Below are 56349 nucleotides of genomic sequence, written 5' to 3'. Positions count from 1 at the left end.
CGGGGGTGAGCTCGAAGCCGAAGACGTCGGCATTGGACCGCTGACGTTCCGGGTTCGCCGACTTCGGGATCGGGATGCTCCCGATCTCGATATGCCAGCGCAGGACTACCTGGGCCGGGGTCACTCCATGGGCGGCGGCCGCCTCGGCGATGGGGGCTTCATCGAACAGTCCCTGGTCACGGTAGAGCGGGGACCAGCTCTCGGTCTGCACACCGATGGAGCGGTGGAAGGCGATGAGCTTCTCCTGCGGGAAATACGGGTGGAGCTCGACCTGGTTGACGGCCGGGGTGACCCCGGTCTTCTCAACGAGCTCGGTGAGCATCTCCTCGGTGAAGTTCGAGACGCCGATGGACTTCACGAGCCCGCGCGTGCGCAGTTCGATCAGGCCCTCCCACGTTTCGACGTACTTGCCGACGCTGGGATTGGGCCAGTGGATGAGGTGGAGATCGAGGTAGTCGAGGCCGAGCCGGGCCAGCGACTCCTCGGTGCTCGCAATCGCCTCGTCGAAGCCGTGGTGGCGGCCGGGGATCTTGCTCGTGACGAACAAGTCCTCGCGAGCGACGGAGCAGTCGGCGATGGCCTGCCCGACCTCCCGTTCGTTCTCGTAATTCACCGCGGTGTCGAGCAGGCGGTAGCCGACATCGTCGACTGCACCCACGATGGCGTCGACCCCCTCGTCGCCCTTCATCGCGTAGATGCCGAGGCCGAGCTGCGGGATCGGGCGCCCGTCGTTGAGGTCGAAGGTGGGGATCGGTGAGTTCTGTGCGGGGGTGTTCGCTGGGGTGGTCATGTATTCACCCTATGACCGCCGAGGTGGCGCTGGCCAGGGCATTCGCCTTGAGTTTGAGCAGGGGGTCGTGGTTGAACTCTTCCTGTGAGGTCCTCCGAGGAGGTGCTGACGCGGGATTCTCACAATGAGTCTTGGGCTAACGTGGTCACGTGGAGACGAACGTGCGAGCTGCGGAGCAGGGATTCCTTCGCCGTATTCGCAGGCTTTCGCGGTGGCAGGTGGCCTTTCTCCTGCCGAGCGCCGGATTGGTGGTCGCCATGCTTCTCCATGCCACCCACTGGCTGACGTCGGCGATGGTCGAGCACTCCGGAGCCACCTCGGCGCTGTTCATGCTCTCTTTGGCATTCGCCGCTCTGAGCGTCGCGATGTTGCTCGGTGTGCTGCTCGCGTTCGTGGCGACTCGGCTGGTCGGACTTTACCAGTCGCCTTTCGCCGAACCTCGTCGAGATCGATGGCCGCTGCGGCTCATCGCGGTCGGAGTCTTCGTGCTGCCTTCGATGATGTTCGCCCAGCATCTGCAGTGGTATTCGGCATCGAAGTCAGGCGGGTCCGGAATCTGCCCCGATACCGTCGGCGGCGATGAGGTGTTCGGTTTCTCCGTCACCGCCGGATACCTGCCGCCGAGCCTGACCTGCAGCGGGGACTCCGTCACCGGTCAGGAGTTCTCGGTGACGCAGTACGGGTTCCTTGCAGGAGTGGTCATCGCCGTTGCGGGACTGGTCCTGCTCATTATTGTGAGGATGCGGCGCACACGGGTCGAAGCTGACCAGCAGCGTCTGCGGACCGCTCGAGACTGATCGCCGAGCGGGAACATTGAGCGCTCATTCCTGAGCGTCAAGGGCCTTGATCAACCGCGCCGCGGCGGTGCTGCGGTACGAATCGATGATCAGTTCGCGCAGCTCTTCGTCGTCGAGATCGTCGAGTGCGAGACCGACCCAACCGGAGGGGCCGAGGTACATGGGAACGAACGAGTCCGGTCGTTCGAGCACCACCTCGGCGTCCATGTGGTCGAGCAGGACGAGCAGTGCCTGCGGGTGCTGCACCATCTCCCCGGACACAAGCTTCTCGGTGCCGCCGTAGTGGGCGAAGATCTTCTTCGTGAAGAAGGCCGGTCTGCCGTGCGAGATCTTCTCGGCCGCTTCGGGCAGGCTGAGCGCGATCGCGCGGACCCGTTCGAGCATCGGGTCGTCGTCATCGAACATCTGCGGATGCGCCATGAGTCAACGGTACGCCCCGGCAGGTGAGGATAGGACTCTTCAGACGATGAGTCCGACGGGTTCCTTTCCGTCGATTACATCGATGACGGCTTGGGCGGCGGCCAACCCGGCGCATTCACGGGCCTCAACCGTCTGGCCGGCCAGATGGGACGTGATCCAGACGTTGTCGAATCCGCGGAGAGGGTTCTCGCTCGTCAGCGGTTCGACGTCGAGAACGTCAAGGGCGGCACCGGCGATCTGCTTCGCCTCGAGCGCCGCGACGAGCGCGGACTCATCGATGAGCGATCCGCGGGCAGTGTTGATGATGAACGCGGTCTCCTTCATCGCCGCGAGCCGGTCGGCGCCGATGATCGGGGTGCCGGTCGCACGGGCGTGCAGCGTCAGGTAGTCGGCTGCAGCGATCGTCGTGTCAACGTCGGTGAACTCGATGCTCGGTCCCGCCTCGGTGTCGGGGTGGGAGGTACCGACGATGACGCGCATGCCCAACGCCGCACCGATCGCCGCGATCGCTCTGCCGCTGGGCCCGTACCCGATGACTCCGAGGGTCTTGCCGCGCAGTTCGGTGCCGGCTGTGCGTGGCCACTGCCCCGCTCTGACGCCGGTGATGACGTCGCTGAGATGCTTGGCGCAATTGAGGATGAGGGCGAGCGCAAGCTCGGCCACGGCGTGGTGATTGACCCCTGGAGTGTTGGCCACGCGGATGCCCAACTCCTGCGCCGCGGCGATGTCGACGGAGTCGTAGCCGACTCCGCTGCGGGCGAGCACCCGGAGGTCAGCCGCCTCGGCGAGCATGTCACGGGTGATCGGCTCACTGGAGACGATTGCTCCGGATGCGCCGGTGAGCAGGTGCCGGCGTTCGTCGTCAGCGCGCTTGCCGGCCGCCGGGGCGTAAACGGGTTCGAGTCCGTGCTCCCGCAGGAGACGGTCGACCTCATCCCCCTCGCCGAGGTAGTCGGTCGTGATGACGATGCGGTTGCTCATTCGGGTCCGCTTCCTTCGTAGGCGTAGATCGGGTGGTTCGCTTTCGCATTCTTCCACCGATGTCTCCTACGCTTTGCCCTCCGCGATGTCGACCACCGCTGTGTCGAGGACCCGACCGTTGACCTGGATGTCGATGCGGTGCGGACCCGGACGGATCGTCCGCACCGAGACGTGCTCGAAGCGGTGCTCGCGGGAGATGCGCACCGGCTGTCCCGCCGGCAGATGGCGGACGCTCAGCTTGAACACCTTGCCCGCTTTCACTCCTCGCGCTCCCTGGTAGTGGACGATGTAGTCGATCGACGCTCGGGTCGCGGCGGCGGCCTGCAGAGTGAACTCGATCCTCACCGTGTCACCGATCGCTATGGCCGACGGCGAACAGGTGAGATCGGTGATCTCGATCGGGGCATCAGGGTCGAACCCGAGGATCGCCAGCGCCTCCGGGTGTCCGCGCTTGATGAGGGTGCGCAGGCCATGGCGCACAACGAAGTCGCCCTGGCCGGTCGGCGCGGCCCATCGCTTGGCCGTGTCGAGGACCAGATCGGGGTGGTCCTTCGCGATGTCGTTGAGATGGTTCGCAACCGACCGGCGCACATACAGCGATGGATCATCGACAAGAGCATCGAGCAGTTCAAGGGTGGGCGAGGGATCGACGATGAACGCGGTCAGGCGTCGGCCCCACGGCAGTCTCGGACGGCTTCCCTCGGAGACGAGCCTGCGCACATGCTCGTCAGGGGATCCCGTCCATGCCCTCAGGTGCTCCATCGCGGTCTCGTACTGCGCGTCGATGAACGGGCGGATCGCGAACTCCGCTGTGTAGCGTGAGGTCAACGCCGCCAGCAGCGGCAGCCCGATATCGGGCCGGTCGAGCATGGCCTGGGCGACGTACGCGTTGACCGGCATCGACGCCCACCCCTGAAGACCTCCGTCTGCCAAAGCCGCACGAATCACCTGGTCAGCGTCTTCAGGCTCAGGCGGCATCGTGTCCGTGAGCACCTGCGCGATCCAGTCGATGCGGCGCATCAGCTCACGCCCGTCCAGGCCCTCTGTGGCGGTGCGGACGAATGCGGCCCGGTCGAACACTGCTTGGTCGCACGACGCCGCCGCACGTGAGAGTTCGCAGCCGAGACGCTCGATGAGCTCGGGTGAGATCTGGTCTTTGAAGTCAGCCACCGAGATTCCCCTCCTCTACCCGGTCACCTTTTTGGTGAGCGCGGGTGTGTTCTCGTCCGACCATGCGTTCGGTCGCCTCACTTGAGCGCGCCGAGGACCTCGTTGAGCGCCTCGGTGGCCGAGGGGTGGGTGTAGATCGTGTCGCGCAGTTCGGTCGCAGTCACGTCGTGGCGCATCGCGAGCGCCACGGTGTTGATGACCTCCTGTGAGTGCACGTGGACGAGGGCCGCGCCGAGGATGAGGTCCGTCTTCGCGTCGACGACGAACTTCACGATTCCGCGCGGGTCGCCTTCGATCTTTGCCCGCGGTGCCGCGGCGATATCGGCCTGCAGCTTGGCGCCGACCTTGATCTCATACCCTTCGTCGCGAGCGGCCTTTTCGGTCAGGCCGACGCGGGCGACGGGCGGGGTGAGGAACATCGTGTACGGCACGGCCCCGCGGTCCTTCGTCGACCGTTTGCCCTCGCCGAGGAGCTGATCGGCGAGGATCCGGTTATCGTCCAGCGAGATGTAGGTGAACATCGGTCCACCGTTGACATCGCCGAAGGCGTACACGCCTTCGGCGGAGCTGCGCAGGTACTCGTCGGTGACGATGAACCCGCGGCCGTCGGTGTCGATACCGGCCTTTTCCGATCCGAGCTCCGCGGTGGCGGGCTTGCGTCCGACGGCCAGGAGGACCGCCTCGGCGTCGATGGTCTTGGTCTCTCCGCCCACCTCATAGGTCACGGTCGCGACGTCAGCGCGCCGTCGTTGACCGCGGTGACGGAGGCGTCGTTGACGATGGTGACTCCGTCGTCGGCGAGGGCCTGGGCGACCACCTCGGCGACGTCATCGTCCTCGTTGGCCAGCGGGCGGGTTCCGCGGTCGAGGACGGTGACCTGCGAGCCGAAGTGGGCGAACATCGATCCGAATTCGAGTCCGATGTATCCGCCGCCGACGATGACGAGGCGATTCGGGAACGGATCGACGTGCTGCAGGGACTCGGAATCGTGGATGCGGCCGCCGAGTTGAGCGCCGTCGATGGGTGGGATGTTGGCGACGGATCCGGTGTTGACGACGACGATGTCGGCGGTGATCGTCATGGTGTCGGCGCCGCCGGTGACGCGGACTTCGCGTTCGCCGGTGAACTCGGCGCGGCCGCCCACCAGAAGCACCGAGTCGAGGTCGGCGAGCATCGAGTGGTTCTTCTTCCGCATTGACCCGGTCAGTGTGTCGCGGCGTTTGACCGCCTTGGCGAAGTATTCGTCGGTGTCGTCATCGGCGCGTTTGTTCTCGGCGTCGTGGACGAGGATCTTCGTGGGGATGCAGGCGATGTTGATGCAGGAGCCGCCGATCATCATCTCCGACTGCTCGACGACGGCCACCTTCTTGCCGGCCCGAGCCATGGTGCCGGCCAGGGTCTTGCCGCCCTTGCCCCAGCCGATGACGAGGAGGTCCACGTGCTCCGTGCGGTCGGATCCGGTGGGGGTCGAGGAGGGAGTGGTCTCGGTCGAGGTGCCCTGCTGCGTCACTGTCTCTGTGGTCATGCACTGTCCTCTCGAGTCGGTGTCTGTCACTTTACTCCCGAGCGGACAACTGTCGCCGGGGTTGACCTCCCCTAATTGCTACCCAACGGCGGCCCGGATACCTGGCGCGAGGTTGCTGGGCCGCCTTCGGGTAGTAGTTGGGTTTTTAGTCGCCGGAGATGAGGGACATGGAGCTCGGGTTTCCGCGGGTGGAGTTCATGGTGAAGCTCGCCTTCCACGGCAGGTACCGGTCATCGGAGGACTCGATGACGTCACCGGCGGTCGTGAACGCCCGCCGGCGCACTCGCAGTCGTCGGGTAGCGCGGAGGGAGTTGCCGACAACTGAAAGCGAGGTGCCGCACGCCCGATACACTGCTGAACAGCACAGGCCGTGGCCCACGAAAGAAAACGAGCGAGCGATGCAGTTCACCTTGGCACAGATCACCGGCTTCATCGCGGTGGCCGAAAACCTTCACTTCGGACGCGCCGCTGAAGAGCTGAATATGACCCAGCCACCGTTGAGCCGGCAGATCCAGAAGCTGGAGAAATCGATCGGTGTCCACCTCTTCGAACGCAACAATCGCACCGTCACACTTACGCCGGCAGGTGAGGCCTTCCTCGCTGAGGCATACGGTCTGCTCGCCTCCGTCGAGCGTGCCCCGCGGCGAGCACAGAAGATCGCCGAGGGCTCCTGGGGTCAGATCACCATCGGGTGCACTGCGGTCTCGACGTTCGGCGTCCTCGGCAGTCTGGTCTCGACCCTGGCAGAACAGCTGCCGGGCATAAGCGTCGAGATCGCCGAGATGGTTACGGCAGAACAGATCAAGGCCTTGTCTGAGGGCAAGATCGACATCGGCCTGGGGCGAGTGGGCCGCATTCCCGAAACCATCGACGCGACCCTGGTCCTGTCTGAGCAGCTCGTACTGGCAGTCCCTTCGGACCATGCGTTCGCCGCACGTGACTCTGTGGACACAAAGGAGATCTCCGGTCAGCGACTGCTCATGCACGATGCCACGAGGGCTCGATACTTCTACGATCTCACCGTTCGCTACATCGATGTCGAAGCCAATGAGGTGGCTCATTCGCTGAGCCAGATCCTGACCATCGTCAATCTCGTCGCTGCTGGTCGCGGCATCGCCGTCGTCTCGGAATCAGCTGCTCGCCTCGGCGTCGACGGTGTCACATATGTGCCGCTCCACGACGCTCCACGCGATGTCGTCGAACTTCATGCGATCTGGAATCCGGAGTCCCGCAACCCGGCACTCAAGGAAGTCCTCGCATTGATTCGCAGAGAATTAAGATAATACCTTCTGGGCATCAATGCATATATAAATAATCTTGGACAGGAATTACTCCTCGTTCTTACAGTGGGATCACTATCCCGACTAACAAGGACGTCATTCCGTGGCCAATTACCAACCTCAAGAACTCGCCGACCACCTCAAGGACGGACTCCTCTCCTTCCCCGCGACAGCATTCAACGCAGACCTGTCCCTCGACGCCGACGCCTATTCCGACCACATCGCCTGGCAGTCGAGCTTCGACGTCACAGGACTCTTCGCCGCTGGCGGAACCGGCGAGGGATTCAGCCTCACTCCCCCGGAAGCGAAACAGGTCGTGGGCTTGGCAGTTTCAAACTCACGTACTGAAGTGCCGGTCCTTGCTTCGGCAGGGGGTGCCACTGCACACGCCGTGCAGAATGCGATCGACGCCGAGGAAGCCGGAGCAGAGGGCCTTCTGGCCCTTCCTCCCTACCTCACTGAATGCAGCCAAGACGGCCTCTTCGAGCACGTATCCGCCATCTGCAAAGCAACCAAGATCGGCGTCATCGTCTACAACCGGGCAAATGCGATCTACTCGCCCGAGACCGTTGACCGCCTCGCCGACACCCATGAGAATTTCATCGGCTTCAAGGACGCCCTCGGCGACATCGAGCAGCTGACGAAGGTCTACGCCCGCACCGGCGACCGCCTCTTCTACCTCGGCGGACTTCCGACCGCCGAAGTCTATGCGCTGCCATTGATGCAGCTCGGAATGAGCACCTACTCATCCGCCATGTTCAACTTCGCACCCGAATTCGCCCTCGACTTCTACGATGCGGTGCGCAAACAGGACCGCGCCGACGTGACAGAGAAGCTCAACTCCTTCGTCCTGCCCTACTCGAAGATCCGCGAACGAGTGGCCGGCTACGGCGTCTCCATCGTCAAGGGCGGCCTCAAAGTCATCGGCCGCGACTGCGGGCCGGTCCGGCCACCGTTGCAGAACCTCACCGAGGCAGACCTGCAGGATCTCGAACAAGTTATGTCCGCTGCCGGCATCCGGCTCGACCGCACCGCGTCCGCGGTCGCCTGAACGTTCAGTCCGCCACGAATCCGCGGCTGAGACAGCCACACCCACAGATCGGCGCCGATCGGCTTGAGCCGGTCGGCGCCGACATCGCTATCAGGAATAGAGGTCACTTATGACGACGCAGTTCACTACCGCGACGACCGACTCGGACGTCGACATATCACTTTCCGGCACATCAATTGTGGCCGGCACGAAGACGCCAGGACAGGGGGAGACCAGCCGTGCAATCAATCCGGCGACAGGTGAGACCTTAGATCCCGAATACACGCTGCTCACCGAGGAGCAGGTATCCGCAGCCATCGCCGAGGCCCACGATGCGTTCCCTTCGTACCGCGGCACTTCGCCGGAGATCCGCGCAACCTTTCTCGAGAGAATCGCAGCCAATATCGAGTCTGACGCGCGGCGCATCGTCGACCGGGCCGTTCTGGAGACCGGACTTCCTGCGGGGCGCCTGAATGGCGAGATCACCAGAACCTCCAACCAGCTGCGCCTGTTCGCATCGGTCGTTCGGCTCGGTGACGCCCACGGCGTGCGCATTGATCCCGCGCTCCCGGACCGCGCACCGCTGCCGCGCCCCGATATTCGTCAGCGCAAGGTTCCTCTGGGCCCCGTCGCTGTCTTCGGCGCGAGCAACTTTCCCCTTGCTTTCTCAACCGCAGGCGGTGACACCGCTTCCGCACTTGCTGCCGGATGCCCGGTCATCGTCAAGGCCCATAATGCCCACCCCGGGACCAACGAACTGGTCGGCGCCGCCGTCACTCGTGCCGTTCGCGACAGCGGGCTTCACCCGAGCGTCTTTTCACTCGTCTATGGGGCTGGCTCCGAGGTCGGGCAGCAGCTAGCCACGGACCGGCGAATCACGGCCGTAGGATTCACCGGTTCCAGGGCTGCCGGACTGGCATTGTCGGCCGCCACCGCGGCTCGACCCACACCGATCCCTGTCTATGCCGAGATGAGTTCAATCAATCCCGTGTTCGTCCTGCCAGGCGCCATTGTCGATGACGTCGCCGAGGTGGCCCAAGGCTTTTTCGGAGCAGTGACCGGTTCCTCCGGTCAGTTGTGCACTTCCCCTGGAATTCTCTTCGTTCCCAACGGCGACCGTGGAGATGCTCTGACGGCTCGCATTGCTGAGGAATTCAACGCGGCGAAGGGTCAAACGATGCTCACTCCCTCCATAGCCGCAGCCTGGCAGAGTGGAGTCGACCAGCTTTCAGCACAGCCGGGCGTCTCATCTCTGGCTCAGGGGGCGGATGGGGAGACGCTCAACGCGCCCGGGCCCCGCGTGTTCACGACCTCGATCCAGGACTTCGCGTCGAACAAGGAACTGCAGAATGAGATCTTCGGGTCCGCTGCCCTCGTCGTGCGCTATCACTCGACTGATGAGCTGGAGCATGTCGTAGCAGAGCTCGAAGGACAGCTGACTGCGACACTGCAGATGGGTGAACAGGACACCGAGGTGGCCGACGCGCTTGTGCGCGCGCTGGAACTCACCGTCGGACGGATCATCGTCAACGGTTGGCCGACAGGAGTCGATGTCGGCCATGCGATGATCCATGGTGGACCGTTTCCAGCGACGTCAGCTCCGCAGACCACCTCGGTGGGTGCAACTGCGATCGACAGGTTCCTCCGCCCGGTCGCCTACCAGAACGTCCCGCAGGCCATTCTTCATCCGGTCCTCCAGGACGCCAATCCTTGGGCGGTGGCCCGAGTGCTCGATGGTCGATACTCTGCAGCACAGCGTGGCGATGCCTCGGCCGCTACCGACGCAGCTGTCTCGGCGAAATCCTTCGCAGACGGCGTGCGCCACCGTCTCAATGAACTCGGATTCGACCTTCCCGAAGCCAATCCCGCCAGCTACAGCTACGAGACGGTGACCGTCGCCGGCCAGTTGGCCTTCGTGTCCGGGCAGATTGCCAAACAAGGCGGAGAAGTACCGGTCCAGGGAGTCGTCGGTGAGGATCTGAGCATAGAGGACGGAATTGCGGCAGCTCAGCTGTGCGCGGTGAATCTCATTGCCCAGCTGGAGACGAACCTCGGCCTCGACAATGTCGAGGGCATCGCCAAGCTCAACGTCTATGTGGCCAGTCCGACAGACTTCAGTAAGCACCCCGTCGTCGCTGAAGGGGCCTCCAAACTCCTTGTCGATGCTCTGGGAGACGCAGGCCGTCATGCACGCACTGCTCTGGGAGTCCCGCGTCTCCCTGCGAACTCACCGGTTGAGATCGAAGCCGTGGTCAAGCTCAAGAGTCCAGGTGAACTCCGCCCCAGCTGATCAGCTGCCAAGCTGACAGCACAAACGCAGAGCGGTCCGGTCGATTCAACGACCGGACCGCTTTCAATTCCCTGCTGACCATAAGGTAACTGCATCTCACTCTTCTGCTGGTTTCAATCTACGCAACGGGGCGGACACTCCCTTGTGGGAGTGTCCGCCCCGTTCAACCTGTAAGGAGTTGAGCGTCCTGCGTGAGACACATCGAAGTGGAGAGGTCCCGCCTCAGCGCTTGGAGAGAATATAGGTACGGTCCGACCCGATGAACCAGAGGTCCTCAGTGCCGATCGCCACATTGCCGTACCGCCACGGGATCTCCGCGGCGCCGAAGGAACCGACCTCCAAGACGTGCTTGTAGCCGGGACGCAGCTCGTTGGCGAATGACTCCTGCTTGCCCATGAGGTGCCCGACATTGCGCTTCCGGTATTCCGTGTTGAAATCCACGTCTGCACCGAGCATGCCGATCTCGATCATCCTGTCGAGGTGGGGCGCCAAGTAGTCCAATGTCCCCTGATGGACATCCTCGCACACGACTCCGGGACGCAACTGGCCGATGATTCCCTCACGGACCACGTCGAAGAAGAACTCATAGGCCTCTTTGGCACTATCGGTACGCGGAAGCGACCGTGCCATATCGGAGGTCGCCACAGTGATCCCGTCAAAGGTGATCCGCACACCGGCGTCGAGTTGGATGCACTTCGTGTCATCGTTGATCGGGAAATCGACGGGAGGTCCGGGAAACAGCATTCTGTTCGAGGAGTGCAAGTTGGTGAAGTACGGTTCGATCGCAAAAGAAATCACGTTGTCCGTGCGAAATTCGACGATCTTGTCCACATAGCGCGCGTAGATGTCGAGCTCGGTGAACTCAAGCCCCGCCGCCAACGATTCCTCCGCCCATTTCAGAGCCTCTTCGATGGCGAAGACGCTACACCTGGCAGCAACGATCTGGAACCCGAGGTCTTCGTGGTCACGAATATCGCGCCAGTGACCGAGAGCGGTCGACAACTCATTGAGGACGGCGCCTTCGGCTTCGAGTTCGAGTGCCAGACCGGTTGCGATCCACTCCTCCTCAACGCCGATCTGATTGCCATGAGCCAGTGCCACAGCTGCCGCACCAAGTCCGGCGAAGCGGCCGATCGGAGTGCCGGACACACCGTGCGCGGTCTCCGGGGCGAGAACGTAGAGTTTCTCGTCCAGCGTTGACCAAACCGCCAGTTGATCTTCGCTCTGCTGAGTTCCGACGACCTCGCTGAAGTTCGGCGGAGCGGCGATGATGACGGCGTCGAGACCGCGGTCCTTCGCCATCGACTGCAGCGCCGAATAGCGTGTGTCGGTCTGCGACTGGATCTCCTTGTCCAGTCCGTCAAGATGTTCGACGTCGTCGATGAGCCGCGTCGCAGTCTCCGCTCCGAGCTCACGCCAGCGAGAGAAGCGCTCAAGAACCGCTGCGGTGTCGATCTCATAGGCGACCACCGGAGTCGTCGGCTGCTTGTCGGCGACGACATCGAGGCTCTTCGACAACGTCGAGTAGTGCTTCATGACAACACCGGAGTCGAGACCGACCTGATCCCCTTCTGCGAGCTCCTCAACCAATGTCGAGAGTGATGCTGAGGCTGGTGTATCGGCAACAATTCGGGGATCGATCGTCACCCACGGCGCATAGAATCTCATCCGCTCCTTCGGCACCCCGGCGGACAGGGCGTTTCCCTGCTCCTGCTGGCGAACAAGCAGCACTTCACCGTCAGTCGTGTCGGCGATGATCGGTGCAACCAGAGGGCTCGAATCAAGGCGAATCGCAGAGAACAGAAGGCTCTTCTGGGCATCTAGTCCGAACGAATCTGCCAGACGCGTCTTGTCGGTTGTCAGTTTGATCATTGCGTTTCCAACTCCATATCTTCCTTGAGACGTGTTCGCCTCGTGCGGTGTGCCTTGGGCCGAAGGATCCCTGCCGGCCATCCCTGGCATGTGTTCGTCGGGCCGGACGGGCGGACCGCTCAGCTGATTCCGGCGGTGACGCCGATGTGGGATTCGATCTCCGCCACGTAGCTGGCGAAGTTCTCTGAGAATTTGTGCTCTTTCGCGCGGGGACGTTCGATGTCCACCTTGACGTCAGCGACGATCCGTCCCGGACGATCACCGACAACGACGACTCGATCTGCCAGCCATACAGCTTCAGAGATGCTGTGGGTGACGAAGAGGACACTGCAGCCCGTGCGGCGCCAGATCCTCTGGATTTCGAAGTTCATCGAATCACGCGTCATCGCGTCGAGTGCGCCGAATGGCTCATCCATGAGGAGAATTTCCGGACGTGAAACCAACGCGCGGCAGATGGCGACGCGCTGCTGCATCCCACCGCTGAGCTCGTAGGAGTACCGGGTCGCTTTCTCTCCAAGTCCGACCATGTGCAGCAGCTCCATGGCGTGGTCCTTGGATTCCGATGTGACGGCGTCACGAAATTCCAAGGGCAGGAGGACGTTGTCGAGATTATTCCGCCAGGGCAGGAGGACCGGGCTCTGGAACACCATTCCGATGTCCTTGAGAGCGGCGCTGATCTCACGTCCGCGGATGAGGATTTCGCCTTCAGAGGCTTCCTGCAGACCCGAGATCGTGTTGAGCAGAGTGGTCTTTCCGCTGCCGGACTGGCCGACGATCGAGACGAACTCCCCCGGGTTGACATGGAAGTCCAGTCCCTTGAGGACGACGTTCTCCTGCCCGTCTCGCGAGGTGTAGGTCTTGCCGACGTTGTTAACTGAGATCGCATAGTCAGTGGTCATGGTCGTACTCCATTCACTTTGTGGGTGCCGCAACGTCTTCGTCATGGCGAATCGGGTCGATGTAGTCGTTCGTATAGATGTCATCGACGGTGAGGGCGGTCGAATTCTCGAGACCGAGGAAGTCAGTGGCCACGCTCAGCATCTGCCCAACTCCATCGTCGGTCATCACACCGAACTGGTCGTCTGACTTTCCGGTGGCCCAGTTCAACTCGCATTGCGACTTGAGCGCATAGGTCACGGTCTCCGGTTCGTACCCTTGAACTTCCTTCGTGAAGTCCTCTGCAGTCTGATCCGGGTGGTCGCAGGCCCAGAGAAAGCCCTTCTGCATCGCGCGGTTGAAGCGCTCAACACGCTCGGGATCATTCTTCAGGGCCTCATCCGAGACCACGATGCCATTGCCGTAGAGGTCGATGCCGACGTCAGACCATTTGAGGATGTTCGCCTTCTCACCGAGCGCCATCAGCGCCGGCTCGTCGGAGACGTAGAGCGCGAGGTTCGCATCCCAGCGGTCGGCCAGCAGACCTGGAATCTTCGATTCGCCGGTGGCGTGGACGACGTTGACGTCATCCTGTTTGAGGCCACTGCGTTCGAGCGCGAGCGGCCACATAGCCGTCATGGCACCGGCACCCTCAGTCGCCACCGTCTTGCCCTTCATGTCCTCCCAGGTTTTGATACCCGAACTCTCGAGTGCGATAGTCGCGTACGCTGATCGGGCCTGAAGCAGATTCACCTGCTTAACGTGAGCTCCTTTGCCCTGGCTGAGGATGGTCGCGCCGAAATCGGCCCATCCGGCATCGACTCTCCCGGTTTCGACGGAAGTCACGGTGTTCGTTGAGCCGGAACCCGGCATCAGCGAGACGTCGAATCCTTCCTCTTCAAAGAACCCCTCGGCCTCAGCTGCGAAGAACGGTGCGTGCTTCGGCAGATAGGCGACGTCGACCATGAGGTTGAAGTCATCGAGTCCGTCCTTTGGCGTGCATCCTGTCAGAGTGACCACAGACAGCAGGAGCGGCGCAACTAGCAGTTTCTTCAAGATGTGCATGGTTCCGCCTCTCACTTCGTGTAGTTCTTCCACGGCAGCAGCTTCTTCGAGATGAGGTCGATGATGAAGAAGAGAAGCAATGCGATCGCCGCAAGCACGATGAATGCTGCGAACATCGAGGGGAGGTCGACCTGAGAGTTCGCGAGAAGAATGACGTATCCGAGTCCCTTGGACCCGGCGATGAACTCACCGACCACGGCACCGCCGACAGCCAGCGAGATCGAGATCTTAGCTCCCGTGAAGATCGAAGGAAGCGCATAGATGAAATCGATCTTCATCATCTTCTTCAGCTTCGAGGCACGGTTGATGCGTGCAAGGTCCTGCAACTCGTGCGGCACAGAGTTGAGCCCGTCGAATGTGTTGATGACGAGCGGGAAGAATGCGATGGCCATTGCCACGAAAGCCTTCGACTCGAAGCCGAAGCCGAACCAGACGATGAACAGCGGCGCCAGAGCGACCTTCGGAATCGTGTCGATGGCGATGAGCGCCGGATAGAGGAAGGGACGAAGGAAGGAAGCGTAATAGAGGAGTGCTCCACACAGAACGCCCAATGCTGTGCCGAGCGCAAAGCCTGCGAGGCCTTCCTGCAGGGTAGTGAGAGCGTTGACCGCGAAGTATCCCGGGTTCGTGAACAATTCTTCGAACGCCGAAATCGGACCGACAAGCAGATACTTCGGGAAGTCGAAGATGAAGACTGCTAGCTCCCAGATCGCGAACAATCCGACGAGCCCGACAACAGCTTTGATTCCCGCTGTGAATGACTCAGGTTTGAGCCTAGATGCAGTCGGCGGAGCTGCCGGCGCAGGGCCGGGCTCCACAGGTCGAACTGCATCGGTATCGATGCGTGGTGCTGTTGTCATTGGCGATCCCTCCATTGGGTTCTGGTCCATGAGCAGGTGTGACATTGCATTTGTGACGTGGAACAACTGTGATGCGTTCCAGTATTCGCGACTCAACGATGCCTGTCCAAGATTGTTTTCGCATGTTTCGATACCCTGAAGGAATTGCATCAATGAGTTTGTCCAGGCAGGAAAAACTCAAGAGTTGAATTGAGAAACGCCAGGATACTCGGACTTCCCAAGAACATCCTGGCGCACCATGGCAACTTCGCGCGCAACGCTGACCCACCCACCGACTCGAACTACCTGACGTCGGCCCAGCTACCTCGCGAGAGGTTGCTGGGCCGCCGTCGGGTAGCAATTAGGAGCGGGCTGCGCCCAGATCCTCGCGGAAGGCTCGGCCCGCCGCACCCAAATCACCACATGAGGTGATGAAACGGAAGCCCTGTTCCTTGCGCAGCTTCGCCTCCTCGCCGTTTCCGCAGTGGATTCCCGGGACCACTCCGGCAGCGTCGGCGGCCGTGCGGATCCGCACGAGCGCCTCGGCGTGGGCCTCGTTCGGCTGGCCGGGCAGTGCGCCGACGGCGAACGCGAGGTCGGCCGGACCGACATAGACTCCGTCGATTCCCGGCACGGCGCAGATGTCCTCGACCGCGGCCAGGCCCTCCTCGTTCTCGATCATGACGAACAGCAGAGGCCTCTCATCCCGAGTCTCCTGCACGGCGTCGTGCATGATCTCGTACGTCGGCCCCCACGAACGATCCCCGCCCCGCGAGGGATAGTCGAGCGCAGCCACGGAGGCCTGCGCCTCGTCGACCGAGGAAACGAGCGGGACGATGATCGCCTCGACTCCGGCGTCGGCGAGCGCCCCGATCTCCGTGAATCGGTTCGCCGCGACCCGCGCCGTCACGAGCGCGTCCCCGCTGGCACGCACCGCATCGGTCAGCCGCAGCACGTCGGTCGGCCGCACCAGCCCGTGCTGCAGATCGAGGCAGACATAGTCGAACCCGGCCGCCGCCCCGATCTTCGCCAGCTCCGGACTCGTCGACATCATCCACAGTCCGTTGTAGATCTCGCCCGCGCGCAGGCGGGCCCGATGATTCTCAATCGCAGCAGTCATGACTGCATCGAATCACGGAACCCCGCCCGGCCACCAGAGGTGCCCGATATCCGGATGAACCTCGCCGAGGCGGCCCACCCTTACGAACGATTCATCGATTCCTTCGCCGAGGCGGCCCCGACCATCCGTACTAGGGATCCTCCCGCACGGAACGTCGTCCCACCTCGGCGAGGGGAATCATTCGGCGGGGCTGTCTTCGAGGAGGGGGCCGATGACTCGGTGGCGGACGATGACGAACGGGGCGCTGGACCCGACCTCGATGAGTTCGAGGTCGAGGCGGCGCGGCAACAGTGAACGTCCCTTGCCGAGAACCACCGGTGCGGTCCAGGTGATGATCTCGTCGAGGAGTCCCTCGTCGGCGAACTGCCCGGCGAGGTCGCCGCCGCCCATCACCCACAGGTCGTGATCGCCCGTGGCGGTGCACATTTCGAAGTAATGGTCGGCGACCGAGCCCTTCGCGAACCGGATGTCGGGGGCCTTTCCGTCCTTCCCGGCCTCGGGCAGGGAGAGTTTGCGATGGGTCATCACCCAGGCGGGAACCTCGTAGGGCCACGGGCCATCGAGGTTGCGCAGCACCCATTCGTACGTCGTGGCCCCCATGACGATCGCTCCGACGCCGTCGATGAACCCGTCATCCGGTGGCTCTTCGGTCTGGCGCAGCAGCCATTCGAGCGAATCATTCGGGTCCGCGATGAACCCGTCGAGCGTGGTCGCGGTGTAGTAGACGGTACGTGCCACAGGCAGTCTCCTCCTAGTTGCGTCTGTCTTTCATCCTATTGCGACAAGGCTCTCTCACAGCAGATCGGCGTCGATTCCGTCAGAAGACAGAACCGACGCCGATCGATGTGACGGCATCCCGCCGCCCCTACACCTCCTGAGTCCGCAGCGCCTCGGCGATGTACTCGGCCTGCCGGATCGCCAGCGCCACGATCGTCAGGGTCGGGTTCGCCGCGGCACCGGTGGTGAACACCGAACCGTCGGAGATGAAGAGGTTCTTCACGTCGTGGGTCCGGCCCCACTTGTCGACGACCCCGTCTTCGGGACGTTCGCTCATCCGTGCGGTGCCGAGGTTGTGCGTCGACGGATAGGGCGGAGTGTGGTGGGAAGTCTGCGCTCCGACCGCCTCGTAGACTCTCTGACCTGCGGCGTAGGCGTGTTCGCGCATCGCCAGGTCATTGGCGTGGTCGTCATAGTGGACGTTCGGCACGGGCAGACCATTCGTGTCCTTGACCGTCGTATTCAGCGTCACCCGGTTACTCTCCTGCGGCATGTCCTCGCCGACGATCCACATTCCCGCGGTGTTGAGGTACCGGTCGAGCAGCGCCGCGAAGTCCGGTCCCCATCCGCCGGGCTCGACGAAGGAGGCCATGAATCCCGGCCCCAGCGAGATCGTCTCCATGTAGTAGCCGCCGGAGAATCCGCGGTCGGGATCATGGATCGACTCGTCGGCGATGACTCCGGCCATCGTCTCCCCGCGATACATGCGCACGGGTTTGTCGAAGTGTCCCCACACGGTGCCGGTCAGGTGGCGCATATAGTTCCGGCCCACGTGTCCGGAGGAGTTCGCCAACCCGTCGGGGAAGGACGGTGTGCCGGAGAGGAGGAGCAGCCTCGGCGTCTCGATCGAATTGCCTGCCACGCACACGATCTTCGCGGCCTGACGGTGGAGGTTCCCGTCCTTGTCGAGGTAGAGCACGGCATCCGCCCGGCCAGCCGCATCGTGGGTGATCTGCACGGCCTGGGACTCGGGCCGCAGATCGAGCAGCCCGGTGTCCGCCGCCCGCGGCAGCTCTCTGACCAGGGTCGACCATTTGGATCTGTTCTTATCGCCCTGGAAGTTGAAGCCGTCCTGGATGGAGGCGGGGCGGCCGTCGTACTCTTCGGCGTTCGTGGCGTACGGACCAGTGGCATAGAACTTGTAGCCGACCTCCTTCGCCCCTCCCGCGAAGACCTTGTAGTTGTTGTTCGCCGGCAGCGGCTTCCGGCCGTGGACATGGGTCGAGCCCATCGCCTTCTCGGCCCGGTCGTAGTACGGGGCCATCTCCTCGAGCGTGATCGGCCAATCGAGGAGGTTGGCGCCGTCGATGCGGCCGTAGACGCTGCGGGCCTTGAATTCGTGGTTCTTGAAACGCGGGGTCGCACCCGACCAGTGGGTCGTCGTTCCGCCCACGGCCTTGACGATCCAGGCCGGCAGATTCGGGAAGTCGCGGGCAATCCGCCACGATCCCGTCGTCGTCCTGGGATCGAGCCAGGCCATCTGGTTGAACGCTTCCCATTCGTTGTTGACGTAGTCCTCGTTGCGCAGATACGGCCCGGCTTCGAGCACGACGACGGGAATGCCCTTCGCGGTGAGCTCGTAGGCCAGGGTTCCCCCGCCGGCGCCGGAGCCGACGATGACGACGGCCTCCTCGTCCGGGTCGATGCTGTATCCGGTCACACTGCGTCCAGCCTCGGCGCTGGCACCGCGTCCTGTATTCTCGGCAGCCATCACTTCTTCACCTCACCCATCTCGACGCTCTGCGGCGCGGGCTGATTGGTCGATTCGTCACCGGCAAAACCGCCGCTGCGGGCACCCATAACACCGTCACCGAGCTCCGGAATCGGTTCGTCCTCGGGATAGACGATGCGCGGTTCGGGCAGCCAGTCGAGGTCGTCGAACCCGCGGTTGATGTAGCCGCCTTTGTCGAACGACGGTCCCTCGTAGCCGAGCGTTTCCCACACCTCGACATCGTCATAGAGGTTGAGCACGGCGGTGCGGCGGACGAAGCCGAAGAACTCGGTGGACTCGACTCGGCGCAGCACCTTGAGGGCGGAATCATCATCGAGTCCGCAGAAGTTCCCATCGGAGAGCTGATCCAACGACAGAAGGCCCTGGATGAGGGCGACCCGGAACCACGTCTCTTCGTCGGCGGCGATGAGGATCTTCTCCGCGGTGCGCACATACGGTCCGTCGGGGAAGTCTGCGTGCGGAAACGCCACGCGCAGCACGCGGATGAGGGTCTGCTTCGCCTCGTCCGTCATCTCCATCGCATTCAGCGATGGGTATTTTGCAGGGAATGCCATCGGATGCTCCTTTGCTCCACTCGGCAGGCGGCATCGACGCACGCCCGCCACTGTCCTGACATGAGCAATCTATGTGACCCGCGACACCATGGACTATCCTCATTCTCACCACATGAAAAAGTCGACCGCCGAGGCGATCGCACAGTCAGGAGACCGCGTGTCCAACAGTGCCGTGATCCAACGAACCTTCTCCGTCCTGGAGGCCGTCGCCGCCTCGGGCTGTGCCGCCGCAAAGACAGTGGCCACCCGCCTCGAGATCCCTCTGCCCACCGTCTATCGGCTCCTCAACGAGCTCGCCGATTCCGGGTATCTCGTCTACCTCAAGGACACCAAACGCTTCGAGCTCGGTCCCAAATGCTTCGAACTCGGGCTGTCGTTCCAGCAGCGCCTCGTCGCTCCGCATCCGATCCGGCAGATCACCGATCAGCTCCACAGGTCGCTGGGCACCGCCGCCTACTTTGCGATCTACCGCGGTTCGGACATCATCCTCACCTACTGCTCCGACTGCGAGAAGCACCCGCGACTGCGGCCTCTGCGCTTCGGTTTCCACGAGGCCGCGCACGCCACCGCTTTCGGCAAGATCCTCCTGGCCGGAATGCCCGAACCGCAGCGCACCGATTATCTCGAGGCGCGCGGAATGCAGGTGCTCACCCCGCAGACGATGATCAGCCGGGAGGCCCTCGACCCCCACCTTGCCGAGGTGGCCACCCGCGGAATCGCATGGGAGCACGAGGAGTTCCTGCCCCGTCAGACCTGCGCGGCCGTGCCGGTGCACAATGGCACGGGAATGCAGGTCGGGGCGATGGCGATCAGCACGCCTTCATCGAAGATGACGGGCCGGGCGAAGCAGCTCGAGTCGACCCTGCGTGAGCATGCTGGCTTGGCGTCGAGCTATCTGCGCGGCGGTTCCGTCACCGTCCCCGTCGTCGAACATGCTTAAACCCCAGCTTTATCGCCACATGAGAAGAGCCGTGTCCTCCGGCTGCCGACTCTGCTGAGAATGATCGTGTTCGCTCACAGTTGAGAACTCAAGGAGGAGAAATGGGCACGAGCAACAGCGTCGCAGTGGTGACGGGGTCGGCACAGGGAATCGGTCAGGGCATCGCCCAGCGGCTCGGTGCCGATGGCCATCATGTCATCGTCGCGGACCTGCCGAGCATGCAGGATGGGGTGGCGGAGACCGTCACAACGATCGAAAGTGCAGGTGGGAGGGCCACCGGTGCCGAGGTAAACGTCACGGACGAGGATTCACTGAGCCGCCTCGTCGAGGTTGCCGTCGATGCGGGAGGAAAACTCGACGTCTTCGTCGCGAACGCCGGAATCGCTCAGGTCGAGCCGCTCATCGACTATTCGAAGGCCGACTTCGAGAAGATCGTCGACGTCAATCTCACCGGCGTCTTCCTGTCGTATCAGGCTGCGGCGAAGCAGATGATCGAGCAGGGCAACGGCGGCAAGATCATCGGCGCCGCCTCGATCGTCGCGTTCCGTCCCTTCGCGCTGCTGTCACCGTATTCGGCGACGAAATGGGCGGTGCGCGGACTGACCCAGGGCGCGGCGATGGAGTGGGCCAAGCACGGCATCACCGTCAACGCCTACGGGCCCGGCATCGTCGGCACCGCGATGTGGGATCTCATCGATGAGAAACTCGCCGCCGAGGAGGGGTTGGCGAAAGGTGAGGCGATCAAGAAATATGCTGGTGACATCCTCATGGGCCGGGTGTCCGTGCCCGAGGACGTCGCGAACCTCGTGTCGTTCCTCGCCAGCGAGGACTCCGATTACATCACCGGACAGACCATGCTCGTCGACGGCGGAATGCAGTTCTCGTAACGTTGTCGCTGAGAGCAGAAACCGACACCGCCACACCCACATCTCCACCCGAGAGAACAACCACAGAGAGAAGGAGGAAGACATGATCTTCATCGTCGTAAAGTTCCCCGTCAAACCCGAAATGGCCGAACAGTGGCCCGAACTGACCCGCGAGTTCACTGAGGCGACCCGTGCCGAACCGGGCAACAAATGGTTCGAATGGTCGCGCAGCCTCGACAACCCGAACGAGTACGTCCTCGTCGAAGTCTTCGACGACGATGCCGCCGAAGCGCATGTGAAGTCCGACCATTTCCAGGCCGCGACCGCCGCGGGCGGGCCGATGCACTCCGCACTGGCAGCGACCCCGAAGATCATCTCCCGTCAGATCGACGGTGATGGTTGGGACGCGATGGGCGAGCTGCAGATCGACTGATCCCCACCGAGGCGCCCGCCCCCTACCGGGGCGCCCTCATTCGCCGAGGATGTCGCGCGGGTCCGCTGATGCGTTCAGCGGACCCGCGCTGCGTTTTCGGTGCCGCACTCACCACCAGCTCGGTGAACCTGCACCAGCTTGGTCCCTGCACCAAGCTGCTGCAGGTTCACCGAGCCAGAGGCTTATTGAGCCTATTCCCGTGCCGCACACCGGTTGATAAGATTGTCTTATGAGCTTCGTCGACGAGTACCGCCACGCGCAACGCTGTGAAGACATTGCGCGACTGCGCCGTGCACTCGCGCTCCGAGCCATGCTCGCCACTGGCATGAGTCAGCGAGAGATCGCGAAAGATCTTGGAATCTCGCAGCCTGCCGTGAGTCAGCAGCTCAAATTCGCCCCCGCTCTTGATCTGGTTCATCCGGAGATCCTCCTGGAAGCCGCTGTTCCGATTCTCACGAAACTAGCCTCAGATCACGGCTATGAGAATTTGGCTGTATTCGGTTCCGCTGCGCGCCGCGAAGCTCGAATGGACTCCGATATCGACTTGATCGTCGACGCTCCCGAAGGCACTTCGTCCTTTGCCTTCATCCGCTTCAAACAACTTATCGAGAAGGTTCTCGGCAGAGAGATCGACTTGATCGACTATGGCGGACTGAAGCCGGGGGTAGACGATGACATCCGTCGAGAAGCGGTGTCGCTGTGATGGATTGCAGAATTGCTAAGGAACTGCTTCACATCGAAGCGTGGCTCGAACGTGTCGATGAAATCGTCGCCCGAGGGAAAGACGCTTATCTCGAAGACCAGTTGCTTCAGGAAGCCGGAGATTCCCTGATGATGAAGCTCGGCGAAGCCGCAAATCGGCTGTCGCGCATGGAAGCGCGTTCGCCAGCGGGAATAGATTGGGCTCTGGCCACCGCCAATCGCAATTTCATCGTCCATCAATACGACGCAATCAATCGCTCCGTCACCTGGCTGACACTGTCCGTCGACCTCGGCGAGTGGAAACAGGCGCTTCAGCCCTCGTTCAGAGCGGCGCAATCGTCACTGCAGACGCCCTCTGAACAGACCGACTGACTCTCGGCACCGGCCAGCTCTCCAGCTTGGTGAACCTGCAATAGCTTGGTCCCTGCACCAAGCTGCTGCAGGTTCACCGAGCCAGAGGCTCACCTCTGCGGCAGGTATGCCTTCTGAGACTCGACCCATTCGTCGAGCACGCTCGCGCGATCGTCGAACTTCGCGGTCGGGAATGCGAGTCCCTTCGTGGGCACGCTGGCTCCGAGTTCGACGAGCAGCGGTCGCAGTGTCGTCTCCACCGCGAGCGTGTGCGCCGGGGATCCGATGGTGAAGACCGGGATCGCGGTCAGCCCGTGCAGACCATTCGCGTCGTACCGGTCGAGGAAGGCTTTGAGCAGCCCGGTGTAGCTGGCCTTGTAGGTCGGGGTGGCGATGACGGCGAAATCGGCGGTGGCCAGACGTTCGGTGAGTGTGTTGAGGCGGTCGGACTTCCACTCGAAGATCTCGTCGGTCACCTCGGCGAGTTCGATGGTTTCGTCGATCTCGGACCCGGTGACCTCGGCGATCTTGGCGGCGAGGTCTTCGGCGACTTGGCGGGTGCGCGAATTGGGGCTCGGGTTGCCGACGACGACGGCGATGCGTGTGGTCATAAGGGGTCCTCTCCCAACGGTTGAGCCGATGAAGGACGGACACTCGCCGCCTTCCATGACAGTCACCCTAACCATGCAGACCAGAGTCCTATTTCTCCACAGTCACAGGGAGTCACAGACGCGTTTCACCGTCACATAGCCACATCGAAGCTCAATTGATCAGATATTAAATAGCCTCAGAGCCGACTTTTGCTCCAGAAGATTCCTATTGACGTATAAACCTCATAGGTTTAAGCTCGATTTTGCCATCAGGAGTTTCCACTCGATCGCCTCGAGTCGCTCCATGGCCGGTGCGCGCAGAGCCGCGCTGCACCGCACATCGCAATGAGAACGGGCTGAAATGAGCACCACCTCTGAGAACCACTATGCGCACCCGGCGGCGCGCATCAGCGGAGCCGTCGATAACCTCCTCGGCTCTGTCGGCTATGACCGTGCAGAATCCCTCGTTGCCGCGAGTGCCACCGAAATAGACCGCTCGTTCACACCACCGTCACCGCCTCACTGGCTCAATCCACCAGGCGCTTCAGTCGATTCCTCAGATGTTCATTGGAACAACACCGTCGACGAGTCCCCGAGAACCGGAATCTTCCGCACATACACAGAGTCCACGGTCACTGGCGCACCTGTACTGACAGATGAACTGTCCGGGTTGAGAATCACCCACAAAGACAATATCGGCATCCGCAACTATCCGATCACTGCTGGCAGCCCGGCCTTGTCGGACACGCGGGCAGAGACCACCTCCCCCATGCTCCGCTCACTCGAAACGGCAGGAGGAGCGATCATCGGGGCCAACCATATGGCGGAATTCGCGCTGAGTCCCACCGGCCACAACCAATGGTTCGGAGACGGCGTCAATCCTCTCAGCGCTTCCTACCTGTCCGGGGGTTCATCGAGTGGCTCGGCAATCTCCGTCGCCACCGGCGCCTGCGATCTCTCTCTGGGTACGGACACCGGAGGATCCGTACGGCTTCCAGCTTCCTATTGCGGCCTCGTCGGATACAAACCCACCAATGGCCTCTTCTCTCATTCCGGTCTCATCCCGCTTTCCGAGACTCTTGACACTATCGGGTTGCTGGCCTCCGACACCACGATTGTGCAGCAGGCCTTCGAGGTTGTCGTCTCCGACCCCTCGGTCGTCTATATCGAAGCTCGCAGCCGGCTCGAAGCCTGCAATGCCTCAGAATTCTCCGGCTTCGCACACCTGTCCCGGTCTGCCGTCGACAGAGACTGCGACGACGAGGTCACCTCCGCATTCGCTAGTGCACTCGACGTCGTCGAGGAGATCGGACTGAGCAATACCAGTGGATTCGGACGTCTGGACGGAAATGGAGTCGACATCGACGATGCCGAGCTCAATAGAAGGTCCGTCACAGTTGTCAGTGTCGAGGCCGCACGAAACGTCGGCAGCATCCTCGGATGGAACTGGGACCTCCTCGGCGACCAGGTCCTCTCACGCGTGATCCGTGGAACTGCGATTCCCGCGATCGGCTACGCAGATGCTCTCGCCTGCCGTTCGGCCCTGACCTCAGAGTTTCTCGCCACGGCTATGGGAGGTTCGCGGTTCCTCCTCACACCGACGAGTCCGATCCTCGCGCCACAGATGTCGACGTCCAACGCGACAGGTTCCCGTGCTCGCAGCGACTACATGCGAGCCAGCAGGTACACACGCACCATCAACTATCTCGGACTGCCTGCGATCACTGTCCCGTTGCCAACTGCAGGAGGAGGCCTCTCGCCTGCTCTTCAGATCATCGGACGTCCCTACGATGACCGGACTCTGCTCTCAGTCGCAGCGACGATCGCGGAGGCCTGCAGGCAACCACAGAAATGACTGTCCAGAGAATCACCACTATTTCGGAATGAATCCGATGAAAGGCGCGACAAGGATGTCCGTTGACACCACTGCAGAACAGATAGAAATCGGGGCGCGCATGGATGCGCTCACCCCCAACACCGAGCACAGGAAGCTCTTCGCCTACATCGGCGCCGGCGCCATGATCGATGCCTACGACATTTACGTCGCAGCCGGTGTCTCGGCGGCGCTGGTCTCGACCGGCTTCGCTGGCGTCCACGAAATCGCAGTCTTCATGTCGATGACGTTCTTCGGCATGTTGCTGGGAGCAGCAACGGCTGGCTTTGTCGGTGACAAGTTCGGTCGCCGGATGAGCTATCAGATCAATTTGGCCATCTTCGCCGTCGCTGGGTTCGCCGCTGCGCTGGCTCCGAATTTCGAATTCCTCGTCGGAACCCGATTCGTCATGGGCATCGGCCTCGGTGCCGAACTCGTCCTCGCCGCTGCCATCCTCGGCGAGTTCATTCCTCCGCGCAATCGCGGGCGGTGGACTGCAGCGCTCGGCATCCTCGTGAACTCGGGTCTGCTCTTCGCCTCCGCCATCGGCGCATTGGTGATCTCGAATTTCGGATGGCGATGGATGTTCGTCATCGGGGCTGTCCTGGCGGTCATCGTGTGGCTGGCACGGCGGAGATGCCCGGAATCTCCTCGCTGGCTAGTAGTCAGAGGACGGCTGAGCGAGGCCCAGTCGATTGTCGAACGGTTCGAAGCAAAGTCGGCAACGACCTTGGCTAACAATCCGTCCGCATCAATAAGCAACACCGATGCCGATAGCCGTTCCGACGAATCATCGACGTCCAAGCGCCCTTTCTGGCAGCTAGCCATACTCGGAACCGTCCTTGCCGTCGGAGTCAACATGTTCGTCTACGGCTTCATCTCCTGGATGCCGACGTTCTTCGTCGAACAGGGCATCGACGTCTCCCACTCCCTGGCTTATACGACGGCGATGGCACTCGGCGCACCTGGTGGAGGCCTCGTCTGCCTGCTGCTCATCAATAAGCTCAACCGCCGCACGGCAATCGTCGTGTTCTCGATCATCGTCATACCGCTCGGCCTGGCCTATGCGGCCGCGCAGTCGATCCTCATGATCGTCATCATCGGCATCCTGCTCGTTACTGCGATCTACACCCTGGTGACGTTTGTCCTCTACTCCTACATGCCCGAGCTCTATCCGACCCGCTTCCGTCTGCGCGGAACCGGCATCTCATACACCTTCGCTCGCGGCGCGTCGATCGTCGTGCCGTTCGTCATGTCGGGACTGTTCGTGGCATTCGGGATCTTCGGCCCCATCGGCTTCGTCTGCGCTATGGCCGTGTGCATGATCGCCGTCGTCGTTGCGATACCCATCGAAACCCGCGGACGCAGCCTCGAAGAGATCTCCTGATCTCGCCTTTTCCGATGAGACAGCACTCCCCTGACTTTTCAGCCACTGCCCACTAAGAAAGTAGAAACATGACAATCCACGACGCCACCATCGGCCGGTTCTTCGAGGACTACACCGTCGGTGACATCTATCAGCACCCTTTCGGACGCACCATCACCGAGGCAGACAACGTCTGGTTGACCAACCTGACCCTCAATACGAACCAGAACCACTTCAACGAACACTTCGCTTCGCAGAATCCGATCACCGGCGGCAAGATCATCGTCAACTCCGGTCTCACTGTGGCCATGGTGCTCGGCCTGAGCGTGTTCGACATGAGTCAGAACGCGATCTCGAACCTCGCCTTCACGGACATCAACTTCCGCCACCCCGTCTATGTCGGCGACACGCTCTACGCGGAAAGCGTGTGCACCGAGGCTCGTCGGTCGAAGTCCCGTGACTACGCAGGCATCATCTCGATGACGACTCGCGGCCTCAACCAGGACGGCGTCACCGTGGTCAGCTGGAAGCGTTCGGTCATGATCGCCACGAGAGACAGCGGAATCGGCCAAGGGCATTTCCCCGACGCGACGGACTCGGTCAGCGACTACAGCTGAGCACCATGATGAGCACGCCTTTCCCGCAGCCGCGGACTACGCATCAAGACAACACAACGAGCTCAAGAGGAGACAGGATGCAGCCCCTTGAAGACATCCGAATCATCGCTGTCGAACAGTACGGTGCAGGCCCCTGGGGATCCATGCAACTCGCCGATCTGGGCGCCGATGTCATCAAGATCGAAGACCCGAACACCGGCGGCGATATCGGACGTTACGTTCCGCCGTTTCGCGAAGATACCGATTCGCTTTTCTACGAGTCCTTCAACCGAAACAAGCGCAGCATCGCACTGAGCTTGAGTGATGCAGACGATCGTGAGATCTTCGACCGCCTCGTTGCCAGCGCCGACGTCGTCTATTCGAATCTCCGCGGCGATGTTCCGGCCAAACTCGGCATCACCTACGCTGACCTGCAAGAAATCAATCCTCAAATCGTGTGTTGCAACCTGTCAGGTTATGGCGGAGGTTCGGCAGCGAAGCGGCCGGGCTACGACTACATGCTCCAATCTGCAGCCGGATGGATGGACATCACGGGCGAGCCCGACGGACCACCCACGAAATCAGGTCTGTCCCTCGTCGACTTCAGCGGCGGACTCGTCGCCGCAATCTCGATGCTCGCGGCGGTCCATGCCGCCCGTCGAGACGGAGTGGGCACTGACTGCGACCTCAGCCTCTTCGACACGGCGGTGTCGATGCTGACCTACGTGGGCAACTGGCACCTCAACGAGGGATTTGAGCCGCAGCGAACTCCCAAGTCCTCCCACCCGTCACTCGTCCCGTTTCAAGCCTTCGAGACCAGCGACGGTTGGATGACCGTCGGCTGTGCCAAAGAGAAGTTCTATCTCCGCCTCGCCGAGGTGGTCGGAGATGAAAGACTGACCGAAGACAGGTTCTCAAGCTTCGACAATCGGATCGAGCACCGTACAGAGCTCCTCGACATCCTCGACGAAGCGTTCCTCAAGCGCACCGCCGATGAGTGGGTCGAACTGTTGGAGACAGCCGGAGTTCCCGTGGCCAAGGTCAAGAGTGTGGCTGAGGCGCTGCAAGACCCACTGGTCACCGAACGGGGTCTGGTCTTCGACACCGAACACCATCGGTGGGGAACGATCCGCAATATTGCAACGGCACCGCGAGTCGGACCGCCGCTGACGAGAAATCTTGCCGCCCCGACGATCGATGAACACCGCGCCGAGCTCCTGGAAGAGCTCGACACCACCACGAACAGCAAAGGAGCCTGAGAGAATGTTCGAACTCAGCGAAGAACAGAGCGATTTCAAGACATCGCTTCGGACTTTCGTCGACAAGGAGATCATCCCCGTAGCCCGAGAGATGGAGGCAGAGGGTGAATACCCGACTGACATCATTGACAAGCTCAAAGAGATGGGACTGTTCGGGCTGACCATCCCCGAGGAGCACGACGGCCTGAACATCGATCCTGTCTCTTTCGGAATCGTTTTCGAGGAGCTTGCCCGTGGATGGATGGGCATCGCTGGAGTCCTCGGTAGCCACACGATGGCGGCGAAGATGATCGCCGAACACGGCACCGACGAGCAGAAGTCGAAGCATCTCTCCGCCCTCGCTTCGGGAAAGCAGCGCACAGCCCTCGCTCTGACCGAGCCCGATGCCGGGACCGATCTGCAGGGCATCAAGACGACGGCGAAGAAGGTCGGCGACAGGTACATCATCAACGGGGCCAAGATGTGGATCACCAATGCGAGGCATGCCGATCCGTTGCCGGTTCTCGTGAAGACCGATACCGCAACAACACCGGCTCACAAGGGAATGAGCATCCTCCTGGTCAGCGCGGACACCCCCGGTTTCGAAGTCACCAAGGACATCCCGAAGCTCGGCTACAAGGGCCCCGAGAGTTGTGAGATCGTCTTCGACAACTGCGAAGTGAGCGCCGACGCTCTGCTCGGCGGAGTCGAGGGCCGAGGTATGCAGCAGGTACTCTCTGCCCTGCAATGGGGACGAGTGAATATCGCTGGACGTTCCGTCGGCATCGCGCAAAGGGCACTCGAAGAATCAGTCACCTACGCTCAGGAACGCGAATCCTTCGGTCAGCCCATCTCCCATTTCCAAGCGATCCAACTGCGGGTCGGACGGATGGCAACACGCGTGCAGGCGGCGCGTCAGCTGATGTACTGGTCGGCTCAGTCGCTGCTCAAAGGTCGGGCAGACGGAGAGACCGGCATGGCAAAGGTCTTCTGTTCAGAAGTCGCCCTCGAATCCGCAATCGAAGCGATGTCCATCCACGGCGGCTACGGCTATTCCAAGGAGTATGAGATCGAACGGCTGTATCGCGATGCACCTCTGATGAGCATCGGCGAGGGCACCAATGACATCCTCAACACAGTGATCGCCAAGTCGATCTTCTCCGGCCGCACCGCGATTTGATATCAGGAGTTCTCATGACCAGCATCTCAGAATCAATTGCCTCATCAGTTGCTTCGATCAGCCTCGATGACATTCCGTCAGACGTACAGTCGCGTGCCCGCCACCTTCTGCTCGACTCCGTCGGTGTCGCCCTTGCCGCCAGCAATCAGGAATTCGCAGCAGTCACTTTGGCCGGACTCGCGGAGCTCAACCCCGGTGAGACACCGGTCATCGGCAGCTCGACCACGCTCTCGAAGACCGGAGCAGCGATCGCCAACGGTCTGATGATCCACGGCCATGACTTCGACGACACGCACATAGCGGCCGTATCGCACGTCAGCGCTTCCTCTCTTGCTGCTGTCATCAGCGCCAGCGCCACTGACGAATCGATCAGCTTCGGCGACCTGCTGCTCAGCTACATTCTCGCCATCGAGGTGAACTCTCGTCTGGGAATGGCCGTTGACGGACGGTTCCACGACAAAGGATTCCACCCCACGGGCATCCTCGGGGCGTTCGGATCGGCAGTCGGTGTCGGCGTCTTACGCGGACTTCCTATCGACAAACTCGTTGACGCTCAGGGCATCGTCGGTTCGTTCTCCTCCGGCCTCCTCCAGTTCCTCGATGAGGGAGCTCCGACAAAACGGCTGCACCCAGGTTGGGCGGCCAACGCAGGTCTCCATGCCGTCTCGCTCGCCGCTGCCGGATACACGGGCCCGACGGAAATCTACGAAGGCCGATTCGGTCTTTATCGAACTCACATCCAGGACGAAAGCGTCCCGGGGCTCGGAGCGTTCGAGAACCTCGGTGAGTCGTGGGAAGTGGCGAATGTTGCCGTCAAACCGTTCCCCACGTGCCACTTCACCCATTCGTTCATCGATATCGCGTTGCGTCTCCGGCAGGAACCGAACTTCGACTTCGACCGAATCACATCGATCTCGGCGAAGATCCACGATGTACCAGGCGCGGTGGTCTGCAAACCGGCCGCGGACAAGCTGCGTCCCCGCAGCGAGTACGATGCCAAGTTCAGCCTGCCCTATCTCACAGCTGCTGCTCTGCGGCATGGGCAGATCACGTTCTCGGAACTCGACGAAAAGGCTCGCACCGATGAGTCGGTTCTCAGTGTAGCTGCACAGATGGACGTCGAACACGACCCAGAGAGCCTCTATCCGAAGGCCTTCTCAGGAGACCTGGCTATTACGCTCGACGACGGCACTGCTTTCCACGAGGCGGAGCAGATCAATCGTGGTCACGAATCCCGTCCGTTGACCAACGCCGAGGTAGCTGAGAAGTTCTCCATGTGCGCTGCCCCGGTCGTCGGCTCCGCGCGGGCAGCGGAGATCGCAGCAATCGTGACAGATGCTCCAGTCGACCGACCAGCCGCCGCTGTCATCGGAGGTTTCTGTGGTTGACGTCGGATCCGGGCCAGGGAACGTCAACACTACGAACATGCCGAAAACAGACCTGTCTGGCCCCGGATGGCTGTTCGTCCCGGCAGACCGGCCCGAGCGCTTCGCGAAAGCCGCTGCTGTCAGCGACCAGATGGTCATCGACCTCGAAGACGGAGTTCGCGAAGCAGATAAGGAGACAGCCCGAAGCCTGCTGCGGCGATCCGAGTTCGTTCCGACACGGGCCTGCCTGCGCATCAACGGCTTGTCTACTGCTCATGCCGAACGAGACATCGAGCTCGCACGGGAGTTGGGTTTCGGTTCCGTCATGGTTCCGATGGCAGAATCACATCAGCCCTTCACTCAGCTAGCTGGCTTCAGCGTCGTCGCCCTCGTCGAGACGGCTCGCGGGGTCGTCGAATCCGATCGCATCGCGGCTCACCCCAACGTCGATGCTTTGGCCTTGGGAACGGCAGATCTGCAATTGGATCTGGGAGCGCGCGACACAAAAGGGACCGCCGGTGTGTTCGAGGACCTGCTCGCATTCGCCCGGGCGACACTGCTCTTCGCAGGTCGCGCTCACCACGTTCCCGTCATCGACTCGGTGCATGCCACTGTGGCCGACGATGCGGGGCTGCGACGTGCCGCCGCAATAGCGTCAGCGTACGGAATGGACGGCAAACTGGCGATCCACCCGAAACAGATCGAAATCATTCGCGGCGAGTTCGCCCCCAGCGAGTCAGAGGTGGCTTGGGCAGCGACTGTGGTCTCCGAAGCTGAATCCCGAGCTGCAGGTGCGTTCGTCCTCGATGGCGAGCTCGTCGACGAAGTCATCATCCGCAGGGCGGAAAGTGTTCTCGCCAGGGCCCACTGACCTGAGTACCCGGCGGCACCTCGATCCGACACGGATGTGCGCGAGCCAAGCACTCTGTGGACGGCTATCGCACTACCATGGCATCACAGGCGATCGTCTTCGGCTGCAGACGACCGACTCGACGAGCCTGACAAGGAGAGTGGACAGAATGCCCCAGTGCGCCCGCCTCAACCGAATGACGGTCAGGACTTCAGATGGTTGAGTCGAAAACCGCCTACGCCGTCGTTGCTGAGAAGATCCGTCGAAACATCCTCGACGGGACCTTTGCTCCCGGCTCTCGCCTGCCCTCGGATGCCGATCTGCGCGAGACCTACGCTGTCGGACAGAGCACCATTCGCGAAGCACTGCGTACCCTGTCGAGCGAGCATCTGGTCAAGAGCGTTCGCGGCGTCAACGGGGGCACATTCGTCACGATTCCGACGGTCGGTCATTTGGGTTCGCAGTTGGAAGTCGGAGTCACGCTCCTGGCGACCTCCGACTCGATCTCAATCGACGATCTCATGGAGATCCGACACGTCACCGAAGTGCCGGCAGCCGGCTATGCCGCCTCGAGGCGAACCGACGACGACCTGGAAAAGCTGCGAAACTCGGATCCGAGTCTGCGCAGCGAAGAATCATCGTTTTCCAGCCATTCGACCTTTCATCAGCAGATCGTCGAGGCGGCGCACAACCCCTTGCTCGAAGTCGTGACGATCCCTCTGTTCAATGCACTGCAGAACATCGTCGGCGAAGCGAATGCTGCTGCAAACATCGGCACCAGCGTGAGCCACGATCATTCGGCGCTCTTCGACGCGATCGTCCGACGTGACTCCATGGCCGCGATGTCACTCATGCGCCAGCATCTGGATTCCGTCTCTGAGTACTACCGCAGTCGCGGTCTCTGATTCGGTACTAGTGAGGGCCCTCCTACAAGAAGAGGGCCCTCACTAGTGCTGAGCATTACGCAGATCAATTCTCGGCGTTTCGAACTTGAGAATCTCGAGACCTCAGTGCCGACGTTGCCGCATCGTCGACGACCCACCGTTCAGTATCGATGACGACACCATAATCACGAGCAGCCTCTTCCGAGGTCAGATACTCATCCCATACATCATGGAGAACCGCAAAGGGGTCTCTCCTGAAAGGGTCGCCGAATCCGCCTCCTGAGGGCATCCGGATCTCCAAGGTGTCTCCTGCGTAAACGATCTCCTGAGTGACCTTCGAATGGAGCACCTCTTCTCGTGCCGTTCCAGGATTGCGAACGAAAGACCCGGAGACTCCGTCCGCGCCGCCCAACACACCCGCGGGCGGATCGCTTCGATTGTCGGCCTCGGACCCGAGGAAGGTGTCTGTCATCATCAGCCAGCGGCGGACACTGCCAATGCCGCCTCTCCATTGTCCTGGTGCCGGAGATTCATCGCGCAGCTCGTATCGTTCGGCGCGCATGGAGTGGTTGAGTTCGAGTTCCTCAATCGGGTTGTTTCTCGTATTCGCCATCAGCGCGTCGACGGCGTCGAGCCCATCTCGGCCATTGCGACCACCGTACGAACCTTCATTGATCTCGATGTACACCCAGTAGCTCTCTCCATCTTCCGCAACTCCCGAATATGCGATGGCGCAGAGCGCGGACGATGAACCGGCAACCGCCTGGTCCGGCAGAATCGGTGCCAACGCCAAGTTGATCGAGTCGAAGACACGATTGACCTGTGAGAATCGAGCAAAGCACGAAGCAGGGAAGTCTGGGTTGAATATTGTTCCCTCGGGGGCATAGGCCCGGACCGGACGGAAGCAGCCGTCGTTTTGAGGGACGTATTCCGGAGTCGTCTCCTCGTCGAGCAATATCGTTCGGATGGCGCTCACCGCAACCGGCAACACCGAGCCTTCGAAGGGAACGTTGAATGCTGTAGGAACCTGGTCGTTCGAACCGGTGAGATCGATAAGCACTTCGTCGTCTTCGATGTCGACTCGGACCTCCACCTTCAATGGGACTCCGCGGTTCTTCCCATCATCGTCGAGGTAGCCGATCGGCGCTTCATAGCTGCCGTTCGGCAATTCGCGAATCCGGCTCCGGAGCATGTTCTCCGAATAGTCCATCCAGGCTTCGCTCGCGCTCATCACAGTATCGAGGCCATACGTCTCGAGGAGTTCGACGAATCTCTTTTCCCCGATACGAGCGCATGACACGAGCGCCTCGAGGTCGCCGCGGTTCTGCTCCGGCGTTCTGACGTTGTCGAGGATGTGCTGAATGAGCATGTCGTTGCGCACGCCCGCATCGTAGATCTTCATCGAGTCCATCAGCTTGCCCTCTGCCCAGACGTCGACAACGTCCATGCACAGTCCCGGGAAATTACCGCCAATGTCCGATACGTGCCCTGTGCATCCGGCGAAACCGATGTGTTCGTCGTTCCAGAAAATGGGAATGATGATTCCGTAATCAGGCGAGTGAGCTGCACCGTGGTACGGATGGTTATGGAGAATCACATCTCCGGGACGGTAGGTTCCTGCAAGCCGTCGATTCACTCCCTTGATATAGGCAGGGATCGACCCACAGTGCATCGGTGTCGAGTCCGATTCGCAGAGTTCCCGTCCATAGACATCGAAGATTCCAGCTCCCAAGTCCTCTGATTCTCGGATGAGACTCGAATACGCCATCCGGTAGAGAACCTGGGCCATCTCCTTCGCCATGGAATCGAGGGCGCCTCCGATCACACGCAGGGTGATTGGGTCGACCTCGACCGGGTTCCACGTGCGATGAGGAACCTCAGGAGCCAGCGAGACACCTGTCTTCGGCATTGTCGTTTCACTCATTGTGCGTACCTTTCGATGATGATGTGTCCGAGGTCATCAACTGTGGCCCGTTGCCCGATTCCAATGACAGTTGTCGAATCGAATTGTTCGACAATGGCCGGTCCTTCGAATACGTTGCCCGAACAAAGAAGCTCTCGGGAATAGACGTCTGTATCGACCCATTCCGGATCGCCCGCGTCATCCGTCCACATCAGAGTCTGTGTCGTCGCCACCTTCGCAGGAGAGGAGTCGGCATCGCCAACATCGATCTTCGGAAGCCTGATCTGAGGCACCATTCCAATACCGGTCATCCGCACATTGACCAATTGAACCGGCTTGTCGTCAAACCGTTGTGAGTACATACGCCCGTGTTGCTCGTGGAAGGCTTGAGCGACCCGTTCCACCCAGTCGGCATCGATCTCACCGCTCGGTGCCTGAACTCGCAGTTCGTAGCCTTGCCCGACGTACCTGCAGTCAACGCTGCACTCAACGTCAATGTGCTCATCAGGGATTCCGTCGCCTTTGAGCTGCGCGACGGCTTGGTCGGTCAGGCGAGCGACTTCGCGCGCAAGCAGGTCGATGTCTGCCTCATCCGACGAAGTCCACACCGTGGTCGGAACTTCGTAGCGGATATCGGTGGCCAGGAGGCCCACCGCTGAAGTGATCCCAGGGTGCGTTGGCACAATGATCCGCGGAATATCGAGTTGCTTTGCGATATGCCATGCGAAGAGCGGACCGGCGCCGCCTTCGGCGACCAGGGAGAAGTCTCGTGGATCGTAGCCCTTGCGGACCGAGTGCAGACTGATCGCTTCGGTCATCGAATGCGCGAGCACCGTGAAGATGCCCATAGCCGCCTTCTCGATGCTCTGGCCCAAGGGTTCAGCGATTTGTTTCCTCACTGCCTCTTCTGCGAGCTGCGGTCGGACTTCCATGGTTCCCGAGAGGAAGCTTTTCTCACGCAACCATCCGAGGACCACCATGGCATCAGTCGAGGTGGGTTCAGTGCCACCACGGCCGAAACACGCGGGCCCCGGCACCGCACCGGCGCTGCGTGGGCCGACACGGAACATGCCTCCTTCGTCGATCGATGCGATCGAGCCACCGCCTGCCCCGATGGTGTCGACTTCAGCCATGGGAACCATTGCGTGGTAGTCGCCGATACGGGTATCGAGCAAGTGTTTCATCCGCAGACGTCCGTCGGGTGCGACTCCGACGTCGGCCGAAGTGCCACCCACATCAAGCGTGATTACGCTCGGATAGCCGGAGGCCGCTCCGATTGCGCAGCCTCCGATGAGCCCGGCGACGACACCACTCGTCAGGAGCGAAACCGGGGTTTGGCGAGCGCTCCTGGCAGTGACGAGTCCGCCAGCGGAGGTCATGAGGTGGACGTCGTCGCTCACGCCCGCGGCACTCGCCTCGTCGACGAGTTTCGAGATGTAGTTCGATGTCTTCGGTCCGACGAAGGCGTTGAGGGCGGTCGTCGAGAATCGCTCGTACTCTCGATACTGGCTGGCAACTCCGCTGGACAGCGAGATGAACGCCTCTGGGAACTCTTCCTCTACGATTTCGCGTGCCCGTTGTTCGTGGGCGGGATTCTTGTAGGCGTGCAGGAACGCGATGGCCACCCCAGCAACTCCACGCTCCCGCAGGAGCCGCGCTTCCTGTCGAACGGCGTCTTCGTCCAGCGAGGTGAGAACGGCTCCGGACGCATCTATGCGTTCGGGCACTGTCCGCCTGTTTCGGCGAGGAACCAATTGCCATTTCTGCCAAGGCAGCTCCTGATAGTTCGAATAGTTCAGAGGACGCTTCTTCCGCGCAATGTGGAGGAGATCCCTGAACCCTTCAGTCGTGATCAGTCCAACATCGTCACCGTTGTGCTCGAGGACGATGTTGGTCGCCACAGTCGTCCCGTGGAAGAACATGTCGATGCTTTCGAGGTCGATCTCCGCTTTGACCGCCAGCGCAGAGATCCCCTTCATCGTGCCGACTGACGGGTCCTCATTGGTCGAAGGTGTCTTATGTACTGTGGTTGTGCCGTCGTCGTCCCATAGGACCAGGTCGGTGAAGGTTCCGCCGACGTCAACTCCAAGTCGTCTCATGGAAGTCCAATCAATGTGTAGGAGGATTTCAGTGATGGCTGACACTGCTCTGTGCGCACCACTGAAGCGAATATACATCAGATATATAGAGGCCGCTAGACCCAATTTCCGACAACATTTCCGGGAAATCACGAGAATACTTACATAAATACCTGATGTTTAAGCGATCGGGATACCCTTCTATACCGGATCCAGTTCCCCTCCGTTCGACACCGAGGCGGCACCACTGCGCGGCGTCGACGAGTGGCTCACTCCATTCCGTCGTTGCTGGGTCCCGCAATTGGACATGCTCTCAGCCGAGATCGCCCGCGCAAAGTGACAGTGCCGTCTGGCAGAAGCCGAATCAGACACCATTCCACCGCTGCGCATCCTTGGTTACCATGAAGTACCGCCGATCTTCGGCGGACCTCCCGCACCTCACTTTCAACCGCCGTCAGATCATCGACGACCTTCGAGGAGCATTGATGACCACCTCCGACTCCAGTCGCCCCACCGAAGACCAGGTCCTCGCCGCGCAGGCCGACGCCGTCGACCGCGGGCTCAACATCACCGTCGGGAGCGACACCCAGCACACGGTCCAGACGCTGAGCCAGACCTACCCGACCACAGTCGCCGACCTCTGGGAAGCCTGCACCGACCCGGTCCGGCTCCAGCGCTGGTTCGCTCCGGTCAGCGGCGACCTCGAACTCGGCGACCGCTACCAGATCGAAGGCAATGCCTCGGGCACGATCGAGAGCTGCGAACCGCCCCACTTCTACTCGCTGACCTGGGAATTCGCGGGAGGAGTCAGCCACGTCACCGTCCGCATCGCCGAGGCAGACGGCGGCGCACGCCTCACCCTCGAGCACTCGCACGCAGGTGAGGCGAACGCCGATTTCTGGGTCCGGTTCGGACCGGGCGCCACCGGGGTCGGGTGGGACATCTCCCTCCTCGGTCTCGCCAACCATCTCGTGGCCGGCACGTGACGCCCAGAAGACGAGAACGAGTGGGTCACCTCGGCGCCGGCACAGGAATTCGTCCGCACCTCCAGCACCCGCTGGGGCGAGGCCTCGGCGGCGGCAGGCACACCGGTCGATCAGGCTCGCGCCGCCGCTGAACGCACCACCGGTTTCTACCTCGGCCAGCCTCCGGCCGAGTGACCTACATCCGCCGACCGAACCAACGGCGGAATACCTCGCTGCAGCGACTTCACCGTCCTTGGGTGGGCGTTCTGGTCACGCGTTGCTCAACAGAACGTGACCAAAACGACCACCTAATGACGGAAGGCGCGGAAAGGTCCCGCCTACTCCCCCGCCTACTCCCCCGTCTGCTTCCGGGCCCCCAGCGCCAGCCGGGCGATATCGCGCAGCACTTCGAGTTCCTCGCTGCCGTCGAGCAGCGCCCGCAGTTCGATGGCCGCGCGGCTGAGCAGGCTGCGATAGGCGCCGGCGACGTTGTCCGGCTCCCGTGTCAGCGGGTAGGACACGCAAAGGGCGAACACGATCGCCTCGACGGTGAAGGCCACACTCGCCGAGGCGGTCCCGGCCACCCGTGCCTGCTTCGTCGCGTAGAACTCCGCTGGGTTTCCCGGCCCGCACAGCGCCAGGGCAGCCGAGCCGCCATCGACGAGCGGGAGCACCGCCCCGACTCCGCGCGAGACGCGCAGCTCATGATCGGCTTCGACATTGCGCACGCACACACGGTCCTCACCGACTCGGACCCACAGCTGCACGGATTCCCCGGTCATCGTCCGCAGATGGTCGAGCACCGAGTTCGTCGTGGCGATATTGCGCCGGCCCGGGAAGGGCCCCAACCGCAGCAGCCCCGAGGAGTCACGGACGATGAACTTGTGCGTCCGCAGATCGGTCAGCAGCCGATACGTCGTCGACTTCGAATAGCCGAGGCGGCGGCACACCTCGGCAGCCGTCATCGGCGAGTCCTGGAGGACTTCGAGGATGGCCGCACTGCGGTCGATGACTCCGATCTCCGCCGGCGCCTGTTCAGAACTCTTCATTCCCACTCCTCACGACACCGTCACATCGGCGAGCAGCTTCCGCCGGGACACCCACCACCGGAAGATGATGGGTCCGATGATGCCGAGCACCATGAGGATGATGATCGACAGCGAGATCGGCCTGGTGACCAGGGGTGCGAACGATCCGCCGGAGATCTGCAGCATGCGCCGGAAGTTGTCCTCGAGCAGCGGTACGAGCACGAGCGCCAAGATCGCCGGAGCCAAGGGGATGCCGCCCTTCTCCATGAGGTAGCCGATGACTCCGAAGATGCCGAGCATCATCAGCCCGAACAGGCTGAATTCGATGGCGTAGGCGCCGATGACCACGAGCACGAGGATGGACGAGAAGAGGATCTCCTTGGGCATCTTCAGCAGCTTCACGAAGACCCCGACCAGCGGCAGGTTGAGGATGATGAGCGCGATGTTGCCGATGTACATGCTCGCGATGATCGTCCAGATCAGTCCGGTCTCGTCCCGGAAGATCAGCGGTCCTGGCTGCAGACCGTACATCGTGAACACGAAGAGCAGCAGCGCCGTCGTCGCCGAACCCGGGATGCCGAGGCTGAACAGCGGAATCATCGCACCGCCGACACCGGCATTGTTCGCCGCTTCCGGACCGGCCACGCCTTCGATGGCGCCGTGACCGAATTCGTCCTTCCGCTTCGAGATCCGCTTCTCCATGATGTACGACATGAACGAAGCCAGCGAGGGACCGACTCCGGGCAGGATGCCGATGATGAACCCGACGACGGAACCGCGGGCCCAGGGCCCGGCCGACCGCTGCCAGTCTTCCTTCGTCATCCACTTGTCGTTGCCGAAGCTCTGGATCTCGTCCTTGGCCCCACGTCCGAGCGCGAGGTTCCGGATCGCCTCGGGGATAGCGAAGAGCGCCATCGCGAAGATCGTGAAGTCGATCCCGTCGGAGAGCAGACTCATCCCGAACGTCTGCCGGGGCAGCCCGGTCTGGAAGTCGAGGCCGATGAGGCCGACGGCCAATCCGATGAAGATCGAGATGAGCGCCTTCGCCCGCGAGCCCGCCGACATCGTCGACGCGAGCAGCAGAGCCGTGGCCATGAGCAGGAAGTATTCGGTGGCGCCGAAGACGTTCGCGAGCTTGACGAGCACCGGGGACAGGAACGTCAGCCCGATGATCGCCAGGGTGCCGGCGAGGAACGAACCGATCGCCGCGGTCGCCAGGGCGGCCTTGCCCCGACCGCGGCGGGCCATCTCGTAGCCCTCGATCGCGGTCACCGCGCTGGCGACCTCACCGGGGGTTTTGATGAGCGTAGCGGTGATCGAACCGCCGTACATCGACCCGTAGTAGATTCCGCACAGCAGGATGAGGCCGTGCACCGGCTCCATGCCGAAGGAGACCGGGATGAGGATCGCGATCGCAGAGATCGGTCCGATTCCCGGCAGCACTCCGACGACTGTGCCGAGCAGCACGCCGAGGAGGGCGAAGGCGAGGCTGACCGGTTCGAGCGCCGAGGCGAAGCCGCCGCCCAGATCGATGAGAGTATCCATGTCCGCCCCCCCCCCCCTAACCCAGGATCCCGACGGGCAGGTACACCGCGAGCCCGTAGACGAACGCCGCGTAGACCACGCCGGCGAAGACGACGGAGAAGATGAGGTTGCGGATCCACTTCTCCGGCGCATAGATGCTGGTCAGCCCCATCAGAAACGCCGCCGTCGACAGCAGGAATCCAACCGGGATGAGGATCGCGAGGTAGACGAAGAAGAGCGCGAACTGGAACACGACCTTGCGCACCTGCGGCTCCGGTGGGGCCTCGAGGACGATCCCGCCTGCCCCCTCCTGGCCGGAGGATCGGTCGGCGGTTTCACGGGATGATTCCCCCGCCGAGGCGGCCGCACCGTCCCCACCCCCCACCGCGGTCGAGCGCGCGGACCCGGGCGCCGCCTCGGCGAGGGTGTCCTTCCGGTGCCGGAGGACGGCCTGACCTGCCAGGAAGAGGCCGAGCACGATGAGTCCGATCCCGACGATGGCGGGGAAGGTGCGCGGGGTGACGATGTTCGCGGTCTCCTGGATGGAGAACGTCGCGATGTAGTACACCGCGCCGATGACGGCGATGGCGCCGCCGGTGATGAGGTCGGTGCGGAAAGCAGTCATTTGCTGTTGCCCAGATCGGTTTCCTTCACGCCTTCTTCCACTGTCTTCGCAGCGTCATCGACGTAGGCCTGTGCTTCGTCACCGGTGTGGAATTCGGTGGCCCACTGGTTGTTCTTCAGGGTCTCCTGCCAGGCGTCGGACTTGCTCACGTCTTCGAGCGCCTTGGCCCAGAAGTCGACGGCTTCCTGCGGCATCTCGGCGGGTCCGTAGACTCCGCGCCAGTTGCCCAGGGTCACGTCGTAGCCGGAGTCCTTCGCGGTGGGCACCTTGTCGAAGGGCGCTGCCAGCGGTTCCTGGGCGAAAGTGACGAGCGGTTCGATGTCACCGGCTTCGATGACGGAGCGGAATTCGCTCATGCCGGCGATGGCGACCTTCGCGTCCCCGTTGAGCATGGCGGTCGTCTGCTCGCCGCCGCCGTCGTAGTTGACGAAGTTGATGTCGGCCGGGTCGACGCCGGCTTCCTTCGCAAACAGGGCGAACGGCAGGGTGTCGTCTCCGGCGGCTGCGACGGTGACCTTCTGCGGGTCGTCCTTGAGCGCCTTGACCAGGGCGTCGAGATCCTTGAAGTCCCCGTCCTTCGGGGTCACGACCATGAAGTCCTCGACGTAGAGGGTAGCGATGAGAGTCGTGTCTTCGGGACCGAATTCGCAGAGATTGCGCGCCTTCATCGTCTGGCTGGCCAGGGAGGTGATGGCGATCTGATCGTCCTTGCCCTTCTCCTGCTGCATCATCGACGTCAGCCACGAGCAGCCGGTGCCGCCGGGTTTGTTCTGCACGGGCAGCGGCGTCGAGACGATGTCGTCCTTCTGCAGCGCCTCGACCAGCGCCCGTGCCGTGGTGTCCCAGCCGGATCCGGGTTCGGCCGGGGCGGTGACCGTGACCGGTCCCTTCGGATAGTCGCCGCCCTCGCCCGGGGGCTGCGCCTTGTTTCCGCAGGCGGTGGCGACGAGGGCGACCGTGGCGAGCACGGCTCCGATCTTCGCCGCGCGCTTGCGAGTGCTCGTCGACCCTTCCTTCGCCGAGGCGGCCGTCCGTGTGCGTGTGATCGTCGTTGATCGCATGAGCTGTCCCCTTGTGTGTTCGGTTCTCGATATTTGGTGGTGTATTGGTGGGTATGGTGCTGGTGGTGCCGCTGAGCGAGTTGTCAGTCCAGGCGGTTCTCGTCAGGCTGGGGCCCGTCGACCGGTGGGCCCGTCGGCACTGCCGGGCCGTCCCGGTAGTGGCTGTTGTGGCGGCCCGGTTCCGGCACATCGCTGCGCAGGCCGAGCCGGTTCCCGTCGAAGGTCAGCGGCAGCAGCGGCACATCGACGCTGACGCCCGTCGGCAGCCCGGTGTGGGCGAGCGCTCCGGAGGCGACGAGGTGCGGATCGTCGGTGAGGTCGGCGGGAGTATTGACCGGGGCGACCGGCAGTCCGCGCCGGGTGCACTTCTCTTCGATCTCGGCCAGGCTCAGCTGGGACAGTGCCTGCTGGAGTTCTGAATGGATGCGGTCGCGTTGGTCGACCCGGCCCTGGTTGGTCAGCATGTCCGGGTCGGCGGCGAGCCCTGTCAGCCCGAATTCGTCGCAGAGGTCGCGCCATTGCCCGTCGGAGACGGCAGCGACGAAGACCTGGTTGTCGTCGGCGTCGCGGAAGATATCGTAGACGGCCCAGGTGGCCTGCCTGGTCGGCATCGGTCGGGGTGGTTCGCCGCTGATCTGGGACTGTGCCATATGCGTGCCGACGAGGAAGGCGTTGTTCTCGAACAGTGCGGAGTTGATGAGTTTTCCGCGGCCGGTGGTCTCGCGCACCCGCAGTGCGGACTGGATGCCGATGACTCCGAACATTCCGCCCATGATGTCGTTGACGCTGGCGCCGGCGCGCAGCGGCTGCCCGGGAGGGCCGGTCATATAGGCCAGTCCGCCGAGCATCTGCACGACCTCGTCGAGGGCGGCCCGGTTCCCGTAGGGACCGGAGAGGAACCCCTTGAGGGAGCAGTAGATGAGTCCGGGATTCCGTGCGGACAACTCCTCGTATCCGAATCCGATCGAGTCCATTTTGCCGACGCGAAAGTTCTCGAGGAGGACGTCGGCGGAATCGATGAGGTCGAGGACGCGGTCACGGTCGGCCGCCTCGGCGATATCGAGTTGGACGCTGTGCTTGTTGCGGTTGAACGCGGGGAAAAGACCGGATCCGGACCCGGGCAGGTAGCGGGTCTTGTCGCCGGGACCGCGGGGTTCGATCTTGATGACCTCGGCGCCGAGGTCGGCCAGGATCATCCCGCAGCTGGGCCCCATGACCATGTGGGAGAACTCGATGACGCGGATGCCTTCGAGCGGCAGGGGTTCGGGGGTCGTTGCGGGTGCGTGTTCGGTGGTCATCTCGGTGGTCATTTCAGGCCTTCGCCGAGGCGGCCGCGAACCGGTCGTCGAAGACCGCGGGGGTGGCGGGAATGTCGGACAGGCTCGAGGTGAGGTTGTGCCCGACGGCGGCGATGAGGGGCTCGCGGACCTCGGTGAGCGCGTCGACGTCGACGCCGGTGGCCACGCCTTCGCGGTGGAGGAGGTGGACGAGGTCGTCGGTGCCGATGTTGCCGGCAGCGCCCGGCGCGAATGGGCAGCCGCCGAGTCCGCCCATGGCCGCGTCGAAGTTCGCGATCCCGAGGTCGAGGGCGGCGATGACGTTGGCCATTCCGAAGTTATAGGTGTCGTGGAGGTGGAGGTTGACAGGTTTGTCCGCGAAGGCCTCGAGGACCGCCGAGGTGTTGCGGCGGACCAGCGACGGGTTGGCGTTGCCGATGGTGTCGGCGACTCCGACTCCGTGGGCTCCGGCATCGACGAAGGGGCGGAGGACTTCGACGAGGTGGTCCGCCTCGGTGATCCCGTCGAAGGGGCAGATGAAACTCACGGCGGTCGTGATGTCGAAGCGCAGTCCCTGGTCACGGGCGAAGACGGCAGCGTCCATGAGGCGGTCGGAGGCCTCGGCGATGGAGGCGTCGGAGTTCGCTTTCGAGTGCCCCTCGGAGGCCGAGAGCACGAGTTTGATGTTCTTGGCGCCTGCGTCGACGGCCCGCTGGGCGCCCTTGAGGTTGAAGACGAGGGTATAGAACTCGACTCCGTCGGCCTCGTGCGGAGCCAGGCGGCGCAGCAGCTCGTCGGTGTCGGCCATCTGCGGGACCTTCTTCGGATTGACGAAGGAGCCGACCTCGATGTGCTTGAGGCCCGAGCCGATGAGGTTCTCAGCCAGGGCAACCTTGACGTCGGTGGGCACGATCGCCTTTTCGATCTGCAGCCCGTCGCGCAGAGTGGTGTCGAGGATGTCGACGGACGTGGGCCGGACCATGGGACTCCTTCACGCAGGCTCCCGCTGAGCGGGAAACGGTTCGTCGCCGCGCGTCAATGCGCGACTCCACTCTCGTTATACAACGCGCTCAGTCCACGGCACAGGCTTTGTTCGGCATATGAGAGGTCGGGGAGAATTGCCTGTGTTCAGTCCCGTCTATCGGGACGCTAGGTTCTTCGGCCGGTATGTCTGGATCGCGTGGCCTGCTTCGAGTTCGCTGCGGTCGACGAGCTCCAGGTCGACGACGTCACTCAGACCCGCGAAGAGGTACGGTCCGTGGCCGGCGATGCAGGGGTGGATGACGAATTCGAATTCGTCGATGAGGCCGAGTTCGGCGAGCGCGAGCGGCAACGTCACTCCCCCGACTGCGAGTCCCGTCACGGATTGTTCCTTGAGCTCGCGGACGGCAGTGGCGAGGTCGCCGCGGATGAGTTCGGAGTTCCAGTCGACGCTGTCCAAGGTGCTCGAGACGACGTATTTGCGGGCCGGGTCGATGGCTGCGACGAACGGGTCGAGGTCCTCCTCAGGGGTCGTGTCACCTTCGGGCCGGCGCCAGGCGTCTTCCATCATCTGGTAGGTGATGCGACCGAAGATCAGCCCGTCGGCACGCTTGAGATTGTTCGCATGATGGCGATGGAAATCATCGCTGATGACTCCCACGCGATGATCACAGCAGCCGTCGACGGTGACGTTGATCGAGTACCTCAGCTCGCCCATGGAATAAGAGTAGACCTGGGCGGGCACTGCTGGAAGAGTCAATTCCCGCTGGCGTCGGCATCCCCAGCCAACCTCATGTGCAGGATCGGATAGGGCCGCCCGGCTTCATCGGTCTCACTGCGTCCGATCATTTCGAACCCCTGGTGCCGGTAGAACTCCAGCGCTGAGGTGTTCTGTTCATTGACGTCGACCGTGGTCACATCCTCGTGTTCGATCGCATAGTCAATCAGCGCGGAGCCGATCCCCCGGCCCCGTTCACCAGCGTCGATGACGAGCATCGCGAGGTCTCCGTCGACGACCCCGCAAAACCCTACGGCTCGGCCGTCCAATTCAGCGACGGTGAGTCTCACGGCCGGAAAGTAGTCCGCAGCCAGATGCTTCTCGATCTCGTCCCGGTCGTCGTCGGACAGAAAATCATGCGTGGCGTCGACAGCGCTGCGCCAGATCGCCACAAGGGCAGGGACGTCAGAGCACCCGGATGCGGGCCGAAGCCTGAGGGCTGTCATATCAGTCCGTGTCTTTGGCGGCACCATCAACGTTCCCCTCCGAGTCGGCACCGACATCCGCCTCACCGCGTGCGGCCGAGGCGAGGCCCAGCCACGACAGCACCTCGTCGGTGTGTTCGCCCAAGTCGGGCCCGAGGTGGTCGATCGCGATCGATTCACCGCCGATGACCGGAGTGATTCCCGGGAACGCGACGTCCTCCAGGACCTCCTCGCCGGTGGACACGTCGAGGTTCTGGATCATTCCGCGTGCGGCGAGCTGCTCATCGGCGACGAGGTCTTCGGCCGTGTAGATGGGCCCGGCCGGAACACCCACTTCTTCCAGGGCCCCGACGACGTCCTCAACTGAACGCTCGGCGCACCACTCGCCGATCGCCTCATCGAGTTCGTCGCGCCGTTGCCAACGGCCGGCATTCGTCTGCAGGTCGGCATCCTCGGCGAGATCGGGACGGTCGATCGCCGTCATCAGCCGCGGGAAGATGCCGTCCCCGTTGCCGGCGATGACCACGGATTTCCCGCCGGCGCAGAGGTAGCCGTTCGACGGCGCGATGCCCTCCATCCGACCGCCGGTGCGGGTGCGGACCTCGCCGAAAGCGGAGTAGTCGGGAACGAGGGATTCCATCACGGAGAACATCGCCTCATTGAGCGCGACGTCGACGGTCCGCTCCGACAGCGGACCCTTGCCTTCGAAGCCGTGCGCGGATCCGACGACCGCCTCGGCGGCTCCGGCGATCTTCTGCCGCTGTCGGTCGAAGAGCATCATCACGGCGCCGAAGGCCGCCTGCATGCCGGCGATCGAATCGCCGATCGAGATGCCCACGCGCACGGGTGGGCGGTCGGGATCGCCGACGAGTTCGCGGAAGCCCGAATAGCCTTCGGCGACGGCGGCGAATCCGGGGCGCGACGACATCGGTCCGGTCTGGCCGAATGCGGAGATGCGCACGAAGACGAGGTCGGGGTTGGCGTCCTCGAGCACGTCGGGGCCGAGTCCCCACTTCTCGAGGGTGCCGGGGCGGAAGTTCTCGAGCAGGATGTCGCTGCGGCGGACGAGTTCGAGCACGGCCTCGCGTCCCTCGTCGCTGCGCAGGTCGAGCACGACGGACTTCTTGTTGCGGTTGATCGTGCGGTAGAGCATCGAGGTGTCGCCGGCTTTGAGCCGCCAGTTGCGCAGTTCGTCGCCGGAGCCGGGGCGTTCGACTTTGATCACCTCGGCGCCGAAGTCCGCGAGCATCCGCCCGGCGGTGGGTGCGGCGATGTAGTTGCCGAGTTCGAGGACTCGCACACCGGAAAGGGGAAGTCGGTGCGTGCTCATGACGATGCTCCTAGTTGTGCGTGGTTCGGTTCTCCCATGGTGCCAGGTGTCGGCGAGATCGGCGCGGATATCCGCCGTCCGGGCGGTCGGACGGTCCACCTCGCCGAGGCGGTGCTCAGCTGTTCCGCAACGTGACCTACGCGCGTTGACCGATGGATTCGGTCGGAATCTCAGCCTGCGACCGACCGACCCCGGCACGCACGGCTTCACAGACCGCAACGACGAGGATGTTGACGCCGAGGCCGATGATGCCTTCGCTGATCGCCCACGGCAACGGCAGCCAGAACGTGTAGGCGATGACGACGATCAGCCCCGCCGCGAGACCGGCGATGATCGAGCGAACACTGAGACGACCGCTGAAGAAGAGAGCCGCGGCGATCGCCGGAGCGAGCTGGTCGAGGCCGGAGAACGTCAGCAGCAGGAGGTTCGCCAGCAGGTCGGGCATGACGATGGCCAGCAGCAGCGACAGGGCAGTGGCGACGACGACGATGATCTGAGTCGCAGTGAACTGATGCCGTTCGGATCTGATCCGGAAGACATTGCGTGAAGCCAGGGTCGAGATGCCGATGAGCAGCGCGGCCGAGGGCACCATCGCAGTGGTGATTCCGGCGACGGCGAGGACTCCGATCACCCAATCGGGGAACATCTGTCCGGACAGGTGGAGCAGAGCCGAGTCGGCATCGGTGTTCCGACCGAGGATGACGACGGCCACGTAGCCGACGATGAGCGGCAGGACGATGAAGGTGTTGTAGATCGGCAGCCACAGGTAGTTCTGACGCAGCACCGCGGAGCTGCGGGCTGCGAGGATCGGCGGCCACATGTGCGGAAGAGTCACGAAGGCCACGCCGATGGCGCTGATCGCCATGTTCGAGATGTACCAGGGGATGCCGTATTCCTCTGTGCCCTGGACGCTCAGGAGGTCGGGCATGGTCGCAGCGACGGTGTCGAAGACGTTCGTGAATCCGCCGGTGAAATGGATGGGGATCGAGATGCACACGACGAAGAGCATGACGAGCATGAGCGCGTCTTTGAAGTACGCGGTCGTGGCCACGCCTCGCAGACCCGACCACAGGACGAAGGCGACGACGAGGATGAAAGCGATGACCATTGACCACACGCCCGTCGTTCGGTTACCGGTGACGAGTTGAACGATGAGGCCGAGTCCGGTGATCTGCAGCTGCAGGTAGGGCAGCAGAAAGATGACTCCGCAGATGCCTGCGATGACTCCGAGGGTGCGCGAGGAGTAGCTGTGTTCGAGGAAGTCGGCCTGTGTCAGGTGCCCGCGTGCTTTGGCCATGCGCCAGATCTTCGGGCCGATGAAGTAGAGGACCAGGTAGCCGAGGGGTACGTAGGGCATCGAGTAGAAGGCGGCGGCGCCTCCCGAGACCACGAGCCCGGCGGTACCGAGGAAGGTGAAGGTGGTGAAGGTTTCGCCGGCCTGAAGCAGCCAGGTCGTGGCCACGCCGAAGCGTCGGCCGCCGACGGTCCACTCGGAGAGGTCGGCATTGGGCTTCTTGCGTCCGATGAAACCGAGGATCGCGACGAGGACGATTCCGCCGAGGGTGACGATCTCGATAGTGCTCATCTCAGCCCTCCCGACCGTTGTCGGGGTGTGCCTGCACTTCCGGTCGGTCTCCGACTTTGGCCGATGCGAGACTCTCGGCTTCTTCGAGGGCAAGGTCGTCGAGGTGGCCCTGCCGTTCGAGATCGGGGCGGGTCTTCTCGATGATCAGGAGGATGCCGGTGACGAGGAGGCTGCCGGGCACACAGGTCCACCACAAGATGGTCGGCAGCCCGAAAAACAGATGTGGGCCGTTGAGAATCGGCAGCCATTGGAGGACGAAGGCGGCGATCACCGGAATGAGACAGAGAACCGCCCAGACCGTGACGCGACCTTTCGTCACCCGTCGTGTATCGGAATCGGGTGTACTCATTGTGCCTCCCGCACTCGTTCGGCCGGTCTGCTCGGCCGGCGGTCCGACCACCATGATCACGACCACGTCCATCTTCTCTCCACAATTGGTGCTGGACGGTGACGAAATGCCGCTGACAGCAAAGTCGCATTGAAAAGCTGCCTTGGCTGAACATCAGCTGCGGCTTGAGTGAACTTCGTGCAACATTCCTTGAACTCTATTGTCAGCCAGGCTCTGGGTACCGAAGACTGGCAATCGAGTCGCAGACAGCGATGATTCGTCACCGAATGAGGAGTTGGACATGGAATCGAACGATTTCGCAGGCAACAACGACAGCGGTCAGAACGACTTCGGCAATGAGCAGCAGGGCGGTCCCGAGGGCCAGCAGGGTGGCTTCGGCGACCAGGGCGGCCAGCAGGGCCAGTCGGGTCAGCAGGAGCAGGGTGGCTTCGGCGGCCAGGAACAGCAGGCCCAGGGCGGCCAGGAACAGCAGGAGCAGGGCGGCCTCGGCGGCGGCCAGGAACAGTCCGGTGGATTCGACGGCAACGACCGCGAGCAGGGCGGCCAGCCCAGTGGCCAGGGACAGGGCGGCTTCGGCGGCGATGATCGCGGCCAGCAGGCTCAGGGCGGTCAGAACGACGGCGGATTCGGCGGAGACCACGACCGCGAACAGGGCGGTCAGCCCGGCGGTCAGGAGCAGGGTGGCTTCGGCGGCCGGGATCAGGGCCAGGGTGGCTTCGGTGGCGAGCAGGGCGGATTCGACGAGAACCGCTGATCTCAGCACCCACCTGATCCGGCGTCACCTCTGAGACGCGGGTCCCCAAGCACAAGCGGCGCACCATTCATAGGTGCGCCGCTTCGTGCATTCACTCGGTGACGGTCACGACCTGACGGTGCCGGCCGAGCCCTTCGAGCTCGAGTTCGACCGTGTCCCCGTCTGCCAGGTACGGGTACTGTCCGGACAGCGCGACGCCCTGTGGGGTGCCGGTGAGGATGACGTTGCCCGGTTCGAAGGCCATCGCCTGGCTGAGCTGGACGATGATCTCGCCGACGGAGAAGATGAGGTCACTCGTCGACGAATCCTGGCGAGCTTCGCCATTGACCCAGCTGCGCAGTCGCAGGTTGCCGGGGTCCACCTCGGCGGCGGGGCGGATCCACGGCCCGAGCGGGGTGAACCCGGGCAGATTCTTCCCCTTCGACCACTGTCCCCCGGACTCCTCGATCTGCAGTCAGCGTTCGGACAGATCGTTGCCGAGCACGTACCCGGCGACGTGGTTGAGTCCTTCCTCCGCCGAGGCGGCCCTGAAGGTCCGTGACCCGATGACCACTCCGAGTTCGACCTCCCAATCGGCTTTCGCCGCATACGGCGGCAGTTCGATCGGGTCATTGGGCCCGGCGATGGTCGAGGGCATCTTAAAGAAGATGACAGGGCGCTCGGGAGGTTCGGCTCCGGCCTCACGAGCATGCGCTGCATAGTTCATGCCCACGCACACGATGGCAGAAGGCCTGGTCAGCGGCGCGCCGATGCGCATCTCATCGGCACCGTCGAGCGTGCTGAGCTTGCCGGCGGCGAGCGCATCTCGCACGTGCTCGATGCCGTCGGCGGCAAAGAAGTTCGGATCGATGTCATCGAACAGTGGACGGAGGTCGAAGCAGACTCCATCGTGGCGGACTGCCGGAATCTCGTGTCCGATCGGTCCCAGTCGCAGCAGTTCCATGCGGTTCCTCTCTACTAGCTCCAGGCCACGTCGTTGTGACCTGCCGCCACGCTAGCGAAACTGCCGAGGCCAATTTGGAACCGCTCAAGTATTGGACAATCGCAGCCCCGCAGAGACACGACGTATCAGGACCATCCCTCACTCGCAGTGCCACACCACCCCATTCCTGCAGGGGGTTATGCCACCACGGGTGAGGGGATACCTCGCAGCCTGTAGGACGAGCCACTTGCAGGGGGTTGTGGCCCTAACAGTGAGTGATGCCCGAAAGCCCCTCGGCGCATGTTCAGCCGGCGGGGCTCACACAGCACTCACACTGTCTGCTGGCGGATGTAATCGGCTTTCGCGCGGCGGGGAACGACGACGATCGGCACCGGAGAGTTCTGCAGGATCCGCATCGCATGGCTGCCCAGCGACACGCGCTTGAGAGCACCCAGCCCGGAGGATCCGAGCATCATCACTTCCGGATGCTTCCACTCGACAGCGCCGAGCGCCGCGGCCCAATCGGCGCCGGTTCCCACGACGACGTCAGTCTCACCTGGCTTGATGTGCAGCTGCTCGATCGAGCACAGGATCGTGTCCGTGTCGCGCTGGACGGTCTTCGTCCATTCGTCGATGACGCGCGACTCCATGTCGAAGGGCACGTTCGCCGAGGCGACCACACGCGAACGCGGAGCGAACGAGGCGATGCGGAACGGCACGTCCGACTCCGCCGAAACCATCGCAGCACCAAGAATGAGATCCGCCGAGGTGGACGACCCCGAGTACGCGGCAGTGATCCGCTCCAGCCGCGCCCCCGCAGGCGCTTCGAATCCGGCCGGGGCCAGGGCCACCGGCAGCCTGGCGCTGTGCAGCAGACCGTTCGACACCGAACCGAGCGCGATCTTGCCCGGCCTTCCTTCCGACGATGGTCCGACGACGAGGCGATAGGCATCGGTCTTCTCACACATCTCGAGCAGACCCCGCCGCGACGACCGCGCGGAATGGAGGACGCATTCGGACTCGATATCGCTGGGAATGAGCGCACGCGCCTCGTCGAGGGCCGCCTCGGCGACGGTGCGGAACCTGTTCTCGTACTGGCTCTCGAAGTGCACGGGCGCCATCGGGAACGCAGCGGAGTCCACGGCGGTTGCGACGAGCCGGCGCCGATAGGTGCGGGCGAGGACGACACCCAGCTCGACGGCTGCGCGGTTGTCCTGACCTGGGGCAAGACCGACGACGATGCTCATTTGGCTCCTCCTGTGGAGTCCGTTCCGGCGGATTCGGGATCGGTGGGTCCCGCCTCGGCGAGCTGCTTGCCGAGGACGGAGGACTTGCGGCCGAAGATGAAGTACAGGCCCAGGATGAAGGCGGTCCAGATGATGAAGACGACGATCGTGATGACCTGCAGGCTCGAGATGATCCAGAAGCAGCCGATGATCGAGAGCACCGGCAGGACGGGATAGAACGGGACCTTGAAACCGCGCTCGAGATTGGGTTCGCGCACGCGCAGGATGATCACGGCCAGGGAGACGACGACGAAGGCGACGAGGGTGCCGATCGAGGTCATCTCGGCGAGGAAATTCAACGGGATGAAGCCGGCGAGGACCGCGATGACGGCGGAGACGACGATCGTGCCTTTGACCGGGGTGAGTGTGCGGGGATTGACCTCGCGGAAGAGCTTGGGCATCATTCCGTCGCCGGCCATCGTGAAGAGGATGCGCGATTGGCCGTAGATGGAGACCAGGGTGACGGAGAAGATCGAGATCACCGCGCCGGCGGCCACGACCGTGCCGGGCCACTGTGAGCCGACGATGTTCTCGAGAATGGCCGACAGTCCGGCGGTCTGTCCGTCGAACTCCTCCCACGGCTGGGCGGACAGGGCGGCGACGGCGACGAGGACGTAGACGGAGGTGACGATGATGAGGGCGGCGATGAGGGCGCGGGGCATCGTCTTCTTCGGGTTCTTCGTCTCATCACCGGCCGTGGCGACGGCGTCCATGCCGACGTAGCTGAAGAAGATCAGACCGGAACCGGCGACGACTCCGGAGATGCCGAAGGGGGCGAAGTCAGAGAAGTTGTCGGTGTTCCAACCGGTGACGCCGACGCAGACGAAGAAGATGAGGACGCCGACCTTGAGGCAGACCATGATCGCGTTGACGACGATGGATTCGCCGGTGCCGCGCACCAGCAGGAAGCAGCACATCGCCAGCAGCAGGATCGCCGGGAGGTTGACGATTCCGCCTTCTTCCGGCGCATAGGCCAGGGCATGCGGGATCTCGAATCCGAAGAGATTGAACAGCAGCTGGTTGACGTATTGCGACCAGCCGACGGCGACGGCGGCTCCCGCGACTCCGTATTCGAGGAGGAGACAGGCGGCCACGCCCATCGCCGGCAACTCACCGAGGGTCGCGTAGGCATAGGAGTAGGAGGAACCGGAGACGGGCACGGAGCCGGCGAGCTCGGCATAGCAGATGACCGCGAGGCCGGCGACGGCACCGGCGATGACGAATGACCAGATCACGGCGGGACCCGCCACCGGAACGGACTCGGAGAGGATGAAGAAGATGCCGGTGCCGATGGTCGAGCCGACGCCGACCATCGTCAGCGAGAACAGCCCGATCGTGCGTTTGAGATCGGTCTCGACGTCTTCCTTCTGCCGCGGCACCGGTTTGATCCGGAACAGCTGCTGTCGCAGTGTGGGCAAGTTCTTCTCCAGACATCATCGTCGGGCGCTGTGGGTCCGCGCAGGACAGGTGGTTCTCGTCAAAGGACGGCGTCACTGCCGGCGGGCGCCGAGCCGGCTCCCGCTATGAGCGACCTTACGTCGATTTCGGTGAGCTTGCGGGTGTGTCGGAAAAATTCTGTCGCAGATTTCGGACACCGGTGTCGTCATCGGCAGCACTTCCACCACTTCGCCGAGGCGGGGCGACGATCACCGCCGACCCGACGTCGCCGCCGTGGTCAGTTCGCCGTCAGGATCAGTTCGCCGTCGGCGGGAGCATCAGGGTCGGGTGCTCTCAGGGTCGGGTGCGGCGGTAGTGGCGCAGGGCTTTGTCCCGTCCCCCGCACGTCTGCATCGAACACCAGCGGCGGCTGCGGTTGCGTGAGGTGTCGATGAAGAGCCAGCGGCAGCTCGGGCAGGACTTGAGGCGGTCGAGGCGGGTTCCGGTGAGTTCGTCGATCGCGGATTGGGCGAACAGTGCGATCAGCGCCTTCGCGCTCCAGGCATCTGGCCAGTCTCTGACGAGCGGGGCGGTCCCGTCGGACGGTCCTGCAGGAGCACGGAAAGCGAACTTCTGGAGACTCCGGGCATGCGCCTCGGTGATGGTGTCGAGGCTGCGTTGGGGCACGCGGCCACCCGATGCGAGCGCATCGAAGACGTCGAAGACGTGCTCGCGGAATTTCCGCAGCTCTGCGAGGTCCCGCTCGGCAAAGTCGGCATCGCGGTCGAGGTCGAGCGAACTCATCCAGTCCGCGGCGGTCGCGGGGTCGGCCAGCCAGTCACGGTCACCGCTGGCGCGATCGGGGATTGAGTTGGTCAGCTCCAGGCACAGCGCATTGCCCACATGTTCAAACTCCATGAATCGACTTTACCATCTACTAACTCTTGACTGGTGATAATTTCTGGACGAGACTTGACTATCTACATTGCTTTTGCCGGTAAACATAGGATGGCTGATGCCATGATCACCCCGTTCGGCCGCCTCTGGGCAAGCGCCTGCTCGTCCAACCTCGGAGATGGAATCGCGCTGACGTCGTTTCCGCTCATCGCGCTCACCGCCGGGGCCTCCCCCGGCGAGGTCGCCCTGGTCACGACGGCGGCGACGATCGCCTGGCCGTTGTGCGGGCTGCACGCAGGCTGGCTCGTCGATCGCCTCTCTCCGCAGCTGCTGCTGACCGTGGCCAACGGTGCGCGTGCGCTCATGCTTCTCGGCCTCACAGCAGCGATCGCCTGCGACGCGTTCGTCGCACCGGCGGTCATGATCGCAGCCCTCGTCTATGGCATCGCCGAGACCCTGGTCGACACCTCCCTCATCGCGGGAATCCCGCGGATCGTCCCCAAACACCAGCTCACCGGGGCGAACGCCAAGATGGAAGCGACGATCAATATCGCCAATGAGCTCGCGGGTCCACCCTTGGCCGGGTTCCTTCTCGGCGCGGCCGGACTCGCCGCGGCAGCGGTCGGCAGCGGGCTCTATGCACTCGCGGCGCTGGCCGGGCTCAGCCTGCTGGTGGCGATGCGCAGTCGGTCGACGACTGCCGCCGCAGAGGGCGCCGACCCCGAAAAACCCACACCTCGCATCCGCGACGGCTTGCGATACCTGTGGAGAGATCGCCTGCAGCGCGAGCTGACGGTGCTGACGGCGGCGATGAGTCTCATCTGGGGCGCCTGGACGGCGATGTTCGTTCTCTACGCAGTTGCGCCCGGTCCGCTGGGCCTCAGCACTGTCGCCTACGGATGGGTTCTGGCCGCGATGGCTGTCGGCGGAATCGTCGCCGCGGGCGTTATCGAACGGCTGCAGAGGCGAGTGTCGACAACTCTTCTCCTCTTCATCGACACGGTCGGCACGATCGGGCTCGTCCTTCCGGCCGCACTCGGAGCCCCGCTGCCGGTCATCGTCGCCGGTGTCGTCCTCGCCGGAGCCGGGTCCACCGTCTGGAGGGTCATCGTCGCGGTGATCCGGCAGCAGGCCACTCCCCTGCCGCTCCTCGGTCGCGTCTACTCGGCCTCGCGGGTCATCAGCTGGGGCGCACTTCCCCTCGGATCGGCATTGGCCGCCCTGGCGGTCGAGTCCTTGGACATCGAGACGGTGTTCCTCATCGCCTCGGCGGTGGCGGGTGCCGTCTGTGTCTGGTTCACTCTGCGCTTCCGGAGTCTGCACACTCGCATCGCGGGCCTCGAGGCCGAAACGAGCGCCTAGATGTCTATTCAACCAAACGGTTGACTACCAGCATCCATCGGGTCTACATTGTTATTTAACCAATTGGTTGAAGTCAGATTTCGATGCAGACGCCCAGGAGGCCCCATGGCCGATCAGCTGTCCAAGGTCTTCGCGGCACTTGCCGATCCGACCCGTCGGGACATGGTGGCTCGGCTCAGTCTCGCGGATGCGACGGTGAACGAACTCGCCGAACCCTACGACGTCAGCGTCCAAGCCGTATCGAAACATCTCAAGGTGCTAGAGGACTCCGGACTGGTCTCCCGCACCCGTGACGCCCAGCGCAGACCGGTCCACCTCGAAGACAATGTGTTCGATCTGATGACGAAGTGGATCGAAAGGTACAGACAACAGGCAGAGGAACGCTACCAACGCCTCGACGCCGTCCTCGAACAGATGGACGCGGACGAGGAAGCGAACAATTCGGACTCGAGCGCCGCCTCGGCGACGGGATCCGAAGATAAGTCACCCCATAGAAAATCACGCAAAGGAGCATGACATGACCACCACAGACACCGCAGCCGATTTTTCGACTCTCAAGCTCGACGTCCCCGAGGGGGTGCAGACTGTCTCCATCACCCGCGATTTCGCCGCCTCACCGGACAAGGTGTTCCGGGCCCACATCGACCCCGAACTGTTCGTCAAGTGGTGCGGACCGGACTCGATCACGAACACGATCCGCGAATGGAATGCGACGACCGGCGGGAATTGGAGCTACGTTTCGAGCGATGATCGTGGCGAGTACGCGTTCTTCGGCTCGTTCCACGAGGTGCGAGAGAATGAGCGCATCGTCCAGACCTTCACCTATGAGGGGTTCGCGGACGCGGTCAACCTCGAGATCCTCACTCTCACCGACCTCGGTGACGGGCGGACACGACTGATGTCGACCTCGATCTTCGACTCACTCGAATCCCGCGACGGCATGGTCGCCTCGGGCATAGAGCACGGCATCGTCGAGGGCTACAACAAACTCGACCGCCTCCTCGTCGAGGCCTAATTACTACGTGACGGGGGCTGAGCAACCTGGCGCCAGGTTGCTGAGCCGCCGTCAGGTAGTTCGGGAGGGGGCGGACGACCTGGCAATGTACAGGCACAGCTCGTTGATGCCGATGAGGAAGACACCGGAGCCCAGCAGGGCTGCGCCCGGGACCTCGACCGCGAGGATCAGCAGGATGATTCCCGCAACGACGAGCGGATAGCTCAATGCTGTCAGCAGCAGGGAGCGACGGGCGGGTTCCTGCAAGTTTCTGATCACCGTTCCAGTTGATGGGCTGGGCTGACTGGACCGTCATCACGTCCGACGAACCTTCAACGGGCGTCGTAACGGTGACGGGACCACTCAACAGTAGCGGGCCTCCGAGTCGATGTATCTCCCACAAAAGGATGAAATTCGCTCTCCAAGGCACCTGACGGCGGCTGAGCAACCTGGCGCCAGGTTGATCAGCCGACGTCAGGTAGCAGTTAGGGGCG

General features: G+C 62.8%; 55 protein-coding genes and 1 pseudogene (1 of these 56 only partly in view). 21 read left to right on the top strand and 35 right to left on the bottom strand.

Annotation, left to right across the window (positions count from 1 at the left end):
* Positions 1 to 790, bottom strand: the 5' portion of a protein-coding gene (locus tag ACSBQT_RS02430; RefSeq protein ID WP_410709545.1) for an aldo/keto reductase. 77 nt of this gene lie to the left of the window's left edge; 790 of the gene's 867 nt are visible here — the first part of the coding sequence; the start codon lies at positions 788 to 790; its stop codon lies off the left edge, out of view.
* Between the two features lie 149 nt (positions 791 to 939).
* On the opposite strand from ACSBQT_RS02430, the gene ACSBQT_RS02425 reads away from it, so the two are divergent.
* On the top strand, positions 940 to 1587 hold the full coding sequence (locus ACSBQT_RS02425; protein ID WP_410709544.1) for a hypothetical protein: 648 nt from the start codon (positions 940 to 942) through the stop codon (positions 1585 to 1587).
* A gap of 24 nt (positions 1588 to 1611) precedes the next feature.
* Here the strand turns inward: ACSBQT_RS02425 and ACSBQT_RS02420 are convergent, their stop codons facing one another.
* The 6 genes from ACSBQT_RS02420 to ACSBQT_RS02395 all read right to left on the bottom strand — a co-directional run bounded on the left by ACSBQT_RS02420 (position 1612) and on the right by ACSBQT_RS02395 (position 5966).
* Positions 1612 to 2007 (bottom strand): MmcQ/YjbR family DNA-binding protein, encoded by a 396-nt coding sequence (locus tag ACSBQT_RS02420; RefSeq protein ID WP_410709543.1) that lies wholly within the window; start codon positions 2005 to 2007, stop codon positions 1612 to 1614.
* Between the two features lie 39 nt (positions 2008 to 2046).
* A complete protein-coding gene (locus ACSBQT_RS02415) occupies positions 2047 to 2988 on the bottom strand; it encodes an NAD(P)-dependent oxidoreductase (RefSeq protein ID WP_410709542.1) in 942 nt (313 codons plus the stop codon).
* A 66-nt stretch (positions 2989 to 3054) separates the two neighbouring features.
* A complete protein-coding gene (locus ACSBQT_RS02410) occupies positions 3055 to 4158 on the bottom strand; it encodes a DNA alkylation repair protein (RefSeq protein ID WP_410709541.1) in 1104 nt (367 codons plus the stop codon).
* Between the two features lie 77 nt (positions 4159 to 4235).
* The gene (locus tag ACSBQT_RS02405) at positions 4236 to 4883 is read right to left on the bottom strand and encodes an FAD-dependent oxidoreductase (protein ID WP_410709540.1); all 648 of its coding nucleotides are present in this window, start codon (positions 4881 to 4883) and stop codon (positions 4236 to 4238) included.
* On the bottom strand, positions 4880 to 5683 hold the full coding sequence (locus ACSBQT_RS02400; protein ID WP_410709539.1) for an FAD-dependent oxidoreductase: 804 nt from the start codon (positions 5681 to 5683) through the stop codon (positions 4880 to 4882). Before ACSBQT_RS02400 ends, ACSBQT_RS02405 begins: the two co-directional genes overlap by 4 nt.
* 145 nt (positions 5684 to 5828) lie before the next feature.
* Positions 5829 to 5966: a hypothetical protein gene (locus ACSBQT_RS02395; RefSeq protein ID WP_410709538.1), complete on the bottom strand. Its 138-nt coding sequence runs from the start codon at positions 5964 to 5966 to the stop codon at positions 5829 to 5831.
* 115 nt (positions 5967 to 6081) lie between these two features.
* On the opposite strand from ACSBQT_RS02395, the gene ACSBQT_RS02390 reads away from it, so the two are divergent.
* The 3 genes from ACSBQT_RS02390 (at position 6082) to ACSBQT_RS02380 (ending at position 10283) form a co-directional block, all read left to right on the top strand.
* Positions 6082 to 6966: a LysR family transcriptional regulator gene (locus tag ACSBQT_RS02390; RefSeq protein ID WP_410709537.1), complete on the top strand. Its 885-nt coding sequence runs from the start codon at positions 6082 to 6084 to the stop codon at positions 6964 to 6966.
* Positions 6967 to 7066: 100 nt separating this feature from the next.
* Positions 7067 to 8014 (top strand): 5-dehydro-4-deoxyglucarate dehydratase, encoded by a 948-nt coding sequence (kdgD, locus tag ACSBQT_RS02385; RefSeq protein ID WP_410709536.1) that lies wholly within the window; start codon positions 7067 to 7069, stop codon positions 8012 to 8014.
* A gap of 109 nt (positions 8015 to 8123) precedes the next feature.
* Positions 8124 to 10283: an aldehyde dehydrogenase family protein gene (locus ACSBQT_RS02380; protein WP_410709535.1), complete on the top strand. Its 2160-nt coding sequence runs from the start codon at positions 8124 to 8126 to the stop codon at positions 10281 to 10283.
* Positions 10284 to 10505: 222 nt separating this feature from the next.
* Here the strand turns inward: ACSBQT_RS02380 and ACSBQT_RS02375 are convergent, their stop codons facing one another.
* The 8 genes from ACSBQT_RS02375 to ACSBQT_RS02340 form a co-directional block, all read right to left on the bottom strand.
* Entirely contained in the window at positions 10506 to 12155 is a 1650-nt protein-coding gene (locus ACSBQT_RS02375) for a M24 family metallopeptidase (RefSeq protein ID WP_410709534.1), read from the bottom strand.
* Between the two features lie 119 nt (positions 12156 to 12274).
* The gene (locus tag ACSBQT_RS02370; RefSeq protein ID WP_139467842.1) at positions 12275 to 13054 is read right to left on the bottom strand and encodes an ABC transporter ATP-binding protein; all 780 of its coding nucleotides are present in this window, start codon (positions 13052 to 13054) and stop codon (positions 12275 to 12277) included.
* 13 nt (positions 13055 to 13067) lie between these two features.
* Entirely contained in the window at positions 13068 to 14096 is a 1029-nt protein-coding gene (locus tag ACSBQT_RS02365; protein ID WP_410709533.1) for an ABC transporter substrate-binding protein, read from the bottom strand.
* Between the two features lie 11 nt (positions 14097 to 14107).
* Entirely contained in the window at positions 14108 to 14956 is an 849-nt protein-coding gene (locus ACSBQT_RS02360; RefSeq protein WP_181271054.1) for an ABC transporter permease, read from the bottom strand.
* Positions 14957 to 15296: 340 nt separating this feature from the next.
* Positions 15297 to 16055: an HpcH/HpaI aldolase family protein gene (locus ACSBQT_RS02355; protein WP_410709532.1), complete on the bottom strand. Its 759-nt coding sequence runs from the start codon at positions 16053 to 16055 to the stop codon at positions 15297 to 15299.
* A gap of 177 nt (positions 16056 to 16232) precedes the next feature.
* Positions 16233 to 16793, bottom strand: coding sequence for a dihydrofolate reductase family protein (locus tag ACSBQT_RS02350; RefSeq protein ID WP_410709531.1), 561 nt, complete (start codon positions 16791 to 16793; stop codon positions 16233 to 16235).
* A 127-nt stretch (positions 16794 to 16920) separates the two neighbouring features.
* The gene (locus ACSBQT_RS02345; protein ID WP_410709530.1) at positions 16921 to 18543 is read right to left on the bottom strand and encodes a GMC family oxidoreductase; all 1623 of its coding nucleotides are present in this window, start codon (positions 18541 to 18543) and stop codon (positions 16921 to 16923) included.
* Entirely contained in the window at positions 18543 to 19118 is a 576-nt protein-coding gene (locus tag ACSBQT_RS02340) for a hypothetical protein (RefSeq protein ID WP_410709529.1), read from the bottom strand. The genes ACSBQT_RS02345 and ACSBQT_RS02340 overlap by 1 nt, the downstream gene beginning before the upstream one ends.
* Before the next feature lie 112 nt (positions 19119 to 19230).
* On the opposite strand from ACSBQT_RS02340, the gene ACSBQT_RS02335 reads away from it, so the two are divergent.
* The 5 genes from ACSBQT_RS02335 (at position 19231) to ACSBQT_RS02315 (ending at position 22431) form a co-directional block, all read left to right on the top strand.
* Positions 19231 to 20058 (top strand): IclR family transcriptional regulator, encoded by an 828-nt coding sequence (locus tag ACSBQT_RS02335; RefSeq protein WP_410709528.1) that lies wholly within the window; start codon positions 19231 to 19233, stop codon positions 20056 to 20058.
* A 101-nt stretch (positions 20059 to 20159) separates the two neighbouring features.
* Positions 20160 to 20945 (top strand): SDR family oxidoreductase, encoded by a 786-nt coding sequence (locus tag ACSBQT_RS02330; RefSeq protein WP_410709527.1) that lies wholly within the window; start codon positions 20160 to 20162, stop codon positions 20943 to 20945.
* An 82-nt stretch (positions 20946 to 21027) separates the two neighbouring features.
* Positions 21028 to 21357, top strand: coding sequence for a putative quinol monooxygenase (locus ACSBQT_RS02325; protein ID WP_410709526.1), 330 nt, complete (start codon positions 21028 to 21030; stop codon positions 21355 to 21357).
* A gap of 229 nt (positions 21358 to 21586) precedes the next feature.
* Positions 21587 to 22060 (top strand): nucleotidyltransferase domain-containing protein, encoded by a 474-nt coding sequence (locus ACSBQT_RS02320; RefSeq protein WP_410709525.1) that lies wholly within the window; start codon positions 21587 to 21589, stop codon positions 22058 to 22060.
* Positions 22060 to 22431 (top strand): HepT-like ribonuclease domain-containing protein, encoded by a 372-nt coding sequence (locus ACSBQT_RS02315; RefSeq protein WP_410709524.1) that lies wholly within the window; start codon positions 22060 to 22062, stop codon positions 22429 to 22431. Before ACSBQT_RS02320 ends, ACSBQT_RS02315 begins: the two co-directional genes overlap by 1 nt.
* An 89-nt stretch (positions 22432 to 22520) precedes the next feature.
* Here the strand turns inward: ACSBQT_RS02315 and ACSBQT_RS02310 are convergent, their stop codons facing one another.
* A complete protein-coding gene (locus tag ACSBQT_RS02310; protein WP_410709523.1) occupies positions 22521 to 23021 on the bottom strand; it encodes an NADPH-dependent FMN reductase in 501 nt (166 codons plus the stop codon).
* Between the two features lie 649 nt (positions 23022 to 23670).
* Between ACSBQT_RS02310 and ACSBQT_RS02305 the strand changes: the two genes are divergently transcribed.
* The 8 genes from ACSBQT_RS02305 to ACSBQT_RS02270 all read left to right on the top strand — a co-directional run bounded on the left by ACSBQT_RS02305 (position 23671) and on the right by ACSBQT_RS02270 (position 32375).
* Positions 23671 to 24855: an amidase gene (locus ACSBQT_RS02305; protein ID WP_435000784.1), complete on the top strand. Its 1185-nt coding sequence runs from the start codon at positions 23671 to 23673 to the stop codon at positions 24853 to 24855.
* Positions 24856 to 24910: 55 nt separating this feature from the next.
* Complete coding sequence (locus ACSBQT_RS02300; protein WP_410709521.1) at positions 24911 to 26260, top strand: MFS transporter; 1350 nt, start codon at positions 24911 to 24913, stop codon at positions 26258 to 26260.
* Between the two features lie 68 nt (positions 26261 to 26328).
* A complete protein-coding gene (locus tag ACSBQT_RS02295) occupies positions 26329 to 26856 on the top strand; it encodes a MaoC family dehydratase (protein WP_410709520.1) in 528 nt (175 codons plus the stop codon).
* A gap of 77 nt (positions 26857 to 26933) precedes the next feature.
* Positions 26934 to 28094: a CaiB/BaiF CoA transferase family protein gene (locus ACSBQT_RS02290; RefSeq protein ID WP_410709519.1), complete on the top strand. Its 1161-nt coding sequence runs from the start codon at positions 26934 to 26936 to the stop codon at positions 28092 to 28094.
* Positions 28095 to 28098: 4 nt separating this feature from the next.
* Complete coding sequence (locus ACSBQT_RS02285) at positions 28099 to 29253, top strand: acyl-CoA dehydrogenase family protein (RefSeq protein WP_410709518.1); 1155 nt, start codon at positions 28099 to 28101, stop codon at positions 29251 to 29253.
* Between the two features lie 14 nt (positions 29254 to 29267).
* Positions 29268 to 30641, top strand: a complete 1374-nt coding sequence (locus ACSBQT_RS02280) for an MmgE/PrpD family protein (protein ID WP_410709517.1) — start codon at positions 29268 to 29270, stop codon at positions 30639 to 30641.
* Positions 30642 to 30678: 37 nt separating this feature from the next.
* A complete protein-coding gene (locus ACSBQT_RS02275) occupies positions 30679 to 31491 on the top strand; it encodes an HpcH/HpaI aldolase/citrate lyase family protein (RefSeq protein WP_435000783.1) in 813 nt (270 codons plus the stop codon).
* Positions 31492 to 31685: 194 nt separating this feature from the next.
* On the top strand, positions 31686 to 32375 hold the full coding sequence (locus ACSBQT_RS02270; RefSeq protein WP_410709515.1) for a FadR/GntR family transcriptional regulator: 690 nt from the start codon (positions 31686 to 31688) through the stop codon (positions 32373 to 32375).
* A 64-nt stretch (positions 32376 to 32439) separates the two neighbouring features.
* Here the strand turns inward: ACSBQT_RS02270 and ACSBQT_RS02265 are convergent, their stop codons facing one another.
* Positions 32440 to 34278, bottom strand: coding sequence for a hydantoinase B/oxoprolinase family protein (locus ACSBQT_RS02265; protein ID WP_410709514.1), 1839 nt, complete (start codon positions 34276 to 34278; stop codon positions 32440 to 32442).
* Complete coding sequence (locus tag ACSBQT_RS02260; RefSeq protein ID WP_435000782.1) at positions 34275 to 36434, bottom strand: hydantoinase/oxoprolinase family protein; 2160 nt, start codon at positions 36432 to 36434, stop codon at positions 34275 to 34277. The genes ACSBQT_RS02265 and ACSBQT_RS02260 overlap by 4 nt, the downstream gene beginning before the upstream one ends.
* A gap of 386 nt (positions 36435 to 36820) precedes the next feature.
* Here ACSBQT_RS02260 and ACSBQT_RS02255 point away from each other — a divergent pair, with 386 nt between their 5' ends.
* Positions 36821 to 37321: an SRPBCC family protein gene (locus ACSBQT_RS02255; protein WP_410709512.1), complete on the top strand. Its 501-nt coding sequence runs from the start codon at positions 36821 to 36823 to the stop codon at positions 37319 to 37321.
* 329 nt (positions 37322 to 37650) lie between these two features.
* Here the strand turns inward: ACSBQT_RS02255 and ACSBQT_RS02250 are convergent, their stop codons facing one another.
* The 16 genes and pseudogenes from ACSBQT_RS02250 to ACSBQT_RS02175 all read right to left on the bottom strand — a co-directional run bounded on the left by ACSBQT_RS02250 (position 37651) and on the right by ACSBQT_RS02175 (position 53520).
* On the bottom strand, positions 37651 to 38349 hold the full coding sequence (locus tag ACSBQT_RS02250; RefSeq protein ID WP_410709511.1) for a helix-turn-helix domain-containing protein: 699 nt from the start codon (positions 38347 to 38349) through the stop codon (positions 37651 to 37653).
* Positions 38350 to 38358: 9 nt separating this feature from the next.
* On the bottom strand, positions 38359 to 39873 hold the full coding sequence (locus ACSBQT_RS02245; protein WP_410709510.1) for a tripartite tricarboxylate transporter permease: 1515 nt from the start codon (positions 39871 to 39873) through the stop codon (positions 38359 to 38361).
* A 16-nt stretch (positions 39874 to 39889) separates the two neighbouring features.
* Positions 39890 to 40477: a tripartite tricarboxylate transporter TctB family protein gene (locus tag ACSBQT_RS02240; RefSeq protein ID WP_410709509.1), complete on the bottom strand. Its 588-nt coding sequence runs from the start codon at positions 40475 to 40477 to the stop codon at positions 39890 to 39892.
* Positions 40474 to 41538: a Bug family tripartite tricarboxylate transporter substrate binding protein gene (locus tag ACSBQT_RS02235; protein WP_410709508.1), complete on the bottom strand. Its 1065-nt coding sequence runs from the start codon at positions 41536 to 41538 to the stop codon at positions 40474 to 40476. The genes ACSBQT_RS02240 and ACSBQT_RS02235 overlap by 4 nt, the downstream gene beginning before the upstream one ends.
* A gap of 83 nt (positions 41539 to 41621) precedes the next feature.
* A complete protein-coding gene (locus ACSBQT_RS02230; RefSeq protein ID WP_410709507.1) occupies positions 41622 to 42848 on the bottom strand; it encodes a CaiB/BaiF CoA transferase family protein in 1227 nt (408 codons plus the stop codon).
* A gap of 1 nt (position 42849) precedes the next feature.
* Entirely contained in the window at positions 42850 to 43797 is a 948-nt protein-coding gene (locus ACSBQT_RS02225) for a hydroxymethylglutaryl-CoA lyase (RefSeq protein WP_410709506.1), read from the bottom strand.
* Between the two features lie 156 nt (positions 43798 to 43953).
* Positions 43954 to 44514 (bottom strand): dihydrofolate reductase family protein, encoded by a 561-nt coding sequence (locus ACSBQT_RS02220; protein WP_410709505.1) that lies wholly within the window; start codon positions 44512 to 44514, stop codon positions 43954 to 43956.
* A 38-nt stretch (positions 44515 to 44552) separates the two neighbouring features.
* Positions 44553 to 45020 carry an acetyltransferase gene (locus ACSBQT_RS02215; RefSeq protein WP_410709504.1) on the bottom strand — a complete coding sequence of 156 codons (468 nt, stop codon included), beginning with the start codon at positions 45018 to 45020 and terminating at the stop codon, positions 44553 to 44555.
* A 1-nt stretch (position 45021) separates the two neighbouring features.
* Positions 45022 to 46329 carry a CaiB/BaiF CoA transferase family protein gene (locus ACSBQT_RS02210; protein ID WP_410709503.1) on the bottom strand — a complete coding sequence of 436 codons (1308 nt, stop codon included), beginning with the start codon at positions 46327 to 46329 and terminating at the stop codon, positions 45022 to 45024.
* Between the two features lie 136 nt (positions 46330 to 46465).
* Positions 46466 to 47914 carry a sodium:solute symporter family protein gene (locus ACSBQT_RS02205; RefSeq protein ID WP_435000780.1) on the bottom strand — a complete coding sequence of 483 codons (1449 nt, stop codon included), beginning with the start codon at positions 47912 to 47914 and terminating at the stop codon, positions 46466 to 46468.
* Position 47915: 1 nt separating this feature from the next.
* The gene (locus ACSBQT_RS02200; protein ID WP_410709501.1) at positions 47916 to 48263 is read right to left on the bottom strand and encodes a hypothetical protein; all 348 of its coding nucleotides are present in this window, start codon (positions 48261 to 48263) and stop codon (positions 47916 to 47918) included.
* A 259-nt stretch (positions 48264 to 48522) separates the two neighbouring features.
* Positions 48523 to 49026, bottom strand: a complete 504-nt coding sequence (locus ACSBQT_RS02195) for a hypothetical protein (protein WP_435000778.1) — start codon at positions 49024 to 49026, stop codon at positions 48523 to 48525.
* A gap of 82 nt (positions 49027 to 49108) precedes the next feature.
* Positions 49109 to 49960: pseudogene (locus ACSBQT_RS02190) on the bottom strand (fumarylacetoacetate hydrolase family protein).
* Between the two features lie 308 nt (positions 49961 to 50268).
* Complete coding sequence (locus tag ACSBQT_RS02185; protein WP_410709498.1) at positions 50269 to 51186, bottom strand: universal stress protein; 918 nt, start codon at positions 51184 to 51186, stop codon at positions 50269 to 50271.
* Positions 51183 to 52643 (bottom strand): APC family permease, encoded by a 1461-nt coding sequence (locus ACSBQT_RS02180; RefSeq protein WP_435000777.1) that lies wholly within the window; start codon positions 52641 to 52643, stop codon positions 51183 to 51185. The genes ACSBQT_RS02185 and ACSBQT_RS02180 overlap by 4 nt, the downstream gene beginning before the upstream one ends.
* A 313-nt stretch (positions 52644 to 52956) precedes the next feature.
* A complete protein-coding gene (locus ACSBQT_RS02175) occupies positions 52957 to 53520 on the bottom strand; it encodes a CGNR zinc finger domain-containing protein (RefSeq protein WP_410709496.1) in 564 nt (187 codons plus the stop codon).
* A gap of 90 nt (positions 53521 to 53610) precedes the next feature.
* Here ACSBQT_RS02175 and ACSBQT_RS02170 point away from each other — a divergent pair, with 90 nt between their 5' ends.
* From ACSBQT_RS02170 to ACSBQT_RS02160, 3 genes are all read left to right on the top strand, one after another.
* Positions 53611 to 54861 carry an MFS transporter gene (locus ACSBQT_RS02170; RefSeq protein WP_435000776.1) on the top strand — a complete coding sequence of 417 codons (1251 nt, stop codon included), beginning with the start codon at positions 53611 to 53613 and terminating at the stop codon, positions 54859 to 54861.
* 105 nt (positions 54862 to 54966) lie between these two features.
* The gene (locus ACSBQT_RS02165) at positions 54967 to 55377 is read left to right on the top strand and encodes an ArsR/SmtB family transcription factor (protein ID WP_410709494.1); all 411 of its coding nucleotides are present in this window, start codon (positions 54967 to 54969) and stop codon (positions 55375 to 55377) included.
* A gap of 1 nt (position 55378) precedes the next feature.
* On the top strand, positions 55379 to 55876 hold the full coding sequence (locus ACSBQT_RS02160) for an SRPBCC family protein (RefSeq protein WP_410709493.1): 498 nt from the start codon (positions 55379 to 55381) through the stop codon (positions 55874 to 55876).
* A 51-nt stretch (positions 55877 to 55927) separates the two neighbouring features.
* On the opposite strand, the gene ACSBQT_RS02155 is transcribed toward ACSBQT_RS02160, so the two are convergent.
* Complete coding sequence (locus ACSBQT_RS02155; protein ID WP_139906570.1) at positions 55928 to 56134, bottom strand: hypothetical protein; 207 nt, start codon at positions 56132 to 56134, stop codon at positions 55928 to 55930.
* Positions 56135 to 56349 lie beyond the last annotated feature (215 nt).

The sequence above is a fragment of the Brevibacterium sp. H602 genome (genome assembly GCF_051172395.1).
Classification (GTDB): Bacteria; Actinomycetota; Actinomycetes; order Actinomycetales; family Brevibacteriaceae; genus Brevibacterium.
This window is presented reverse-complemented; position numbering and strand designations above follow the sequence as displayed.

Bases quoted from the DNA above. Each gene is read 5' to 3' on its own strand.
- ACSBQT_RS02420 (WP_410709543.1), bottom strand. From the start codon at position 2,007: ATGGCGCATCCGCAGATGTTCGATGACGACGACCCGATGCTCGAACGG.
- ACSBQT_RS02415 (WP_410709542.1), bottom strand. From the start codon at position 2,988: ATGAGCAACCGCATCGTCATCACGACCGACTACCTCGGCGAGGGGGAT.
- ACSBQT_RS02400 (WP_410709539.1), bottom strand. From the start codon at position 5,683: ATGACCACAGAGACAGTGACGCAGCAGGGCACCTCGACCGAGACCACT.
- ACSBQT_RS02390 (WP_410709537.1), top strand. From the start codon at position 6,082: ATGCAGTTCACCTTGGCACAGATCACCGGCTTCATCGCGGTGGCCGAA.
- ACSBQT_RS02380 (WP_410709535.1), top strand. From the start codon at position 8,124: ATGACGACGCAGTTCACTACCGCGACGACCGACTCGGACGTCGACATA.
- ACSBQT_RS02375 (WP_410709534.1), bottom strand. From the start codon at position 12,155: ATGATCAAACTGACAACCGACAAGACGCGTCTGGCAGATTCGTTCGGA.
- ACSBQT_RS02370 (WP_139467842.1), bottom strand. From the start codon at position 13,054: ATGACCACTGACTATGCGATCTCAGTTAACAACGTCGGCAAGACCTAC.
- ACSBQT_RS02365 (WP_410709533.1), bottom strand. From the start codon at position 14,096: ATGCACATCTTGAAGAAACTGCTAGTTGCGCCGCTCCTGCTGTCTGTG.
- ACSBQT_RS02360 (WP_181271054.1), bottom strand. From the start codon at position 14,956: ATGACAACAGCACCACGCATCGATACCGATGCAGTTCGACCTGTGGAG.
- ACSBQT_RS02355 (WP_410709532.1), bottom strand. From the start codon at position 16,055: ATGACTGCTGCGATTGAGAATCATCGGGCCCGCCTGCGCGCGGGCGAG.
- ACSBQT_RS02345 (WP_410709530.1), bottom strand. From the start codon at position 18,543: ATGGCTGCCGAGAATACAGGACGCGGTGCCAGCGCCGAGGCTGGACGC.
- ACSBQT_RS02340 (WP_410709529.1), bottom strand. From the start codon at position 19,118: ATGGCATTCCCTGCAAAATACCCATCGCTGAATGCGATGGAGATGACG.
- ACSBQT_RS02335 (WP_410709528.1), top strand. From the start codon at position 19,231: ATGAAAAAGTCGACCGCCGAGGCGATCGCACAGTCAGGAGACCGCGTG.
- ACSBQT_RS02330 (WP_410709527.1), top strand. From the start codon at position 20,160: ATGGGCACGAGCAACAGCGTCGCAGTGGTGACGGGGTCGGCACAGGGA.
- ACSBQT_RS02325 (WP_410709526.1), top strand. From the start codon at position 21,028: ATGATCTTCATCGTCGTAAAGTTCCCCGTCAAACCCGAAATGGCCGAA.
- ACSBQT_RS02320 (WP_410709525.1), top strand. From the start codon at position 21,587: ATGAGCTTCGTCGACGAGTACCGCCACGCGCAACGCTGTGAAGACATT.
- ACSBQT_RS02315 (WP_410709524.1), top strand. From the start codon at position 22,060: ATGGATTGCAGAATTGCTAAGGAACTGCTTCACATCGAAGCGTGGCTC.
- ACSBQT_RS02310 (WP_410709523.1), bottom strand. From the start codon at position 23,021: ATGACCACACGCATCGCCGTCGTCGTCGGCAACCCGAGCCCCAATTCG.
- ACSBQT_RS02300 (WP_410709521.1), top strand. From the start codon at position 24,911: ATGTCCGTTGACACCACTGCAGAACAGATAGAAATCGGGGCGCGCATG.
- ACSBQT_RS02295 (WP_410709520.1), top strand. From the start codon at position 26,329: ATGACAATCCACGACGCCACCATCGGCCGGTTCTTCGAGGACTACACC.
- ACSBQT_RS02290 (WP_410709519.1), top strand. From the start codon at position 26,934: ATGCAGCCCCTTGAAGACATCCGAATCATCGCTGTCGAACAGTACGGT.
- ACSBQT_RS02285 (WP_410709518.1), top strand. From the start codon at position 28,099: ATGTTCGAACTCAGCGAAGAACAGAGCGATTTCAAGACATCGCTTCGG.
- ACSBQT_RS02280 (WP_410709517.1), top strand. From the start codon at position 29,268: ATGACCAGCATCTCAGAATCAATTGCCTCATCAGTTGCTTCGATCAGC.
- ACSBQT_RS02275 (WP_435000783.1), top strand. From the start codon at position 30,679: ATGCCGAAAACAGACCTGTCTGGCCCCGGATGGCTGTTCGTCCCGGCA.
- ACSBQT_RS02270 (WP_410709515.1), top strand. From the start codon at position 31,686: ATGGTTGAGTCGAAAACCGCCTACGCCGTCGTTGCTGAGAAGATCCGT.
- ACSBQT_RS02265 (WP_410709514.1), bottom strand. From the start codon at position 34,278: ATGAGTGAAACGACAATGCCGAAGACAGGTGTCTCGCTGGCTCCTGAG.
- ACSBQT_RS02260 (WP_435000782.1), bottom strand. From the start codon at position 36,434: ATGTATATTCGCTTCAGTGGTGCGCACAGAGCAGTGTCAGCCATCACT.
- ACSBQT_RS02255 (WP_410709512.1), top strand. From the start codon at position 36,821: ATGACCACCTCCGACTCCAGTCGCCCCACCGAAGACCAGGTCCTCGCC.
- ACSBQT_RS02250 (WP_410709511.1), bottom strand. From the start codon at position 38,349: ATGAAGAGTTCTGAACAGGCGCCGGCGGAGATCGGAGTCATCGACCGC.
- ACSBQT_RS02245 (WP_410709510.1), bottom strand. From the start codon at position 39,873: ATGGATACTCTCATCGATCTGGGCGGCGGCTTCGCCTCGGCGCTCGAA.
- ACSBQT_RS02240 (WP_410709509.1), bottom strand. From the start codon at position 40,477: ATGACTGCTTTCCGCACCGACCTCATCACCGGCGGCGCCATCGCCGTC.
- ACSBQT_RS02235 (WP_410709508.1), bottom strand. From the start codon at position 41,538: ATGCGATCAACGACGATCACACGCACACGGACGGCCGCCTCGGCGAAG.
- ACSBQT_RS02230 (WP_410709507.1), bottom strand. From the start codon at position 42,848: ATGACCACCGAGATGACCACCGAACACGCACCCGCAACGACCCCCGAA.
- ACSBQT_RS02225 (WP_410709506.1), bottom strand. From the start codon at position 43,797: ATGGTCCGGCCCACGTCCGTCGACATCCTCGACACCACTCTGCGCGAC.
- ACSBQT_RS02220 (WP_410709505.1), bottom strand. From the start codon at position 44,514: ATGGGCGAGCTGAGGTACTCGATCAACGTCACCGTCGACGGCTGCTGT.
- ACSBQT_RS02215 (WP_410709504.1), bottom strand. From the start codon at position 45,020: ATGACAGCCCTCAGGCTTCGGCCCGCATCCGGGTGCTCTGACGTCCCT.
- ACSBQT_RS02210 (WP_410709503.1), bottom strand. From the start codon at position 46,329: ATGAGCACGCACCGACTTCCCCTTTCCGGTGTGCGAGTCCTCGAACTC.
- ACSBQT_RS02205 (WP_435000780.1), bottom strand. From the start codon at position 47,914: ATGAGCACTATCGAGATCGTCACCCTCGGCGGAATCGTCCTCGTCGCG.
- ACSBQT_RS02200 (WP_410709501.1), bottom strand. From the start codon at position 48,263: ATGAGTACACCCGATTCCGATACACGACGGGTGACGAAAGGTCGCGTC.
- ACSBQT_RS02185 (WP_410709498.1), bottom strand. From the start codon at position 51,186: ATGAGCATCGTCGTCGGTCTTGCCCCAGGTCAGGACAACCGCGCAGCC.
- ACSBQT_RS02175 (WP_410709496.1), bottom strand. From the start codon at position 53,520: ATGGAGTTTGAACATGTGGGCAATGCGCTGTGCCTGGAGCTGACCAAC.
- ACSBQT_RS02170 (WP_435000776.1), top strand. From the start codon at position 53,611: ATGGCTGATGCCATGATCACCCCGTTCGGCCGCCTCTGGGCAAGCGCC.
- ACSBQT_RS02165 (WP_410709494.1), top strand. From the start codon at position 54,967: ATGGCCGATCAGCTGTCCAAGGTCTTCGCGGCACTTGCCGATCCGACC.
- ACSBQT_RS02160 (WP_410709493.1), top strand. From the start codon at position 55,379: ATGACCACCACAGACACCGCAGCCGATTTTTCGACTCTCAAGCTCGAC.